The organism is Micromonospora sp. MP36 (assembly GCF_008119785.1).
GTDB lineage: Bacteria > Actinomycetota > Actinomycetes > Mycobacteriales > Micromonosporaceae > Micromonospora.
The window spans coordinates 1-57671 of record NZ_VSFA01000028.1 but is presented as its reverse complement, the minus strand read 5'-3'; the positions used below and the strand labels follow the sequence as shown (position 1 = coordinate 57671).

Below are 57671 nucleotides of genomic sequence, written 5' to 3'. Positions count from 1 at the left end.
AGAAGAAGGCCAGCGAGATCCTCTGCCTCCAGTCCGGCCAGAACGGCGACGCCTACCACATCTACCCGCTGTACACCTCTGGCGGCGGCTACCTGTTCGGCACGGCGGCCAACGGCGACTACGATCCCAAGGACCTGGGCGTGGGCAAGCCGGAGTCGATCGCGGCCTTCCAGAAGATCGCGAAGCTCGGCGAGAAGGGTGAGGGCGCGCTCAAGCGCTCGATCACCGGCGAGAACTCCATCGCCACCTTCACCGGCAAGAAGTGCGCCTTCCTGGTCTCCGGCCCGTGGGCCATCGCCGACGCCAAGAAGGCCAACATCAAGTACGACATCTCCCCGGTCCCCGGCTTCGCCGGTGGCAAGGAGGCCCAGCCGTTCGTGGGCGTCCAGGCGTTCTACGTCGCCGCCAAGGGCAAGAACAAGGCGCTGGCCCAGGAGTTCGTCACCAACTACGTGACCAAGCCCGAGCTGGCCGTTGCGCTGTACAAGGCCGAGCCGCGCCCGCCGGCGCTCACCGCCGCCTTCGACCAGGTCAAGGGTGAGGACCCGGACCTGGCCAAGTTCCAGGAGGCCGGCAAGAACGGTCAGGTGCTCCCGGCGATCCCGGCCATGGCCGCGATCTGGGACCCGTTCGGCAAGGCGGAGGCCGCCGTCATCGGCGGCGCCGACCCAGCGCAGACGATCACCGCGGCCGGCAAGACCATCGCGGGTCAGATCAAGTAATGAGCACGTCGCTGTCCGGCCCGGAGCCTGCCACGCAGGCTCCGGGCTGGGAGCCCGTTCGCCGCGGGCTCCCGCGCACGCCCCGTACCGCGCGGAACCACGCGCCGATCACCGCGACCGGCCTCCTCGTCAAGGTGATCCTGCTCGGCCTGGTGGCCGGGATCGCGGTCTGGGCGGCGTTCCCGCTGATCGAGGCCGAGCACTGGATCGGGCTGGCGATCCTGGCGGTCACCACCGCCGGTCTGTTCTACCTCTACCTCGGCCGCCGGCACGTCCCGGCGAAGTACCTGGTCCCCGGCACGCTCTTCCTGATCGCCTTCCAGGTCTTTCCGGTGCTCTACACCGCGAGCACCGCGTTCACCAACTTCGGCGACGGTCACCGCGGCAGCAAGGACGACGCGATCGTCGCCATCCAGAGCTCCTCGGTGAAGCAGGTCCAGGGCTCCACCGAGTACGCCCTCTCCATCGCCACCAAGGGCGACCCCGAGACCGGCGCGCTGGTCTTCCTGCTCAGCGACCCGAAGACCAGGGAGGTCTTCGCCGGCGACGCGAACGGACTGCGCAAGCTCGACGCCGGGCAGGTGACCGTCAGCAGCCTCACCGGCAAGGTCACCGCCGCCGACGGCTACACCGTGCTGAACATCGGTCAGGCCAGTGGCCGCAGCGACGCCATCACGGCCCTGGTGGTGCCCACCTCCGGCGGTGCCATCCGCTCCAACGGCCTCACCCGCGCCTACGAGGGCAAGGCCGTCCGGGCGTACGACCCGGGCTGTGACTGCATCAAGGACAACGAGACCGGCAAGACCTGGCGCGCCGACGCGGCGAGCGGCTCCTTCGTGGCCGCCGACGGCGAGCGGCTGGCTCAGGGCTGGAAGGTCAACGTGGGGTTGCAGAACTTCAGCCGGGTGCTGACCGACCCCAACATCTCCGGCCCGTTCTTCGGCACGCTGCTCTGGAACTTCGCCTTCGCGATCGGCTCCACCGGGCTCACCTTCCTGCTCGGCATGGCCATCGCGCTCGCCCTGCACTCGCCCCGGATGCGCGGCACCAACCTCTACCGGGTGGTGCTGATCCTGCCGTACGCCATGCCGTCGTTCGCCATGCTGCTGGTCTGGCGGGACATGTTCAACACCGACTTCGGCCTGGTCAACAACCTCTTCGGCCTCGGGGTCGACTGGTTCGGCCAGACTTGGACCGCGCGGGCCGCGGTGCTGCTGGTGCAGCTCTGGCTGGGCTACCCGTACATGTTCCTGGTGACCACCGGCGCGCTCCAGGCCATCCCCCGGGAGCTGACCGAGGCCACCTCGGTCGACGGCGCGTCGCCGTGGCAGTCGTTCCGGTCGGTCACCCTGCCGCTGCTGCTGGTCGCGCTCTCGCCGCTGCTGATCGCGTCGTTCGCGTACAACTTCAACAACATCAACGCGATCTGGATGACCACCGAGGGTGGGCCGTTCGCGCCGGACAACCCGACCAACGGCGCGACCGACCTGCTCATCACCTACACCTACCGGTTGGCCTTCGGTGCCCAGGGCGCCGAGTTCGGCATGGCCGCGGCGGTCTCGATCTTCATCTTCGCGATCGTGGCGACCGTGTCGGCGATCAGCTTCCGGCGTACCCGCAAGCAGGAGGAGGTGTACTCGTGACGACCGTCGCGGACGCCCCGGTGGCCGACCGCGCCGCCACCGGCCGGCGGCGCAACCGCTGGTTCGCCCAGGTGGGATGGCGGCACCTGGTCGGAGTGCTGGCGGTGGCGTTCAGCCTCTTCCCGATCCTGTTCGTGCTCTCGGCGGCGCTCAACCCGCTCGGCACGCTCTCCTCGACCGAGCTGGTGCCCACCGGCGCGTCGTTCGAGAACTTCAGCAACCTGTTCCAGAAGACGGCGTTCGGCCACTGGTTCCTCAACTCGCTGCTGATCGCCGGCACGGCCAGCTTCGTGTCGATCTTCCTGTCCGCGCTGGCGGCGTACGCGTTCTCCCGGATGCGCTTCGCCGGCCGGCGGGTCGGACTGCTCACGCTGCTGCTGATCCAGATGTTCCCGCAGTTCCTGGCCATCGTGGCGATCTTCCTGATCTTCACCACGGTCACCGACCTGTGGCCGGCGCTCGGCTTCAACACCCCGTGGGGACTGTTCCTGCTCTACATGGGTGGCGCGCTGGGCGTGAACACCTGGCTGATGAAGGGCTTCTTCGACACCCTGCCGCTGGAGCTGGACGAGTCGGCCACCATGGACGGCGCCACGCACGCCCAGGTCTTCTTCCGGATCATGCTACCGCTGGTGGCGCCGATCCTGGCGGTGACCGCGTTGCTGTCGTTCATCGGCACGATCAACGAGTTCATGATCGCGAACGTGTTCCTCACCAACACCGAGTCGAAGACCCTCGCGGTCGGCATGTTCGGCCTGGTCGCCGGCGAGCGCAACAACAACTTCGGGATGTTCGCGGCGGGCACCCTGCTCACCGCCGTCCCGACGGTGCTGGTGTTCCAACTGCTCCAGCGCTACATCGTCTCCGGCCTCACCGCCGGAGCCGTCAAAGGCTGAGCCTCCTCGGCTCACGCTGCGGCAAGGGCGTCGTGTCGACGTACACCGGAGCGGTTCTCGGGCGGACCGCCGCGGTCGGGTGACCGGCCGCGGCGGGTGCCCGCCCCTCTCCCCGTCGGTACGACGCGAAAGGCAGCAGCATGTCCCTCCAGCCGCACCACGACGGCTCCGCCACCTACGTGCCCGAGCAGGACCCCGCGCTCGGGCAGACCGTCCCGGTCTTCGTCCGGGTGCCGGCCGGCGCCGACGTCCGCCAGGTGCACGTCCGGACCACCGGCGACGGCGAGCCCCGGTTCGCCGAGGCGGTGGTCGACCGCACCGAGGGCGGTGACGTGTGGTGGCGCGCCGACGTCGAGGTCCGCAACCCGGTCAGCAACTACCGCTTCCTGCTCGATGGCCGCCAGGGCTACCGCTGGCTCAACGCCGCCGGTCTGGTCGACCACGACGTGCCCGACCACGGCGACTTCAAGCTGGTCAGCTACGCCCCGCCGCCGGCCTGGGCCCGGGACGCGGTGATCTACCAGATCTTCCCGGACCGGTTCGCCCGCTCCGCCGCGGCCGCCGGCCGGACCCCGCCGGACTGGGCGATCCCCTGCGACTGGGACACCCCCGTCATCGGGCGCGGGCCGGAGACGCCGCGCCAGTTCTACGGCGGTGACCTGGACGGCGTCACCGAGCACCTGGACCACCTGGACCGGCTCGGCGTCAACACCGTCTACCTCACCCCGATCTTCCCGGCCCGCTCCAACCACCGGTACGACGCGTCCAGCTTCGACACGGTCGACCCGCTGCTCGGCGGGGACGCCGCCCTCGCCCGGCTGGCCGAGGCGGTGCACGCCCGGGGCTGGCGGCTGCTCGGCGACATCACCAGCAACCACACCGGCGACGCTCACCAGTGGTTCACCGCCGCCGCGTCCGACGTCAGCGCCCCGGAGCGGGAGCTGTACTACTTCGACGCGGTGACCGGGGACTATGAGTCCTGGAACGGGGTCAAGTCGCTGCCGAAGCTCGACTGGGGCAGCGCTGAGCTGCGCCGCCGCTTCGCCACCGCCGGGGACTCGCTGCTGCGCCGCTGGCTGCGCCCGCCGTACGGGCTGGACGGCTGGCGGGTGGACGTGGCGAACATGACCGGGCGGCGGGGGGCCGACGCGTACACCCACGAGGTGGCGCGCCTGCTGCGCCGGGTGGTGACCGAGACCCGGGCCGACGGGCTGCTGCTGGCCGAGCACGGCCACGACCACACCGGCGACCTGGACCGGGACGGCTGGCACGGCACCATGAACTACGTCGGCTTCACCGACCCGGTCTGGTCCTGGCTGCGCCACGGCGACGAGCCGCTGCCGAACTTCCTCGGCACCCCGGGCGGGGTGCGGCGGCGGGACGCGGGCGCGGTGCTGGCCACCATGAACGCCTACCGGTCGCTGGTCTCCTGGCGGTCGTACGTGCACTCGTGGCAGCTGCTCGGCTCGCACGACTCGGCCCGGATCCGGACCGTGGTCGGCGACACGGCCCGGCAGGAGGTGGCCGCCGGGCTGCTCGCCACCATGCCGGGCACCCCGGTGGTCTTCGCCGGGGACGAGCTGGGGCTGACCGGCACGAACGGAGAGGGGTCGCGTACCCCGATGCCGTGGCACCGGCCGGAGAGCTGGGACCGGCGCACGTTCGAGACGTACCGGTCGCTGCTGGCGCTGCGCCGCGCCGAGCCGGCGCTGCGGCACGGTGGCCTGCGCTGGGCGTACGCGGACGGCGACACGCTGGTCTTCCTCCGCGAGGCGCCCACCGGCACGGTGCTGGTGCTGGCCCGTCGCGCGGCCGGCGCTCCGGTCCGGCTGGCTGGCCTGCGGGCGGGGGAGAACGTGTACGGCGGCGCGCCCGCCCTACGCCCCGCCGCCGACGGCACGGTGACGCTGCCAGCCGACGGCCCCACCTTCCAGGTCTGGCGTCTCGCCTGACCGGGCCATCGCAAGATCACGCTCGACGCGGGAAGTAGTGGCCTCGCCGTGCTCCGGAGGCCACTACTTTCCTCGATCGAGCACGTTCAAGCCGAGGGCGACCGGTTAGCCGGTCGGGCCGGCGAGCAGGGCGCGGACGCCGGCCAGGAAGGTCGCCCGGTCCGGTGAGCCGGTCAGCATGCGCTGCATGAAGTAGCCGGGGACCAGGCCGAACAGGGCCGCCCCGACCGCCTCCGGATCGGCCTCCGCGGGCAGCTCGCCGGCCTCGCCCGCCCGTCGGGCGATCGCCACGAAGTGGTTCCGGAAACCGCCGTACGTGGCCCGGACGAACTCGGCGAGCGCCGGGTCCCGCTGTGCCTCGCTCCACACCTGGATGGCCAGCCGCAGCACGCCGTCCTCGCCGGTCTGGGAGTCGACGTAGGTCAGGGCCCGGTCCAGCACCTCGGTGACCGGCAGCGGCGGCTCGTGGCGGGCCAGTTCGGCGAAGACCTGGTCCGCGCCGCCGATCACCGCCTGGGCGATCGCGGTGACCAGGTCGTACTTGCTGGGGAAGTAGCGGTAGACCGCCCCGACCGAGAGGCCGGCCTCGCGGATCACGTCCTGCATCGAGGTGTTGTGGAAGCCGTCGCGCAGGAAGCACCGCCGGGCCGCGTCGAGGATCTGCCGGCGGCGGGCGGCGAGGTGTTCGTCCGATACGCGTGGCACGTCGCACATTGTAAAGCGAACGTTCGTTCTTGACTGACGGCCGACCGCGGCGCACTCTCATTCCAAGAGAACGAACGTTCGTTTTAGGAGGCGGAGATGTCCGCTCAACCGTCCCGGGTCCGCTCACCGTGGCTGTTCGCCGTCCTGCTGGCCGCCCTCGTGGTGGCGGTGCAGGCGTTGCTCGTCCCGCTCTTCGCCGCGCCTGCGGCGAACCTCGCCCCCCGTGACCTGCCGATCGTCGTGGCCGGCCCGGCGCCCGCCACGACCGAACTCACCGCCCGGCTGGCCGCCGCCCGGCCCGGCGCGTTCGAGGTGACCACGCTGCCGGACGCGGCGGCGGCCGACCGGGCGTTGCGCGACCGCGAGGCGTACGCGGCCTTCGTCGCCGGTCCGGACGGGATCGCCCTGCACACCGCCCCGGCGGCGAGCCCGACCGTGGCCGCGCTGCTCACGGAGGCCTCCGCCCAGCTCTCCGGCGGCCGGCCGGTGCCGGTGGTGCAGGTCGTCCCGGCCGATCCGGACGATCCGCGCGGCGCCGGCTTCGCCGCCGGGTTCCTGCCGTTCGCGCTCACCAGCATGCTGGCCGGCGCACTGCTGATCTTCCTGGTGGCCCGGCGGGGCGCCCGCCTGCTAGGGCTGGTGGCCTACGCCGTCCTCGCCGGCCTGGCCGGCGAGGCGGTGCTGCACGGCTGGCTCGGCGTCCTCGACGGCGACCGGTGGCTCGAGGCGGGTGCGATCGGCCTCTTCGCGCTGGCCGCGGCCGGCACCGTGGCCGGCCTCGGGGCGGTGCTGGGCAGGCTGGGCATCGGGCTCGGTGCGGTGCTGGTCTTCCTGGTCGGCAACCCGCTCTCCGCGGTCAGCGCCGCGCCGGAGCTGCTGCCCCAGCCGTGGGGCGCCGTCGGGCAGTTCCTGCCGGTCGGAGCCGGGGGCACGCTGCTACGCGCGGCGGCGTTCTTCGACGGCGCGGGCGCCGGCCGGTCCCTCGCCGTGCTGGCCGGCTACGCGGTGGTCGGTCTCGGTCTGGTCCTGCTCGGCCGGCGGAGTGGCGGGGGCGACGGGCGCAGCGCGGCCCGGGAAGCGCGGGCGGCCAAGGTCACGGTATGACGGCAGCTGGCCGGGCCGACTACTACAGTCCGTCGTTGGTGGGGCAGGATGGGCGGCGTGGAAGCTCTTCGGCTGGTACTCCTCTACGTCCATCTGATCGGGTTCGCGATGCTGCTCGGCGGCTCGATCGCCCAGTACGCCAGCGGCCGGCTGCGGATCAACGCGGCCATGCTCTGGGGCTCGGTGATCCAGGTGCTGACCGGAATCGGTCTGTCCGCCCCGCTGCGCGACGGGCACGAGCCGGCACCCGCCAAACTTGTTACCAAGTTGGTGCTCGCGCTGCTGATCTTTGTCATGGTCTTCTTCTCCCGGAAGCGGGAGTCGGTCAACCGTGGTCACTTCCTTGCCATCATCGGGTTGACGCTGGCCAACGCGGCGGTGGCGGTCTTCTGGCGGTAGCCCGTCAGCAGCGCGAACGCCACGGGAAAACGGACGTTCGTGACACCTCTCCGGAGGCCCGTCGGCACGGGAAGTGATCTGCCCCACCCAACGGTTACACGGGGGTAACGGACGCCCAACAGTCGTGCACGATTGTCGGCCGGTGGGTGGGCGCGGGCGTACGCTCCCGTCCGTAACGTGGGACGCCGGCGGGCACACCGCAGGCCGGCGAAAGGGCTGCCACCGCGCACAACGCGGTGTGCAATGGGAAGGAGTCGTCTTGCGCTCTGTGCGTGGGATGCGGATCGTCGCCTCCGCCTTCGTGGCGGGTGGCCTCGTGCTGGGCGCCGCCGCGTGTGGTGAGGCCCCCAAGGACAACAACGGCGCTGGCAGCGGTGCCAAGAAGTACAGCGCCTGCATGGTGACGGACGTCGGCGGCATCGACGACAAGTCCTTCAACACCTCCGCCTGGGCCGGTCTCCAGGAGGCCAAGAAGGCCAACGACAACATCGACATCAAGTACGTCGCGTCGAAGGCCGAGGCGGACTACGAGGTCAACCTGACCGGGTTCGTCAACCAGAAGTGCGACTTCATCCTGGCCGTCGGCGGCCTGATGGCCGACGCCACCAAGAAGGCCGCGACCGCGAACCCGAACCAGCAGTTCGGCATCGTCGACTCGAACCCGGGCGTGGACAACATCTACCCGATGCAGTTCGACACCACGCAGGCCGCCTTCCAGGCCGGCTACCTGGCCGCCGGGATGAGCAAGACCGGCAAGGTCGGCACCTACGGCGGTCTGCCGATCCCGCCGGTGACGATCTTCATGGACGGCTTCGCCGACGGCGTCGCGTACTACAACAAGACCAAGAGCAAGAACGTCCAGGTCCTCGGTTGGGACAAGGCGACCCAGAAGGGCTCCTTCACCAACGACTTCACCAAGCAGGACGAGGGCAAGAAGGTCTCCGACGCGCTGGTCGCCCAGGGCGCGGACATCATCATGCCGGTCGCCGGCGGCGCCGGCCTCGGCACCACCGCCGCAGCCCAGGCTTCCGGTGGCAAGTACTCGGCCATCTGGGTCGACACCGACGGTTGCAAGAGCACCCCGAACTGCCCGGCGCTGGTGACCACGGTCGTCAAGAACATCCAGGACGCCGTCAAGGACGCCGTGCTCAAGGCCGCCGGTGGCGAGAAGCTCCAGGCCAAGCCGGGCTTCGTCGGCACCCTGGCCAACAACGGCGTGTCGCTCGCCCCGTACCACGACTTCGACAGCAAGGTCCCGGCGGACCTGAAGGCCGAGGTCGACAAGATCAAGGCGGACATCGCCGCCGGCACCATCACGGTCACCTCGAAGGCCCAGCCGACCAAGTGACCCGTCCGCCGGGCCGCCGCGGATGAGATCATCGGCAGCGGAGGCCGGCGGGCACCACGCATGACGATCCGGCCGCCTCGGCGTACGTGGGGATTCCTCCCGCGCCCGCCGGGGCGGCCGGTCCGCACCACCCCCGGCCCGGTCAGGTGACCGGCGCGGCAGCGGCTACGCTGCACCATCGCTCGCACTCCAGGAGGTTGCGCTGAGACTCGAACTGCGCGGCATCACCAAGCGGTTCGGTGATCTGGTCGCGAACGACCACATCGACCTGACGGTGGAGCCTGGAGAGATCCACGCCCTGCTCGGCGAGAACGGCGCCGGCAAGTCGACCCTGATGAACGTGCTCTACGGGCTCTACCAGCCCGACGAGGGCGAGATCCTGGTCGACGGCCGGCCGCTGAAGCTGAAGGGCCCGTCGGACGCCATCGCCGCCGGGATCGGCATGGTGCACCAGCACTTCATGCTGGTGCCGGTCTTCACCGTGGCGGAGAACGTCATGCTCGGCGCCGAGCAGGTCAAGGGCGGCTTCACCGGATTCCTGGACCGGCGGCGCGCCCGTCGTGAGGTGGCCGAGGTCTCCGAGCGGTACAACCTGCGGGTCGACCCGGACGCCGTGATCGAGGACCTGCCGGTCGGCATCCAGCAGCGGGTGGAGATCGTCAAGGCCCTCACCCGCGAGGTGGACCTGCTGATCCTCGACGAGCCGACCGCGGTGCTCACCCCGCAGGAGACCGAGGAACTGCTCGCGGTGATGCGGTCGCTGAAGGCCGCCGGCAAGTCGATCGTCTTCATCACCCACAAGCTGGGCGAGGTCAAGGCGATCGCGGACCGGATCACCGTGATCCGGCGCGGGAAGACCGTGGGTACGGCCTCGCCGAGCGCCAGCCGCGACGAGCTGGCCGCGCTGATGGTGGGCCGCAGCGTCCGGCTGACCGTGGACAAGAAGCCGGCCACCCCGGGCAAGCCGGTCCTCGAGGTCTCCGGCTTGGTGGTGGACGACGACCGGCAGGTACGCGCGGTCGACGGCATCGACCTGACCGTGCGCGCCGGTGAGGTGCTCGGCATCGCGGGCGTGCAGGGCAACGGCCAGACCGAGCTGATCGAGGCCATCATGGGCCTGCGGCCGGTGCTCGCCGGCACGGTGACCCTGGACGGCGAGGCCGTGCACGGCTGGTCGACCAAGAAGGTGCTTCGCGCCGGCGTCGGCTACGTGCCGGAGGACCGCAGCGTCGACGGCCTGGTCAAGGAGTTCTCCGTCGCGGAGAACCTGGTGCTGGACATCTACGACCAGCCGCCCTTCGGCAAGGGCCTGTCGCTCAAGCCGGACGCCATCGCGAAGTCGGCCAAGGAACGGATCGAGCAGTTCGACGTCCGTACCTCCTCGGCGGACGCGCCGGTGGGCACGCTCTCCGGCGGCAACCAGCAGAAGGTGATCGTGGCCCGGGAGCTGTCCCGGCCGCTGAAGCTCTTCATCGCCGCGCAGCCGACCCGGGGCGTGGACGTCGGCTCGATCGAGTTCATCCACAGCCGGGTGATCCGCGAGCGGGACATCGGCACCGCCGTCATGGTGGTCTCCAGCGAGTTGGACGAGGTGATCGGGTTGGCCGACCGGATCGCGGTGATGTACCGCGGCCGGATCATCGGCGTCGTCGGCCCGGACACCCCACGCGAGGAGATCGGCCTGCTGATGGCGGGCATCACCCCGGACACCGCCCCGGCGAACCCGACCGACGGCACCCCCGGTGCGGCCGTCCCCGAGGTCCCTGTCGAAGAGGACGAGGCATGAGCAACCCGAACCCGGTGTCGGGCTCCCCGGACAAGGAGCCGGCGACCGAGGCGCAGGAGGCGCAGAGCGAAGCGCGGGCGAACCCGACCGCGCCCGCCGGCGACTCCGAGCGCGCGGTGACCGCCACCGCCACCAAGGAGCCCGCAGCCGAGCCCCGCCCCTCCCTGGGCCGGCTGTTCCTGGACAACCTCTGGGCGGCGAACACGGTCACCGTGACGGTGCTCGCGGTGCTGCTGGCGATGCTGGTCGGCGCGGTGCTGATCATCGTCTCCGACCCCGCGGTGCTGGCCACCTATGGCTACATCACCGCCCGGCCGTCGGACGCGATCAACTCCAGCTGGACTGTGGTCAGCGAGGCGTACGCGAACCTGTTCAAGGGTGCGATCTTCGACCCGGAGGCGTCCGGCTTCAGCGCCGCGCTGAGCCCGATCTCGGAGACGCTCACCTACACCGCGCCCCTGGTCTTCACCGGCCTGTCGGTGGCGCTCGCCTTCCGGGGCGGCCTGTTCAACATCGGCGCCCAGGGCCAGGCGACCATCGGCGTGGTCCTGGCCGCCGTGGCCGGCTTCGCGCTGCCGTTGCCACCGGGGGTGCACCTGATCGTCGCGCTGATCGCCGGCGCGGCCGGCGGCGCCCTCTGGGGCTTCATCCCGGGCATCCTCAAGGCGCGGACCGGCGCCCACGAGGTGATCAACACGATCATGCTCAACTACGTCGCGGTCTACTTCCTGTCCTGGATCATCATCCAGAACGGGGTGCAGAACCCGAGACGCGCCGACGCCATCAGCAAGCCGGTCGAGGCCTCCGCCCAGCTGCCCCGGCTGCTCGGCGACAACCTGCGGGTGCACGCCGGCATCCTGCTCGCGGTGCTGGCCACCTGGTTCGTGGCCTGGCTGCTGAACCGCTCGACGCTCGGCTTCGAGCTGCGCGCCGTCGGCGAGAACCCGGACGCCGCCCGCACCGCCGGCATCAGCGTCACCAAGACGTTCGTGCTGGTGATGGTGATCGCCGGCGTACTGGCCGGGCTCGGCGGCTCGAACATGGTGCTCGGCTCGACCGCGGACGCGCTCACCCCGCAGGTGATCGCGCAGATCGGCTTCGACGGCATCCTGGTCGCCCTGCTAGGCCGGGTGAAGCCGTGGGGCGTGCTGATGGCCGCGCTGCTCTTCGGCGCGCTCCAGGCCGGCGGCAACCGGATGCAGTCGTACTCCGGGATCTCGCTGGAGCTGGTCACCGTGCTCCAGGCGCTCATCGTCATCTTCATCGCCGCGCCGGCCCTGGTGAAGGCGATTTTCCAGCTCCGGGCGGCCCGCGCGGCCCGGTTGCAGACGAGCCTTGCGAAGGGCTGGTAAGCATGTCCACCATGGCTGTCCCCGAGGTCGCCGTCACCGCGGTCGACGAGGGTTTCTGGACGCGCGCCCGCAAGACCGGAGCCGTCCTGCTGGCGCTGGGCGTGCTCGCGGTGGCGCTCTTCGGGGCGCTCGCCACCGGCCAGCAGGCCCGGTTCACGCTCAGCGAGACCGAGGGCGGCGCCGCCCTGGCGATCAACGGCACGGTCGGCGCGATCCTGTTCGGGCTCATCACGGCGGCGGCCGGCGCCGCCCTGCTCGCCGGCGTGCCCAAGCGCTGGTCCACCGTGCTGCTCGGCGTCGGCCTGGTCGGCTTCGTGCTCAGCTTCCTCTGCTGGCAGGTCTCCGCCGCCCCTGCGGGGAACAACTTCATGCCGCTGGTCAACGTCGTCCGCAACACCTTCTACCTGGCGCTGCCGCTGATCTTCGGCGCGCTGGCCGGGGTGCTGTGCGAGCGGTCCGGCGTGGTGAACGTGGCGATCGAGGGCCAACTGCTGATGGGCGCCTTCTCCGGTGCGCTGTTCGGCAGCCTCTCCGGCAGCGTCTGGGTGGGGCTGGTCGCCGCCGCGCTCGGCGGCGCGTTCATCTCCCTGCTGCTCGCCGTCTTCGCCATCCGCTACCTGGTCGACCAGGTCGTCATGGGCATCGTGCTCAACCTGCTGGCGGTCGGTGTCACCGGCTTCCTCTACGAGCGGCTGATGCAGACGGACGCGACCAAGTACAACAGCGCCCCCCGGTTCGGCAACTGGGAGATCCCGCTGCTCAAGGACATCCCGCTGATCGGTCCGGCGCTGTTCCGCAGCAACCTCTTCCTCTACCTCGGCCTGCTGCTGGTGCTGGTCATCCACATCGCGCTGTTCCGTACCCGGTGGGGGCTGCGGACCCGGTCGGTGGGTGAGCACCCCACCGCGGCCGACACCCTCGGCGTGAAGGTGCTGCGGCTGCGCTACCGCAACGTGCTCATGGCCGGACTGGTGGCCGGCGTGGGTGGTGCCTCGTACACCCTGGCGCTCTACTCGTTCACCAAGAACATGATCGGTGGTAAGGGCTTCATCGCCCTGGCCGCGCTGATCTTCGGCCGGTGGAGCCCGACCGGCGCGCTGCTCGCGGCGCTCTTCTTCGGCTTCGCCGACCAGCTCGCCACCTACCTCGGCGCGATCGGCAGCAGCATCCCCAGCCAGTTCCTGGCGATGCTGCCCTACCTGGCGACGATCCTGGCCGTGGCCGGCCTGGTCGGCAAGGTCCGGGCGCCGGCGGCGGACGGCAAGCCGTACATCAAGGGCTGACGGAGGCACGACGTGGAGATCGACTGGGAGCGGCTGCGCGCCGCCGCCACCGAGGTGATGCGGCACGCGTACGTGCCGTACTCGAAGTTCCCGGTCGGGGCGGCCGCCCTGGTCGACGACGGCCGGGTGGTGGTCGGCTGCAACGTGGAGAACGCCGCGTACGGCGTGGTCCTCTGCGCCGAGTGCGGGGTGGTCTCCTCGCTGCACGCCACCGGTGGCGGCCGGATCGTCGCCCTCTCCTGCGTCGACGCCACCGGCGAGCCGCTGATGCCGTGCGGCCGGTGCCGGCAGCTGCTCTGGGAGAACGGCGGCCCGGAGTGCCTGGTCGAGACGAAGGGCCGCCCGCTGCGCATGACCGAGCTGCTCCCGCATGCGTTCAGCGTCGAGGACCTGGAGGCGGTGACCGGCGAGACGCCGGTGCCGGTGGTGCCGGAGCGGCTGGCCGCCTGGCGGGGGCGGGGCACCGTCTTCGTGCACCCGGATCTCTCCGCCGGGCAGCAGGTCTGGACGGCCTACTGGGAGCGGTCGGCCGGGGACACCGAAGGCGCCGAGACCGGCGTGCTGGAGGAGGGCCCGACCTGGGACGACCCGGCGGAGGCGATCACCTGGGGGCTGGCGCGTACGCCCCGCGTGGTGGTGGTGGACGCTAACGGCACCATTTTCTGGGCCGGTGAGGGTGAGCCGCCCATGGAGATCCCGGCTCGCTGGTCGGGTGCATGAGTTTGCCGGCTCGGGTGGCTGAGCTTGGGGGCCGGGGCCGACCGTGACCGGCTCCGGGCGGTCAGGCTTGATCCCTCCGCCGGTCACGGTCGGCCCCGGCCCGTCGTGCGCGCGCCCGCGGGTCGGTCACGGCGGGATTCCCGTCTTGGCAATGGTCGCGGCCTGCTGGCCGGTGCCGGAACGACTGATAGGAACTTTAAGGTGAGTGCTTTTACGGCGGTTGATGTCATTCGGGTCAAGCGGGACGGGGGTGTGCTGAGCGACGGGCAGATCGACTGGGTCGTCGACGCGTACACCAAGGGGCTGGTCGCCGACGAGCAGATGTCCGCGCTGGCCATGGCGATCCTGCTGCGCGGCATGACCGGGCCGGAGATCGCCCGGTGGACCGCCGCGATGATCGCCAGCGGCGAGCGGCTCGACCTCTCCACGGTGGCCCGGCCGACCGTGGACAAGCACTCCACCGGCGGTGTCGGCGACAAGATCACCCTGCCGCTGACCCCGCTCGTCGCCGCCTGCGGCGCGGCGGTGCCGCAGCTGAGCGGCCGGGGCCTCGGCCACACCGGCGGCACGCTCGACAAGCTGGAGTCGATCCCCGGCTGGCGGGCCGCGCTGAGCAACGACGAGTTCATCGCCCAGCTCCGCGACGTCGGCGCGGTCATCTGCGCGGCCGGCGACGGCCTGGCCCCGGCCGACCGCAAGCTCTACGCGCTGCGCGACGTCACCGGGACCGTGGAGGCGATCCCGCTGATCGCCAGCTCGATCATGAGCAAGAAGATCGCCGAGGGGACCGGCGCCCTGGTGCTCGACGTGAAGGTCGGCTCGGGCGCGTTCATGAAGCACGTCGACGACGCCCGCGAGCTGGCCCGGACCATGGTGGAGCTGGGCCGGGCGCACGGCGTACGGACGGTCGCCCTGCTCACCGACATGTCCACCCCGCTCGGCCTGACCGTCGGCAACGCGGTCGAGGTGACCGAGTCGGTCGAGGTGCTCGCCGGCGGCGGCCCGGCCGACGTGGTGGAGCTGACCCTGGCGCTGGCCCGGGAGATGCTCGACGCGGCCGGCCTGCCGGACGCCGACCCGGCGGCGGCGTTGCGCGACGGCCGGGCGATGGACGCCTGGCGGACGATGATCCGGGCGCAGGGCGGCGACCCGGACGCCCCGATGCCGACGGCCAACGAGGTCGAGGTGGTCCGCGCCACCGAGGACGGCTACGTCGCCGAGGTCGACGCGTACGCGATCGGGGTGGCCGCCTGGCGGCTCGGCGCCGGCCGGGCCCGCAAGGAGGACCCGGTGAGCATCCCGGCCGGGGTGGTGCTGCACAAGCGCCCGGGCGACCCGGTACGCGCCGGCGACCCCCTGTACGAGCTGCGCGCCGAGCACGCGGAGCGGATCCCGGCCGCGCTCGCCGAGGCACAGCGGGCGGTCCGCATCGCGCCGGAGGCCCCCGCCGTGGCGCCGCTGGTCATCGACCGGATCGGCTGATCGTCCGGGCCGGCTCCGGCCATGGTGCTGACCTCGCCGAGCCGCTATCCTCCCTGGCCAGGGGGGACCGACCGGCGATGAGCCGATGCGAGCAGACAGGGACCTGAGCCGTGCGCGTACCCGCCCCCGACCCGCGGGCCGTCCGTGAGGCGAGCCTCGACGAGCTGTCCCGGCTGGGCCTGCCGCTGCCGCCGCCGCAGTTCCCGTTGGTGTGGGAACCGGGCGACGAGATCGAGCTGCGGACGACTGCGGAGATCGAGGCCCGGATCGCGGTGCTGCACGTGATCCTGGCCCGGTGCTTCGGGATGCCCGCGCAGGCCGCGGCGAGCTGGCTGCTGGACTCGCACCTGGTCGACGTGGTGACCCCGCCCGAGTGGCAGTTCGTGATGGGCGGCAAGGGCGACCACCGGTCGTTCGTGCTGCACCACGACGCGCTCTTCTCGCTGGCCTGGGTGCTCGGGTTGGCCAAGGAACTGGACCCGACGGTGCCGGTGGACGAGCGGCTGGTCGAGCGGATGCCCAACCTCGTCGCGGGGGAGACCTTCCCGCAGTGGCGGGCCCGGATCCTGGCCGCCCCGCAACACCCGGCCGACGCCGCCGCCCTGCTCGACCTGCACTACTGCCTGGACTGGGCGTACCTGGAGACGGAGCAGTCCGGGCGGGCGCTGCCCGGGCTGGTCGACTCACACGCCATCGGGCAGCGCCGGTGGGCGCTGGAGTGGGCGGTGGTGCTGCGCGGGCCGTACCACGACGAGCCGCCGGGCTGGGAAGAGGTCGATCTCTCCACCTAGGAGTGCGGCCGGTGCACGCCGAGCCGGACCGCGAGGGTCACCGGCGCCGGCTCGGGCAGCGCGGCGATCCGCTCGGCGAGCCGGGCCGGGTCGGTGTGCCAGGCGCTGGGGCCCATCCCGACCAGGGTGGCCACCTCGGTCCGAGTGAGCGTGAGCCGGGCCCGGTGCACGCTCGCCGACTCCTCGGTGAAGTGGCCGCCGAGGCTGCCCGCCACCCGGTCCGCCTTGGCCGGGTCGACCCGGAGCAGGTCCAGCGCGGCCACCAGTTCGGCCAGGTGGTCGTCGGCGGGGGTGACCACCAGCAGGGCACCCGCCGGGTCGAGCACCCGGTGGAACTCCGGGCCGTTGCGCGGCGCGAAGACGTTGAGCAGCACGGCGGCCGAGGCGTCGGCCAGCGGGAGCCGCTGCCAGGTGTCGGCGAGTGCCGCCGCGGCGCGCGGGTGGGCGCGGGCGGCCCGGCGCAGCGCCGGCTTGGCGACGTCCAGGGCCAGGCCGACGGCGTCGGGCAGCGCCGCCAGCACCGCGGCGAGGTACCAGCCGGTCCCCGCGCCGGCGTCCACCACCAGGGGGTACGACGCGCCGGGGTCACCCTGCGTCGCGTCTGTGGCTGCCCGGCGGGCGGGGGGCGTGGTGCTGCGTACCCGGTCGACCACGTCGGCGGCCGTGGCGGCGAGCGCGGTGGCGACGGTGTCGTAGTGGCCGGCGGCGAGGAAGTCGGCCCGGGCGGCGACCATCTCGGCGCTGTCCCCGGCGTGCGGAGTGCGGCCGGCGAGCAGGTTCACGTATCCCTGGCGGGCGAAGTCGAAGCTGTGCCGGCGCGGGCAGCGCAGCGCCCGGGTGGTGCCGGCGGTGGTCTCGGTGAGCGGCTCGGCGCAGACCGGGCAGCGCAGCCGGTCGAGGACGCGGGGGTCCATGTCAGGCCGCCGGGGCGGCCGGACGCCCGGCGAGGCGGTCGACCACCCGCTGGGTCAGCGCGCCCAGGGCGGCGATCTCCTCCGGGGTGAGCAGGTCGATCAGGTGCCGGCGGACGGCGGCGACGTGGCCCGGCGCGGCGGCCTCGATGGCGGCCCGGCCGGCCGGGGTCAGCACGACCACGGAGCCGCGCCCGTCCGAGGGGCACTCCTCGCGGCGGACCAGGCCGCGCTGCTGCATGCGGGACAGGTGGTGGGAGAGCCGGCTGCGGGACCAGAGCATCCGGTCGGCCAGTTCGCTGAGCCGTAGCCGCTGCTCGGGCGCCTCGGAGAGGTCGGAGAGGACGTCGTAGTCCGGCTCGGAGAGGCCCGCGTCCTGCATCAGCTCGCGGGCGAGCGTCAGGTCGAGCAGCCGGCGCATCCGGCGGTAGCCGCGCCAGGCCCGGTCCTCCCGCTCGTCCAGCCAGCGTGGTTCGTCCATGCGGCGAGCCTAGCCGAGTGGTTGACACGTCATCAAAGCCACCCTACGGTCGGTGACATGTCAACCAAGCTGTGGGAGCTGTTCGGGGAACGGGGGCGCGGGGTGCTGGTGACGCTGCGCCGGGACGGCCGCCCCCAACTGTCGAACCTCGACTACCTGGCCGAGCCGGGGCTGATCCGCTGCTCCACCACTGCTGACCGGGCGAAGGTGCGCAACCTGCGGCGCGACCCCCGGGCCAGCTTCCACGTCACCACCGCCGACGGCGGGGCGTACGCGGTGGCCGAAGGGACGGTGACCCTCACCCCGCCGGCCGCGGCGACCGAGGACGCCACCGTCGACGAGCTGGTGGAGGTCTACCGGCGGATCCGGGGCGAGCACCCGGACTGGGCGGACTACCGGGCCGCGATGGTCGCGGACGGCCGCCTGGTGCTCCGCCTCGCCGTCGAGCGGGTGTACGGCTGGCGGCCCTGAGCCGGCCCGGTCCCGCGCCGAGGTCGAGCGGCCGGTGACTAGGGTCTGTGCATGGTCGCAATCCGGTACGAGGACATCGTCAAGGTCCCGAAGGCGCTGCTGCACGATCACCTGGACGGCGGTCTGCGGCCCGCGACAATCGTCGAGCTGGCCGCCGAGGTCGGCCACGAGCTGCCCACCACCGACCCGGAGGCGCTGGGCCGGTGGTTCGTCGAGGCGGCCAACTCGGGTTCGCTGGAGCGCTACCTGGAGACCTTCGCGCACACCGTGGCGGTCATGCAGACCGCGCCCGCGCTGCGCCGGGTGGCCCGCGAGTGCGCGCTGGACCTGGCCGCCGACGGGGTGGTCTACGCGGAGGTCCGGTTCGCCCCCGAGCAGCACCTGGAGCGGAACCTGACCCTGGACGAGGTGGTCGAGGCCGTGGTGGCCGGCTTCGTCGAGGGGAGCGCGCAGGCCGCCGAGGCGGGCCACCCGATCCGGATCGGCACGCTGCTGACCGCGATGCGGCACGCCGCCCGCTCGCAGGAGATCGCCGAGCTGGCGGTCCGGCACCGGGACGCCGGGGTGGTCGGCTTCGACATCGCCGGCGCGGAGGCGGGCTTCCCGCCCACCCGGCACCTGGACGCCTTCGAATACCTCCAGCGGGAGAACTTCCACTTCACCATCCACGCCGGGGAGGCGTTCGGGCTGCCGTCGATCTGGCAGGCGATCCAGTGGTGCGGCGCCGACCGGCTCGGGCACGGCGTCCGGATCGTCGACGACATCACCCCCGGCTCGCCGCCGGTGCTGGGCCGGCTGGCCGCATACGTCCGGGACAAGCGGATCCCGCTGGAGCTCTGCCCGTCGTCGAACGTGCAGACCGGGGCGGCGCCGTCGATCGCCGAGCATCCGATCGGGCTGCTGCGCGACCTGCGCTTCCGGGTGACCGTCAACACCGACAACCGGCTGATGAGCGGTACCTCGATGTCCCGGGAGATGGCGCTGCTGGTGGAGGCCTTCGGCTACGGCTGGAAGGAACTCCAGTGGTTCACCATCAACGCGATGAAGAGCGCGTTCATCCCGTTCGACGAGCGGCTGACGATCATCGACGAGGTGATCAAGCCGGCGTACGCCAAGCTGATCGGCTGATCAGGGGTGCTGGTGCGGGTGGCCGGCGAGCAGCGCGGCCACCCGGCGCAGCACCTGGCGGGCCCGGGCCGCCTCGGCGCCCAGGCCGGTCTGCCGGCGCAGCACCGCCGGCTCCGCGCGCAGCAGTGCCACCCCGCGCTGGATCAGCACCCGGGGTGCCTTGCGCTGCTCGGCGAGGTCGCGGGTGAGCCGGCGGACGAAGGTCGCCCCCCGCGGCCGGCGCAGCGCGTACGCCCCGGCGAGCAGGCCCCGTCGCCGGCACTCGGCGACGATCTCGGCGGCGAAGATCCCTTCGGCCACGAAAAGTGGCGCTCCGGCGAGATCGAATGGCCGGGTGGCCACCTTGCGGTCCGCGCCGATCGCATAAACCGGCACTTCGGCCTTGCCGTCCCGGGCCAGTCGGGCAATTGTTTCCACCGCCGTGTCCGCGTCCCAGGACAGGGGTGACTCCCAGTCCACCTGTCCGCTCCGGCGCGGCAACGTAGGGTCATCGCCGTCCTTGTAGAAGTCGTCCAAACAGAGCACAGGAAGTCCGGTCCGTTGGGCAATGTACGACTTTCCGGAGCCGGAGGGTCCAGCGAGCAGGACAACGCGGTGAGGGTGTTCCATTACCTTGAGTGACTCCGGCCAGACAGATTGCTGCCAAATTGCATCAACATCTCATCACACCAGCGGCGACGGACAACCTGGGCTTTCCGTTTGCCGGGCGGCGTGATGGAATCTCGGGGGTCCGACCCGCCGGGTCGGTCGCTCGGCGTTGCCCACGGGCGACGTCCGGACGCGGTAATGCGAGGGCGGTGACGTGAGCAAACGGCCAACGACGGGCTCCTTCCTGTCACGGCTGCGCCGGCCGGCCAGCCGGCTCCGCGACATGCCGATCTGGTCCAAGCTCGGTCTGATCATGATCGTGCCGACCATCGCCACGGTCGTGGTCGGCACCAGCGGTCTGGTCGACCACGTGCAGACGCTCAACAATGCCAACCGGGCGGGCGACCTGGCCAATCTGATCGGGCGCTCGGGTGATCTGGTCGACACCCTGCAGGACGAGCGGGTCAACGCCATTCTGTGGCTGGGTGCCAAGGGCCAGACCAAGGCTGAGCAGACGCAGAGCAACGCCCAGTACCAGGAGGCCTACAACCGGGCCAACCAGCGGGTCGACCAGGCGAGGACGCCCTACCTGCAGGAGCGGAACGGGATCAGCGACCTGCCGAGAAACTTCGAGGGCCTGCTCGACCAGATCGACCAGAGCCTCACCGACCTGCCGGGCACCCGGAGCCAGGTCCTCAACGGCAAGCTGACCATCAGCGACGCGGAGAAGACGTACGGCGAGCTGATCAGCAACCTGCTCGCGATCCGGGACTCGGCCACCCCGCTCGCCGGCGACAACGACCTGAGCGACCGGATGCGCGCCGCCGCGGCGATCGCCCGGCAGAAGGAGTTCCTGGCTCAGCGCCGCGTGGTCGTCCACCAGGCGCTGAAGCGGGGCTACCCTCCGCCGCTGCGCGAGCAGTTCATCGCCAGCGAGACCGGTGACGCCCAGGCGTACGAGAACTTCAAGGCGGTCGCCAACGAGGCCGACTCGGAGTTCTACGACCAGGCCGTCTCCGGACCGGACCGGCGCGAGGCGGACAAATACACCAACTGGGTCCGCGCCAACACCACCGACAGCATGGCGGACGCGCCATTCAAGACGGACCAGTGGGACGCGGCCATGGTCGCCACCGCGAAGCAGCTCCGTACGGTGGAGAAGCGGCTCGACGGCAACGTGGTCGGGCAGGCCGAGAGCCTCCGCTCCGCCACCCAGACCCAGGTGTTCCTGGAGACCGGCCTGCTGTTCAGCATGCTGCTGCTGGCCATCATCTTCGCGTACCTGGTCGCCCGCTCGATGGCCCGCTCGCTGCGCGACCTGCGGCAGGGCGCCCTCTCGGTGGCCCAGTACGGCCTGCCGCAGGCGGTGGCCCGGCTGCGGGACCCGCAGGTCACCGGGCAGCTCTCCCCGGTGCAACTGGCCAACCAGATCGCCGAGCCGCTGCCGGTCCGCAGCAAGGACGAGTTCGGCCAGGTGACCGAGGCGTTCAACGCGGTCCACCTGGAGGCCGTCCGCACCGCCGCCGAGCAGGCCGCCCTCCGGGCGTCCGTCGCGACGATGTTCGTCAACCTGGCCCGCCGGTCGCAGATCCTGGTCGACCGGCTGATCGGCCACCTCGACCGGCTGGAGCGCGGCGAGGAGGACCCGGACCGGCTGGCCGAGCTGTTCCAGCTCGACCACCTCGCCACCCGGATGCGGCGCAACGACGAGAACCTGCTGGTCCTCGCTGGTGCAGACTCCACCCGCGTGCAGCGGGAGCCGGCCGCCCTCATCGACGTGCTGCGCGCCGCCCAGTCCGAGGTCGAGCACTACACCCGGATCGAGTTCGGCGTGATCGACCGGGACATCGAGGTCGCCGCGCACGCGGTCAACGACCTGGTGCACCTGGTCGCCGAGCTCTTCGACAACGCCACCGCTTTCTCCCCGCCGGACTCCCACGTCATGGTGGAGGCCCGCCGCGTCGGCGACCGCGCCTCGCTCTACGTCGAGGACCGGGGCATCGGCATCAGCGCCGATCAGTTGCACGAGCTGAACGAGCGGCTCGCCACTCCGCCGCAGGTGGACGTGGCGGTCTCCCGGATGATGGGTCTGGTCGTGGTCGCGCGGCTCGCCGCCCGGCACGGCGTCAAGGTCGAGCTGCGGCCCGGCGGCGACCGGGGCACGGTCGCCGACGTCACGCTGCCCACCTCGGTCCTGGTGCCGCGCGCCCTCTCCGGCCGGGGTCAGCCGGCGCCCGCCCTGCCGGCCGCCACGGCCGGCCCGCAGGGCGGCGGCCTGGCCGCCGCGTTCGGCGCCGTGGCCGCGCTCAACAACGGCCCGCAGACCCCGCCGGCCCCGCGCCCCGGCGCCTCCGGCAACCAGGTGACGCTCGGCGGCCGGGCCTTCGATCCGGCCCCGCGCAACGGCGCCGGCACCCCGGCCACCCCGGGTGGCATGCGCTCGATGCCGGCCTGGTCCGACCTGACCGGGGCCAGCGGGCTCGCGGGCGGTGACGGCTTCACCCCGCGGACGTCGAACGGCCGGCCGACCGACCCGCTGCCGCAGCGGCGCAGCCCAGCCGAGGGCGACCCGGCCAGCACCGGCCAGCAGCCGCCCATCCCGCGGCAGCTGCCGAGCAGCCCGGAGGTGCGGCCGTACAACCCGCCGCCGGTCTCCGGCCCGCCGTTCCCGCCGGTCTCCGCGCCGCCGTTCCCGCCGGTCTCCGGCGTACCCGTGTCGGCCTCGCCGGTCTCGGGCCACCCCGTGTCGGCCGCGCCGGTCTCGGCGCAGCCGGTGTCGGCCTCGCCCGCCCCGGGCCAGCCGGTCTCCGTGCCGCCGGCCGGCCAGCTGCCGCCGCGTCCGGCCCCGCCGACCCCCGCGCCCAGCGTCGGCGCCCCGCCGGCCTGGCCGCCGGTTCCCGCGCCGGACCCGGCCGCCGCCCCGCCGGTGCCGGAGCGCCTGGCCGCCGGCCTGGACATGACCACCGAGCTGCCCCGGGTCACCCGGTCGGAGGCGCCGCCGCCGTTCAGCCAGCCCGCGCCGGCGCCCGCGCCGCGGCCGACCACACCGCAGCCGGCGGCCAACCGCCAGCGGTACGCGGACGAGACGATGGAACTGCCGATCTTCCGGGAGCTGGAGTCGGCCTGGTTCCGTACCCGCAAGCCGGGGCCGGAGGAGACCGCCGCAGCGCCTGCCGCGGGGGCGAACGGCGCGGCCACCCAGCAGTTCGCGAAGGTCGACACCGCCGGGCAGGCCGTCCAGCAGACCACCCCAGGGACGACAGGTAACACGCCGATGGCACCAACCCCGATGGCTGGCGGAACACCGCACGACAACGGAGCGGCGAACGGAGGCCTCCGTCCCGGTTACGCCGAGGCGCTGCCGAACCGGCGAGCGTCCCAGCAGACCGGCGGCTGGCAGACCGCGGCCGACGACGGCTGGCGGGCCGCCTCGGCGGCCACCGAGGTCCCGGTCGCCGAGACCACGCAGAAGGGCCTGCCCAAGCGGGTGCCGATGGCGCAGCTCGTCCCGGGCGGCATCGAGAAGCCAAGCGCGTCGGTGCAGCGCCGGACGCCGGAAGGCGTACGGGGTCTGCTCTCGGCCTACCATCGGGGCGTGCAGCGGGGGCGTAACCACCCGACCGACAGCAACTCGGCCGGCTCGGAGGCCACTCCGGGCGGTCAGCAGTCCTCGCAGTCTGGCTCTGGCCCAGTGGCCGGGAGCGGGCAGAAGGAGCAACAAGGATGACTAGTACGCAGGATCTCGGATGGCTGCTCGCCAACTTCGCCGACCGGGTGCCCGGCGTGGCGCACGCGGTCGCGGTCTCCGCCGACGGCCTGCTCCTCGCTGCGTCCCGTGACCTTCCGCGGGACCGCGCCGACCAGCTCGCGGCGATCGCGTCCGGCCTGGTCAGCCTGACCCAGGGCGCGGCGCGCTGCTTCGAGGGCGGGGCGGTGCTGCAGACAGTCGTCGAGATGGACAACGGCTTCCTGTTCCTGATGTCCATCTCGGATGGTTCGTCGTTCGCGGTGCTCGCCGCGCGCAGCTGTGATGTGGGCCAGGTCGGCTACGAGATGGCCCTGCTCGTCGACCGGGTAGGTGACGCCCTGACCCCGCAGCCGCGTACGGCTGTAGGGATGATGGGCTGATCGACGCGCTGACCGGTGGGTCAGGAGCGGCAACAACTACGACAACGACGGGTTCCACCGGGGCGAGCCGGTGCCGGGTACGAAGGAGGTGAGCGGCGACATGGTCGATCGTGACGAGCCGACCGGCGCGTTGGTCCGTCCATACGCCGTGACCCGTGGTCGTACCCGTCCCCGGCTCGAGATCGCCCTGGAGGCGCTCGTCGAGACGACGGTGCGCGGCCGGGCCGTTGCCAGTGGCAATGGCGGCCAGGGTCGTGAGCACCAGTACATCGCCGCGCTGTGTGACGGACGCGTGCAGTCGCTCGCCGAGATCGCGGCGCGGATGCAGCTTCCGCTCGGCGTGGCCCGGGTGCTCATCGCCGACATGGCGACGGACGGCCTGGTCGCGGTCCATGAGCCGACCATCCTGGACGACTCGGACGACGCGGTGGGCACTGAACTGCTGGAGAGGGTGCTGAGTGGACTTCGCAGGCTCTGACATGTCGCACCGGCCGCCGGCCCCGAGCGGGCGCGTGACGTCGGCGAAGATCGTTATTGCCGGTGGGTTCGGCGTCGGCAAGACGACGCTGGTCGGTTCGGTCTCGGAGATCACGCCGCTGACCACCGAGGCGATCATGACCTCCGCCGGCGTAGGCGTCGACGACACCCGGCAAGTGCCGGGCAAGACGACGACCACGGTGGCAATGGACTTCGGTCGTATCTCGATCGATCGCGACCTGATCCTGTACCTGTTCGGTACGCCGGGTCAGACGCGGTTCTGGTTCATGTGGGACGAGCTGGTCCGGGGCGCCATCGGTGCCGTGGTCCTGGTCGACACCCGCCGGCTGGCCGACTGCTTCGCCGCGATCGACTTCTTTGAGCACCGGCGGCTGCCGTACCTGGTCGCCATCAACTGCTTCGACGGCATGCAGTACCACGACCCGCAGGACGTCCGGGACGCGCTGGCGATCTCCCGCGACGTGCCGGTGGTGGCCTGCGACGCCCGCAACCGGGAGTCGACCAAGCATGTGCTGATCTCGCTGGTCGAGTACGTGCTGACCATGCGGCGTTCCCGGGCGACCGCCCCCGCCTGACCGCTGTACCGAAGCGCCCGGTGACTGGTCACCGGGCGCTTCGTACTGTCCAGCATCGGCGGTCGGGCGCTGCCGGCCTCATCCCGACGTCAGGAGTACCGGGTCCAGCTGCCCTGGGTCCGGGTGTGGACGCCCAGGGAGTCGGTTCCCTGCCGCCGTGCCACGGGGGACGCGAAGGCGTACGCCCCGGCGATGCCCTCGGTCACCTGCATCTGCCTGCACGCCCGCACACGGTAGGTGCTGGTCGCCGTCCGGGCCGCCGTGGGGAGGGGCTGGACCGAGTCCGAGGCGTACGGGCCGAAGCCCCTGAACCCGCGGTGCACGCAAATGGATGCGGCGTCGGTCAGGACCGGTAACCGGCGGACCGGTACTCGTACTCCCGCTCGTCGTCGCGGTCGCCGGTGTCACGGCTGAAGTCCCAGCCGCCAGCCGCCTCCCGGCCGGGGCGGCCACCGACGGCGAAGCCGCCGATCTCCTGACCGCGCCGCCAACCCCGGAAGTAGCCCGTGGTGTTCTCGGCGAGGCTGGCCGCGTTCCGGACGATCCGCAGTGGGCGCTCGTCGCGCAGCGGCGAACCGGGCACCAGGTTGGCCTGCGGGACCCGCTTCGGCAGGCCGGCCTTGGTCTCCGTGCCCACCGACGGGCGGGCCGCCTGCTGGGCGGCCTGCCAGCCGGTGTCCGCGGTGCTCGACCAGTCCAGGTCGGCCTCGTCGCCGTGCCCGACGAACCAGGCGGACTTCGCCTGGGCGAAGATCAGCAGGTCGCCGTCGCCCTCGTCGGACACCGGCGGGGGCCGGTGCTCCTTCGGTGCGGGGCGCTGCTCCGGCGGGGTGGGCAGGTCGGCGCGGGGCGCTGGGCGGCCCGGCCGGGCGGACTCCGGCCGGTCGACGAGCCGCAGCGAGGGGGCCTCCAGGCCCGGGTCGGTCGGCGCGTCCAACTCGTCCCGCAGCGCCCGGTCGGCCAGCGGCGGCGGCTCCACCAGGCGGAGCATCGGCGGCTCCTGCGGCAGATCGTCGGCGAGCCAGGGCGGGGTGACCCGGCTGGTGCCCGGATCGCTCGGCGCGTCCACGCCCCGGCCGTACGGGTAGCCGGCCGGCGCCTCCGCGGCGCGGTCGTCCTGGTCTTCGCCCGGGTTGACCAGGGGCCAGTTGGCCCGCGAGCCCGGGGGAGCGGACTCCTGGTTCGGGCGCGGGGTCGGCACCGGGACGCTCAGGTCGGTGGCGCTGAACCCCCCGGTCGGCGGCTCCTGGTTGGTCTTCGGCCGGGGTGGGATGACGGTCCGCTGCCGCTCGGCCCGGGCGCTGTTGATCGCCGCCGTGGTCAGCGTCGGGCGGAACGGCTCGCCGGCCTCGGCCGGCGGCACCTTGCCCCGCTGGGCCGGGGGGATCGGGGTGATCCCGGGCGGCGGCGGGGGCGGTGCGGAGATCGGCCGGTTGGTCGGGGCGTCCGCCCGTTGCGGCAGCGGCGCCCCGGCCGGCTCGGTGTGCGACGGTGGCGCGGACGTCGGCCGCCCGCTGGCGGCGGCGGCCGGGGTGACCGGGGCGGGGGCGACGGGCGGCGGCGCGACCGGTGCCGGGGCGACCGGCGGCGGGCCGAGCGGCCGGGGCGTCGCAGGCGCGGCCGGGCCGGAGACCGGCTCGGGGCGGCCACGCCGGCCCACCGGCTCGGGCTCGGCGGGTCGGACCGGCCGCAGGCCGGTGCTGCCGAGGGCGGGTCGTTCGTCGACCGGCTCGCCGCGTCGGGTGGCCCGGCGGCCCGGTGCCGGGGCGGGCGTGGTGACCCGGGCGCTGAGCGCGCCGACCAGGGCCGCGCAGCCGGCGTCGCACGCCCGGACGGCGGAGACCGCCTGCCGGACCGTCTCCGCGACGGCGGCGGTGAGCGCTCGGTTGACGGCGGCCCGGCGGGGCGTCTCGGCGATGGCGACCCGCAGCGCGGTGACCGCGTCGTTGATGGTGTCGGCGTCCGCGACGCCCTCGTTGGCAAGGTGCGCGGCGACCGCGTCCGCGGCGACCCCCACCTCGCGGCCCCGGGCCACCGTGCCGCTCAGCATGCCGGGCTCCGGCAGGGCGTCGAGCACGGCCAGGGACACCGGCTCGGCCGGGTCCGGGTAGGCGCGGAGGGCGGCCGGGTAGAGCTCACGGAGCACCTCGCGCAGCGCCACGGCGGCGGAGTGCCGCCCGCTGGCCAGCGCGGCGTGCGCGGCGAGGACCTGCTTGTAGCCTGCGAGATCGCGGGGGGCCGGCAGGGTGACCGCGGAGAGGGCGCCGGCCTGCAGCGCCCGGGCCAGTCCGACCGCCCGGCGCTCGGCCGGGGGCGACTGCATCTCGTCCAGCGAGTCGTCGTCGGCGAAGCGCTCGGCGAAGTCGTCGACCGAGTCGTCGTCGGCGATCGCCAGCGGTCGACCGGCCGCGCTGAGCAGCGAGGTGACCGTGTGATCGTCACTGTCGGCGGCGATGGCCGCACCGCTCGGCCCGCCCGACCGCTCCACGAGCAGCGCGACCAGCTGGGCGTAGCCAGCGGGGTCGTCGCCGATCTCGCAGACATGCAGCAGACGGCCTGCGTCGTCGACCACAGCGGACGTCAGCGTCGATCCGGCCGAAGCCGGCCGGTCGGCCGGATCCGCCGAGGCCAGACCGCAGTACACGCGCACGAGCGCCACGGCGTCGTCCTCCTCCCGGGACACAGGTCTTGCTCTGCCAGAGACTGATGCTCCCCGGTCCGGGTCAGTCGCGCCAGTCCACAACGGCAGAGATCTTGCCGACAATGGTGCGCCAACCCAAACTTGCGGTTTGTGCCCCGATTTTCTTCAGCCGGCGCCGACCCAGGAAACCACCGATTCCACCGTTGACGCTCGACCGCAGCGCCTCGTCCAAGTCGTCCAGACTCGAGCCTGCGGAGAGCATGTCCAGCACGGCGGGTAGCCGCAGCGCGTACGCCAGGTCACGGGCGATCTCGCCGGCCTCGATCAGGAGCGTGGGATCCCATGCGTCGTGGCCGCCGCGGAGGTTCTCCACCACGAGGTCGAGCTCGTAGGTGTCCTCGTCCAGCGGGGCGATGTCGGCCGGTTCCAGCCGTTCGGACAGTTCATCCCAGCTGTCCAGTTGAGACAGGTCGTTGGGCGCACCGGAACGGATGAAACTGACCAGCGACTCCGGGGACTTGAACAGCAGCAGCTTGCCGCGGTGGCTGAGGAAGATGGGCACCTCCTCGTCGCCGGTGTCCTCGTCCGCCTCGTCCTCGTCGTCGGCGTCCTCGTCGTCGGCGCCCTCGTCCTCCTCGGCGGCCTCGGCGTCCTCGTCCGTGCCGCGCCGGCGACCCTTGGCGCGCTTCTCGTCCTCGTCCTCCTCGGCGGCGAGGGCGGCGAACTCCTCGTCGAGGATCACCACCTCCTCGTCGTCCTCGGTCTCGACGACCTGGCGCCGGGCCAGGAACGGATCGTCCTGGTCGCGCTCGGCGACGTCGGTCGGGGTCAGCTCCCGCGCCGGTCGGTACGCCCGCAGGGTGAAGCCGGTGCCGGCGGGCAGGGCGATCTCCACCGGGTCGATCCGCAGCTCGTCCCAGAGCGCGCGGTCCGCCGCCGGACGGTCGACCTCGACCTCGTCTTCGGCGGCCGACGGGGTGGTGTCGTCGAGCTCGGGCTCGTCGGCGTCGGGCCGGTGGGGCGACTGGCGGGCCACGCTGACCTCCGTGTGCTGTCGGGTTGCCCACCCGGCGACGCCTCCGGCCGCCGAGTGACTCTGCGCACATACCCTAGTGGGCGACCCGGCGCGACCGGGAGCCGCACCCCGGTGGCATCTCGACCGGCGGACAAGTAGTCTTGCTACACATGAAGGCCCAGGCGCTGCACGGACACCTGGACGCGCTGCTGCTGGCGGTGCTGGAGCAGGGCGCCCTGCACGGCTACGCGATCATCGAGGCGCTCCGGGCCCGCAGCGGCGGCACCCTGGACCTGCCCACCGGCACCATCTACCCGGCCCTGCGCCGCCTGGAGCGGGCCGGCTACGTGGCCAGCTCGTGGAGCACCGTCAACGGGCGGGAGCGGCGCACCTACCAGCTCACCGAGGCCGGCGGCCGGGCGCTTGCCGGCGAACGGGCCGGCTGGCGCGAGTTCAGCGCCACGGTCGGTCGGTTCCTCGGCCCGGCCGAGCCGCCGGGCGCCCCGGCCTGACCGCCCCGCCGGACGAGCTGCCGGCTCGGCCTCAGCGGGTGGTCAGCAGCCAGCAGCGCGCCGCCCGGGCCAGCGCGAACCAGCCGACGCTCACCAGCACCGCGCCGATGATCATCGGCGGCCAGGTGAGGGCCGCGTCCCAGAGGCCGACCGACCAGCCGAACACCGCGCTGCCGGCGACCGCGCCGAGCGCCAGCCCGCCGGTCAGCCCGAAGCCCACCGCCCGCGCCAGCCGGGGGAGGCGGGCCGACCCGTACCGGGCGGCGAGGACCCCGAGCAGCAGGCCGGCCAGCGCCAGGCCGGCGATCAGCGCCCAGATCCCGTTGAGCGCGGCGGACAGCAGCAGATAGCCCGCCGGCGGCCGGGGTCCGTCGCTCCAACTCGCCCCCCGCCAGGTCAGGTCGCCCCCGGCCATCAGCAGCACCGCCACCGCCAGTGCCCGCAGCGCCAGCCGGCGCAGCGCCCCGGCCGCCAGCTCGGCCTGGTAGCCGGGCACGAGCTGGGCGGAGCTGCCGAACTCGGCCACCGCCCGCCGCCCGGCCTCCGCCGGGGGCAGACCGTCCTCCTGGTACGCCTCGACGGCGTCCAGCAATGCGTGCCGCGCCTCGGTCAGCAGGTCGGCCTTGAGGCTGGCCGGCCCGTGCAACTGGCCGGCCAGCTCACGCAGCCGCTCCTCCACGAGCCCGTCCGCGTACCCCCGCATGGGTCCCACCCTGCCACCCTGCGGCCCGGTCCGCGTCCGGGGTTTTCCCGGAGGGGACGGTCAGGGTGCCAGCGCCAGGTAGCCCCGCTCCGCCGCCTCCTGGCGCAGCCACTGGTCGCGGTACCAGCCCGGCTGCGCCACCAGTTCGTCGTGCCGGCCGCGCTGCACCACCCGGCCGGCGTCGAGCACCACGATCTCGTCCAGCTCGGCGAGGCCGCTGAGCCGGTGGCTGATCAGCAGCACCGAGTGGTGGGCCGGCGTGGCGGCCAGGGCCGAGGCCAGCACGGCGTCTGCGGCGGCCGGGTCGAGACCCTCGGTCGGCTCGTCCAGCACCAGCACCGCCGGGGCGGCCAGCAGGGCCCGGGCCAGCGCCAGCCGCTGCCGCTGGCCGCCGGAGAGCTGTCCGCCCTGCTCGCCGACCACGGTGTCCCAGCCGTCGGGCTGGTCGCGTACCCAGTCCAGCAGGCCGGCCGCCCGGGTGGCGGCGGCCAGTTCCTCCTCGCTCGCCCGCGGCCGGCCCAGCAGCAGGTTCTCCCGGACCGAGGCGTGGAAGACGTACGCCTCGGCGAGCAGGCCGCCGATCGCCCGGGGCAACTCCTCGGCCGGGTACGCGGACACCTCCGCCCCGTCCAGGCTGACCCGGCCGGCGGCGGGGCGTACCGCGCCGGTGAGCACGGCCGCCAGGGTGCTCTTGCCGGCGCCGCTCGGCCCGACCACGGCCACCCGGCGGCCGGCCGGCAGGTCCAGCTCAACCCCGTCCAGCGCGGGCGCCGCCCCCTCGCGGTACCGCACGGTCACCCCGGCGAACCGGACGTCGTGCCGGTCGCCGATGACGGTCGCCGGACCGGCGGCGCGGGCCGCTGCGGGGGCGGTGAGCAGGGCGGCCACCCGGGCCAGGCCGGTGCGGAGCTGGGTCCACTGCCGGGCGGCGCCGACCAGGGCGAGGGCGATCTCGACCGCGGCGAGGGTGCCGACGGCGAGGACCCCGACCAGCACCCCGCCGACGCCGGCGCGCAACGCCACGACGACCACCGCGGCGGCGGTGAGCCCACTGACCAGGACCCCGGTCGCGTCGACCGCGAAGCCGGTCGCGGCCAGCCGGCGCTCCAGCCGGGCGAGGCGTCGGGCCCGGCCCTCGGCGGCGGCCAGCGCCCGGTCGGTCGCGCCGAACGCGGCCAGGTCGGCAGCCCCGTGGGTCAGGTCGACGGCGTCCGCGGCGAGCGCCCCGCGTAGCGGGGCCACCTCCTCGGCGGCCCGGCGGGTCAGCGTGGTGGCCAGCGCGGGCAGCGCCACCCCGGCGACCAGCAGCCCGAGGGCGAGCACGCCGGCCGCCGGGAGCGAGATCAGCGCGGCGCTGCCGACTGCGAGCAGGCTCACCAGCGCGGCGGCGGATCCCGGTACGAGCACCCGCAGCAGCAGGTCCTGCACCGCCTCCACGTCGGAGACGAGCCGGCTCAACGCGTCCCCGGTCCGCTGCGCGGCGGCGTCGCGGCGGGCGGCGAGGGTGGCGAACACCCGGGCCCGGACGTCGGTGATCATGCGGAGCACCGCGTCGTGCCCGGCGAGCCGTTCGGTGTAGCGGAACACGCCCCGGCCGACGGCGAGGGCGCGGACCGCGACGATGGCCACGGTCAACCGGTCCAGCGGCGGCCGGCCGGCGGCGCTCATCAGCAGCCAGGTGGCGGTGGCCATCAGGGCCAGCCCGGCGAACTCGGTGGCCGCGGCGAGCAGCCCGGCGCCGACCAGCCGGCCCAGGTACGGCCGGGCCAGCCGCAGCACGGTCCACTCGGCGCGCGCCCCGCCCCTGCTTGCCGCGGCCGGCGTGCCGGCGGCCGTCGGGGCGGGTCCGTCCGGCAACAGCTCTGGCGCGCTCGCCTCGGCGGCGATCGGCGCGCCGACGTCGCGTGCGGCCGGGGTCACGCCGTCCCGCGAGACGCCGCCCGGCACGGCCCGCACCGGCTGGTCGGGCCGCCCGGGCACCACGTCGCCGCCGGAGACGACCCCCGGCTGCTCGGGGCTGCCCGCCACCATGCCGTCGTGTGGCTCGGGCCGCCGGGGAGCCGGGTCGTCCGGCCGCCCGGGTCCGGGCCCGGCGCCGGGCTGGTCGGGGCCGCTCATCAGGTCACCTTCCCGGCCGGCACCCGGCTCAGCTCGGTGACCCGGCCGTCCTCGACGCGCAGGATGCGGTCGGCGTCGGTCAGCAGCGCGGGCCGGTGCGCCACCAGCAGCGCGGTACGCCCGGCGACCAGCCGCCGGGTGGCGGCCAGCACCACCGCCTCGCTGGCCGTGTCCAGCCGGGCGGTCGGCTCGTCGAGGAGCACCAGCGGGGCGTCCCGCAGGAACGCCCGGGCCAGCGCCACCCGCTGCCGCTGCCCGCTGGACAGGCCGTGGCCGCGTTCCCCGAGCGGGGTGGCCAGGCCCTCGGGCAGCCCGGCGACCACCTCGTCCAGCGCCGCGTCGGTGACCGCCCCGGCCAGGGCGGCGTCGGCGGCGTTCGGGGCGCCGAGGCGGATGTTGTCGGCCAGCGACCCGGCGAACAGGTGGGCCCGCTGCGGCACCCAGGCGACCTGGCGCCGCCAGGCGTCGAGGTCGACGTCGGCCAGGTCCACCCCGGCCACGGTGACCCGGCCGGCGGTCGGGGTGACGAAGCCGAGGAGCAGGCCGAGCAGGGTGGTCTTGCCGGCCCCGCTGGGCCCGATGATCGCGACCCGCTCGCCGGGCCGGATGGTCAGCGTGACGTCGCGCAGCGCGGTGGTCCGCTCGTACGCGACGGTGACGCCCTCGAAGCGGATCTCGCCGTCGCCGCCGGGCGGCGGCACCGGCTCGCGGGCGGGCGCGGCGGCGGCCGGCGGGGCGGAGAGGGTGAGCGCCTCGTCCAGCGCGGTCAGCCCCTCCATGCTGGCGTGGAACCGGCTGCCCGCGGCCCGCAGCGGCAGGTACGCCTCGGGGGTGAGCAGCAGCACCAGCAGCGCGGTGGAGAGGGTGATCCCGCCGCCGAGCAGCCGGATGCCCACCGGCACCGCGACCAGCGCCACCGACAGGGTGGCGACGAGTTCGAGGACCAGCGCGGAGAGGAACGCGATGCGCAGCGTCTTCATGGTGGCCTGCCGGTGCCCGTCGGCCATCCGGCGGACCACGTCGACCTGGGCCCGGGCCCGGCCGAACGCGCGCAGCGTGGGCAGCCCGGCCACCATGTCCAGGAAGTGCCCGCCGAGCAGTGACAGCCGTCGCCACTGCCGTTCGGTGGCGGCCTGCGCCTGCCAGCCGAGCAGCGCGCCGAAGACCGGGATGAGCGGGATGGTCAGCGCGATGATCAGCGCCGAGCTCCAGTCGGCGAGGACGATCCGGCCCAGCACGGCCAGCGGCACGGTCACGCTCAGCACGAGCTGCGGCAGGTAACCGGTGAAGTAGGGGTCGAGCGCGTCCAGGCCACGCCCGGCGAGGGTGGCGAGCTGCCCGGCCCGCTGCCCGGCGACCCAGGTGGGGCCGTGCCGTCCGACCGCGCGGAGCAGGTCGGCGCGGAGGGCGGCCTTCACGGTCGCCGCCACCCGGGCGGCCACCGTGCCCTGCGCCCAGCTCACCAGCGCGCGGGCGGCGACCGCGGCACCGAAGCCGGCCAGCGCCGCTTGGTGCAGTCGCCCGTCGATCGCCGTCGCCAGCAGCGTGGCCAGCGCGGTGGCCTGCGCGACCACCAGCAGCGCGGTCAGCCCGCCCAGCACCGCGAGCACGGCGAGGTCGCGCCGGGCCGCGGGGACCCGGCGCAGCAGCTGCGGGTCGAACGGGCGGCGATTCACCAGTACACCGGTGCCCTGCCGTCGGTCCGTCCCCGGAACACCCACCAGCACATCGCCTGAAAGCCTAGTAGGGCCGGCAGCAGCGGCAGCGCGAGCCAGCCCAGCAGGGACAGGGTCGGACCGCTGGCCGCGGCGTCCGCGACGGTCAGCGAGGCGGCCGGGTCGACCGTGGAGACCAGGATCCGGGGCCAGAGGGCGGCTCCGATCAGCGCCACCGGCAGCGCCAGCGCCGCGCTGGTCGCCGCGAAGGCCACCCCGGCTCGGCCCCGGCCGAGCGCCGCGCGGGCCACCAGCAGCGCCGCGACCAGGGCCGACAGCAGCAGTACGGCGACCGTCGGGCGCGCCACGGCGGCGCGTACCCGGTCGGAGAGCAGGCCGAGCACGGTGGCCGCGGCGAGCGCGATGAGCGCCGCCGGCACCAGCCCCCGGGCCAGCCGGGCGACCGCCGGGGCGTGGGTGGCGGGCAGCCGGAGGGTGAGGAACGTCGCACCCTGCACGGCGATGAGCGCCAGCGTCGCCAGCGCGACGGCGGCCACGAACGGGGTGAAGAGGTGGCCTGCGCCGGCGACGTGCCCGTCCGCCGTCGGCGGTACGCCCTGCAGCAGCCCGCCGAGCACGGCGCCCCAGCCCAGGGCGGCGAGCACGCTGCCGGACACGATCACCCGGTCCCAGCCGGCCCGGGCCGACCCGGCGCGCGGCCGGCTGCGCAGTTGCACCCCGGCGGTCACCAGCACCACCCCGGCGAGCGCGCCGAGCACGGCCGGGTAGAGGCCGGAGAGCAGTTCGCCCTCCAGGGTGGGGAAGGCGCCGAACAGGATGCCGACGGCGGCGACCAGCCACACCTCGTTGCCGAGGAAGAACGGCCCGACGGCGTTGAGCGCGGCCCGCCGGGCCTCGGGGGTGGCACCCCGGGCGAGCAGCAGGCCGACGCCGTAGTCGTAGCCGCCGAGGACGAGGTAGGTGGCGAAGAAGAGGCCGAGCAGGGCGTACCAGGCGAGTTCCACGGCGGGCTCCCTCAGGCGAACACGGGGTGGGGGTGGGTGTCGGTGTCGGGCGCGGGCGGGCGGCCGAGGGCGGGGTCGTGTGCGCCCCGGGCGGCGTGCCGGGCCAGCAGGACCCAGTTGGTGACGGCGAGGGTGCCGAGCAGCAGGGTGAAGCCGATCAGCGAGGTGAGCATCAGCCCGGGGCTGACCGGCGAGACCGCCTGCCCGGTGGGCAGCAGCCCGTACGCCACCCAGGGCTGGCGCCCCACCTCGCGGGCGATCCAGCCGAGGATCACCGCGACGAAGGGCAGCGGCACGGCGAGCAGGATCAGCCAGAGCGGGAACTTCAGCCGGATGATCCAGTCCCGCCAGAGCAGCGGCACCACCAGGATGCCGAAGAACAGCGCCATCCCGATGAGGATCATGAAGCCGAGGCCGACGTTGGACAGGGTCGGTGGGGTGTAGTCGCCCGGCCCGAACTTCGCCGTCCACTCGGCGATCAGGGCGTCCCGGTCGGCGCCGCCGCCGAACTTGGTGGGCTGGAGTTCCCCGACCGGGCCGAACTGCGCGAAGCCGAACCCGATCAGGAAGACCACCGCGACCGCGAAGGTGAGCAGACCGAGCCGCAGGGACTTCCGGAAGAGCGCGAAGTCCGGGGTGCGCCGGATCAGGTGCCAGGCGCTCACCGCGGCCATCAGCATCCCGCCGGTGACCAGGCTCGCCGACACCACGTGCCCGAAGGCGAAGGTGAGGGTCGGGTTGGTGAGCAGCGCGCCGAAGTCGGTGAGGTGGGCGACGCCGTCGCGGACCTCGTACCCGACGGGGTGCTGGAGCCAGGCGTTCGCCACCATGATCCAGAACGCGGAGGCGTACGCGGTGAGCGCGACCCCCCAGAGCAGCGCGAGGTGGACGCCGCGGCGCAGCCGGTGCCAACCGAAGATCCACATGCCGAGGAACGTGGACTCGAGGAAGAACGCGACCAGCGTCTCGATGGCCAGCGGTGCGCCGAAGACGTTGCCGACGTAGCGCGACAGGCCGCTCCAGTTCAGCCCGAACTGGAACTCCATCACGATGCCGGTGGCGATGCCGAGCACGTAGTTGATCACGTAGAGCTGGCCCCAGAAGCGGGTCAGCCGTTCGTACACCGGTTTGCCGGTGATGAAGCCGGCGGTCTGCAGCGCGACCAGCAGGGTGACCAGGCCGAGGGTGACCACCACGAAGAGGAAGTGGATCGAGGTGGTGGTGGCGAACTGCAGGCGCGCGAGGAGCAGGGGATCCATGGCCGTTCTCCCACGGGTTGACTCGCTTGTCATAGCGAGCCTACACGTAGCTTGCCTACCTATTAGACCGGCCCGGATCGAAGGAGGAATCGGGTATCGGTCAGTTCAGGAAGAGGGCGATCGGCAGCGCGGCCAGGGTGGTCGTGACGGCCAGCGCGGTGGCGCCGAGCAGCCGCGGCGTCCGGTCCGGGACCAGCAGCCGCTGCACCCGTACGTCGAGGTCACGGTCGCCGAGGCCGAGCGCGCCGGCCGGCGTGATCCGGTGCCCGGCGGCGGCGAACCGCCGCAACGCCCCGGCCAGGGGTGCCTCGGCGTGCAGCTCGCGGGCCTTGTCGTCGGCGCGCATCTCGACCAGCAGGGCCACCCGCTCGTGGGCGTGGCGCACCCACCGGAACCAGGGCAGCGCCCGGCAGAGCGCGGTGAACGGCAGCAGCACGAGATCGTGCCGCTCCTGGGCGTGCGCCCGCTCGTGCGTCAGCACCGCCGCCAGTTCGGCCCGGTCCAGCAGGCTGAGCGTGCCGGCGCTGACCACCACCCGGGGCTTCACCCCCGGCAGGCAGTACGCGGCCGCGCTCGGGTGGTCGAGCACCAGCGCGCCCGGCACGGTGGGGTCCCGGCGGGCGACCAGGCTGAGCAGGTCCCGGTGCCGGCGCTGCGCCCGGACCGTGCCGTAAACGCTGCGCACGGTCGTGGTGAGCAGCACCGCGCCGATGCCGAAGCCCACCCCGACCAGGCCGAGGTGGACCGCCCCGACCCCGGCCGGCAGCGTGCCGTGCGCCAGGTCGGTGCCGAGGGCGACCAGGGCACTGCCGGTCGGCTGGTCGTACGCGGCCAGGCCGAGCGCCATCGGCAGGCCCATCGCGGAGAGGCCGAGCGCCAGCCCGACCGCCTGCCAGCAGACGATCGCCACCCGTGGCGCGCGCCAGGTCCACGTCGAGGCGGCGAGCACCTCCGCGGTCAGCCAGCAGGCCAGGATGCTCGCGGCGAAGTGCAGGGCGTACGCCACGGCCGCCGCCCTACCGGTCCGTCGCCTCGTCGGCGAGCGGCGGCTGCCCGGCCTGCGGGTCCTCGACCCGGTCCGTCAGCCCGGCCTCGGCGCTCAGCGCCGCGCGCAGCACCTCCGCCTCGGTGCCGGTCACCGAGCGGGCGAAGCGCACCAGCGCGGCGTCCCGGCTGCCGCCGAGGTCGAGGGCGTCGAGCATGAGCTGGGCGATGTGCGCCTCCCGGCTGCCCGCGGCGCGGTACCGCCAGGCCCGGCCCTCCCGCTGGCGCTGCACCATGCCCTTGCCGGCGAGCCGGTCGAGCACGGTCATCACCGTCGTGTACGCCAGCTCGCGCCCGTCCAGAGCGTCGGCGACCTCGCGGACGGTCACCCCGTCCGACGTGCCCGGGACCATGTCCCACAGGACGTCCATCACCGCACGTTCGAGATCACCCAGCCGAGTCACGCCCCAATCCTACCCCCCGTAGTAGACCCCCTCCGCCCCGCCTGGACGGAGTGGCCTCATACATGGAAAGAGTGGCCATCCGCCACGCGGAGACCACTCTTTCCGTGAACTAGTGCGATCTTGAGGAGGAAAACCCCGCTGACCGAGGACCCAACGCTGGGCACCAGCCACCGAGCCGGAACCCCCCAAGCTCAGACACCCTTCGGATGCCACACAGTCTTCGTCTCCAGCAGCACAGTCATCCGCCCCACGCCCGGATCCGCGAACCAGTCGTGATCGGCCGCCGCCGGCCGGAGCACCCGCTTCAGGTTCTCCGCCGCCTTGACCTCCAGCTCGGCGGCCAGTTCGGCGTCACTCACCCCGGTCAGGTCGATCGCGTTGACGTCCATGTGCGCGGCCAGCGTGGGCACCGTCTCGGTGATCCGGCCGGTGAGGAGGTTGACCACCCCGCCCGGCAGGTCGGAGGTGGCCAGCACCTCGGCCAGGGCCACCGCCGGCAGCGGCTGCGCCGGGGAGGCCGCCACCACCACGGTGTTGCCGGTGACGATCGCCGGGGCGATCACACTGACCAGGCCGAGCAGCGCCGGCGCCTCGGGGGCCACCACCGCCACCACGCCGGTCGGCTCGGGCGCCGACAGGTTGAAGTACGGCCCGGCCACCGGGTTCGCGCCGCCGTACACCTGGGGGAGCTTGTCGGACCAGCCGGCGTACCAGACCCAGCGGTCGATCGCCGCGTCCACCTCGGCGGCCGGCACGCCGAGCGCGATGAACTGCTCCCGGCGGCCCTCCAGCATCTCGGCGACCCGGTAGAGGATCTGCCCGCGGTTGTACGCGGTCGCCCCGGCCCAGCCCTTCACGGCGGCCCGGGCGGCGACGACCGCGTCACGCGCGTCCTTGCGGGAGGCCAGTACGACATTGGAGTCCTGCACGATGTACGACCGTCCCGACTCGCTGCGCGGGAACTTCCCGCCGATGAAGAGCTTGTACGTCTTGCGTACCGCGACCCGCTCAGACATTGAGGTACGCCTCCAGCCCGTGCCGGCCGCCCTCGCGGCCGTAGCCCGACTCCTTGTAGCCGCCGAACGGCGAGGTGGGGTCGAACTTGTTGAACGTGTTGGCCCAGACCACGCCGGCGCGGAGCCGGTCGGCCAGCCACAGGATGCGGGAGCCCTTGTCGGTCCAGATCCCGGCCGACAGCCCGTACGGGGTGTTGTTCGCCTTCTCCACCGCCTCGGCCGGGGTGCGGAAGGTGAGCACGGACAGCACCGGCCCGAAGATCTCCTCCCGGGCGATCCGGTGCGCCTGGGTGACCCCAGTGAAGATGGTCGGCGCGAACCAGAAGCCCCGCTCGGGCAGCTCGCAGGCGGGCGACCAGCGCTCGGCGCCCTCGGCGGCGCCGGCCTCGGAGAGTTCGCGGATCCGCTCCAGCTGGGCGGCCGAGTTGATCGCCCCGATGTCGGTGTTCTTGTCCAGCGGGTCACCGACCCGCAGCTGGGCCATCCGGCGCTTCAGCGACTCCAGCACCCGGTCGGCGACCGACTCCTGGACCAGGAGGCGGGAGCCGGCGCAGCAGACGTGCCCCTGGTTGAAGAAGATGCCGTTGACGATCCCCTCGACGGCCTGGTCGACCGGCGCGTCGTCGAAGACGATGTTGGCGGCCTTGCCGCCCAGTTCGAGGGTGAGCTTCTTGCGGGTGCCGGCGACCGCGCGGGCGATGGCCTTGCCGACCTCGGTCGAGCCGGTGAACGCGACCTTGTCCACGCCCGGGTGCTCGACCAGCGTCCGGCCGGTGCCGCCGGCGCCGGTGACGATGTTGACCACGCCGGCCGGCAGGTCGGCCTGCTGGCAGATCTCGGCGAAGAGCAGCGCGGTCAGCGGGGTGGTCTCGGCCGGCTTCAGCACCACCGTGTTGCCGGCGGCGAGCGCGGGGGCGATCTTCCAGGCCAGCATGAGCAGCGGGAAGTTCCACGGGATGACCTGGGCGGCCACCCCGAGCGGCTGCGGGGCCGGCCCGAAGCCCGCGTGGTTGAGCTTGTCGGCCCAGCCCGCGTAGTAGAAGAAGTGCGCGGCGACCAGCGGGACGTCGACGTCCCGGGACTCCTTGATCGGCTTGCCGTTGTCCAGCGACTCGAGCACCGCCAGCTCGCGGGAGCGCTCCTGGATCAGCCGGGCGATCCGGAACAGATACTTCGCCCGGTCGCGGCCCGGCATCGGACCCCAGACCTTCTCGTACGCCTTGCGCGCGGCGCGGACCGCGCGGTCCACGTCCTCGCTGCCGGCCTCGGCGACCTCGGCGAGGACCTCCTCGGAGGCCGGGTTGATCGACTTGAAGCTGCCGCCGTCGACCGGGTCGACGAACCTGCCGTCGACGAACAGGCCGTACGAGGGCTTGATGTCCACCACCGAGCGCGACTCGGGGGCGGGTGCGTATTCGAACATCGCGCTCAGTCCAGGGTGAAGTAGTCGGGACCGGAGTAGACGCCGGTCGTCAGCTTGGTCCGCTGCATCAGCAGGTCGTTCAGCAGGCTGGACGCGCCGAACCGGAACCAGTCCGGGTCCAGCCAGTCCGGGCCGACGGTCTCGTTGACCATGACCAGGTACTTGATCGCGTCCTTGCTGGTCTTGATGCCGCCGGCCGGCTTCACGCCGACCTGCCGCCCGGTGGCGGCGCGGAAGTCGCGGACCGCCTCCAGCATCACCAGGGTCACCGGCGGGGTGGCCGCGACCGGGACCTTGCCGGTGGAGGTCTTGATGAAGTCGCCGCCGGCCAGCATGGCCAGCCAGGAGGCCCGCCGCACGTTGTCGTACGTGGCCAGCTCGCCGGTCTCCAGGATCACCTTGAGGTGGGCGTCCCCGCAGGCCTCCTTGGTGGCCACGATCTCGTCGTAGACCTCCTGGTAGCGGCCGGCCAGGAACGCGCCCCGGTTGATCACCATGTCGATCTCGTCGGCGCCGGCCGCGACGGCGGCCCGGGTGTCGGCGAGCTTCACCTCCAGCGGGGCCTGGCCGGACGGGAACGCGGTCGCCACGCTGGCCAGGTGCACGCCGGATCCGCGCAGCACCTCCGCCACGTACGGGACCATCGACGGATAGACGCAGACGGCGCCGACGTGCGGGCAGGACGGGTCGGCCGGATCGGGGCGCAGCGCCTTGGTGGCGAGCGCCCGCACCTTGCCGGGGGTGTCGGCCCCTTCCAGGGTGGTCAGGTCGACCATCCGGATCGCCAGGTCGATCGCCTGGGCCTTGGCCGTGGTCTTGATGGAGCGGGTGCCGAGTTGTGCCGCCCGCTGCTCCGCGCCGACCTGATCCACGCCTGGCAGGCCGTGCAGGAAGGTCCGCAGAGCGGTCTCGGATCGTCCCAGCTCGGAGAGGTCCGACCGGGCCGACGTCGCTGTCGCCGTCATGCCGTGAATAGTACGCATCACCGCCGGGTGCGATCTTGATCACGATGGCGCGATCGTGAGTGCCACACGTGAGCGGGGTCGCTGGTCACCCGGCACCTGCGGTGCGCGGCCGGCCCGACCGGTAGGTTGAGCGTTCGTGGACGTACACGTCATTGACCACCCGCTCGCCCAGGCGCGGCTGACCGCGATGCGGGACGCCCGGACCGACTCGGCGTCGTTCCGGGCCGCGCTGCACGAACTCACCACGATGCTGGTGTACGAGGCAGCGCGCTCCTTCCCCGTCGAGAAGTACCCGATCCAGACCCCGGTCACCGCGACCGAGGGCACCCGGCTGGCGAACCCCCCGCTGCTCGTGCCGGTGCTGCGGGCCGGTCTCGGCATGGCCGACGCCGCCCTCGGTCTGCTGCCCGAGTCGTCCATGGGCTTCGTCGGCCTGGCCCGCGACGAGCAGACGTTCGAGCCGCGTGCCTACATGGAGTCGCTGCCCCGCGACCTGAGCGGCCTGCCGGTGCTGGTGCTCGACCCGATGCTGGCCACCGGCGGCTCGCTGGAGCACTGCTGCCGGCTGCTCGCCGACCGCGGTTGCACCGACATCACCGTGCTCTGCGTGCTCGCCGCGCCGGTCGGAATCGAGCGGCTGGAGCGGTCCGGCCTGCCGCTGCGTCTGGTCACCGCCTCGATCGACGAGGGCCTCAACGACCGGATGTTCATCGTCCCCGGCCTGGGCGACGCCGGCGACCGCCAGTTCGGCGGCATGCCCCGCTTCTGACCAACCCTCGGCCGGCTCCGTCGACCGAGGCGCAGATTCCCGGAAAGAGGGCCCATCCGGTGAGGAATGCGCCCTCTTTCCGTGAATCAGTCGACCGCGCGAGCCGCGTGGGGCGAGTCCGTGCACGAGGTGCGGGAAGCCGCTACCGTTCCGGGCCATGACTGGTGTTGCGCTCGCCGAAGAGTTGCTGCTCCTCGCCTACGACGACGAAACCGGCAAGGCGACCATGCCCCGGATCAGCCTGGACCTCGGGATGGCCGCCGCGGTGCTGGTCGAGCTGGCCCTGGCCGGCCGGATCGCGTACGCGGACGGGTCCCTGGCGGTGACCGACCCGGCCCCGACCGGCGAGCCGATCGCCGACGAGGTTCTCGCCCGGATCGCCGCCGACACGCCGCACACTCCGTCGTCCTGGGTGCAGCGGCTGCGGCACGGCCTGCGTGACCGGATCCTCGGCGACCTCTGCGGGCGGGGCGTGGTCCAAGACATCGACGAGACCGAGCTGGGCTTCATCCACGTGCACCGGTACCCGGTGGCGGACGCCTCGGTGGAGGCGGACATCCGCCGCCGGCTGGCCGAGGCGCTGACCGAAGGCCAGGTGCCCGACGAGCGGACCGCGGCGCTCGCCACTCTGGTGGCGGTGCTGCGGATGGAACCGGCGCTCGGCCTGACCGGCGAGGACGCCCGGGACGCCCGCCGCCGGCTGGAGGAGATCGCCGGCGGCGCCGGCTTCTCCGGCAACGTCAGCCTGGACGACTCTGTGGTCCGCCCCTCCATCGGCCTGGTCGTCGCCGCCCTGGCCCAGGCCGTAGACGCCGCCCTCGGCAAGCGCCCCTAACCCACTTGCCCTGCCCCCTGCCCCAGCCCGTCGATCATGAGTTAGCGGCGCCGGAAAAGCTTTCCGCGCCGCTAACTTCATGATCACGTTGGGTGGGCGGGTGGGTCAGAGGCCGAGGGCGGTGGCGATCTCGGTGCGGAGGGCGGTGACGGCGGCCTGGGCGCGGGTGCGGGCCGTGGGGACGTCGCCGTTCGCGACCGGCTCCACCACCTCCAGGTACGCCTTGAGCTTCGGCTCGGTGCCGGAGGGACGGATCACCACCCGGGCCGCGTCGGTCCGCAGGATCACCACGTCCGCGCCGGGGAGCAGGTCCTGCGCCTCGGTGACCCGGTGCCCGAGCAGCGTCTCCGGGGTGGCCGCCCGGATCCGGGCCATCATCCCGGCGATCTCCCGCAGGTCGTCCACCCGGACCGACAGTTGGTCGGTGTGGTGCACGCCGAACTCGGCGGCCAGCTCGTCGAGCCGGTCGGTGAGCGTACGGTCCTGGGCCTTGAGACCGGCGGCCAGTTCGGCGACGGTCAGCGCGGCGGTGATGCCGTCCTTGTCGCGGACGTGCTCCGGCGCGACGCAGTAGCCGAGCGCCTCCTCGTACCCGAAGACGAGCGGCTCGCTTCCGCCCCCGGCCCGGACGATCCACTTGAACCCGGTCAGCGTCTCGTCGTACGGCAGGCTCCGGGCGGCGCACATGGCCCGGAGCAGGGACGAGGACACGATGGTGGTGGCGTACAGGCCGGTCACCCCGCGGCGCATCAGGTGGTCGGCGAGCAGCGCGCCCACCTCGTCGCCGCGCAGCATCCGCCAGTTGCCCGCACCGTCCGGGACGGCGACGGCGCAGCGGTCCGCGTCCGGGTCGTTGGCGATGGCGAGGTCCGCGCCCGTGTCGCGGGCCAGCGCGACCAGCCGGTCCACCGCGCCCGGCTCCTCCGGGTTGGGGAAGTTCACCGTCGGGAAGTCGGGGTCCGGCTCGGCCTGGTCGGGCACCACGCCCGGCACCGCGAACCCGGCCCGCGTGAAGGCGGCGGTCAGCACCGCGGCGCCCACCCCGTGCAGCGGGGTGTACGCCACCTTCAGGTCGCGCCAACCAGCCGGGTCGATCACCGCGGTGGCCCCCTCCACGTACGCGGCGACCAGGTCGTCGCCGAGCACCTGGCCAGCCGGGCCGAGCGGCACCTTCGCCAGCGGGCCGACCGCCCGGATGGCCGCCTCGATGCCGGCGTCGGCCGGTGGCACGATCTGTGCGCCCGCACCCAGTTCGCCGCCGAGCTGTGTGCCGAGGTAGACCTTGTAGCCGTTGTCCTGCGGCGGGTTGTGACTGGCGGTGACCATGACGCCGGCCACCGCGCCGAGGTGCCGCACCGCGAACGCCAGCACCGGGGTGGGCAGCGGGCGGGGCAGCAGCAGGGCCCGGCGACCCGCGCCGGTGGCGACCTGGGCGGTGCGCTCGGCGAACGCCCGCGAGCCGTAGCGGGCGTCGTACCCGATGACCAGCGGACCTTCACCGCCCTGGTCGGCGAGCCAGGTGACCAGCCCGGCGGCGGCCTGGGTGACGACCGCGAGGTTCATCCCGTTCGGGCCGGCGCGCAGCGGACCACGCAGCCCGGCGGTGCCGAATGTCAGGTGCCCGGCGAACCGGTCGGCCAGCTCGGGGCCGCTGCCCGGCAGTCCGTCCAGGACCGCCCGCAGCTCGTCCCGGCTGGCCGGGTCGGGGTCGTCGTCGAGCCAGCGCTGGGCCCGGTCGCGAAGCTCGTCAAGATCAGTGGTTTCCGCCGCCATTGCCTCTTGATAGCACGGCGGCGGAGCACCACTGCCCGTCGGCCTCGACTCAGTTGGCCCCGGTGAGCTGGAACGACTGGGCCATCGCGTCGAAGATCGGCTTGCTCTCGGCGAACTTCGCGTCGTTGGCGCTCAGGTAGAACGAGTAGACCTTCCCGTCCTGGACCACGCCGCGCCACACGCCGTGCCGCATCGAGTCGCCCTCACCGCAGGTGTACTCGAACTCCGCCGCCGGCTTACCGGCCAGGGTCGTCTCCGACATCGCGAGCTCGTTGTAGGGCCTGGCACAGGACTTGCTGTTGCCGCGTAGACCCCGCGAGGCGGACTCTGCCCAGCTCTTCGACGTGCCGTTCCACTTCTCCGCCAGGATGCGGACCTTGCGCCCGCTGTTCTGCGGGTCGACGTAGTCGACGTAGACGCCGCCGGTCTTGCGCTCCCAGCCCTCGGGCACCTGGACGCTGATCCCCTTGGTGGAGACCTCCTGCATCTCGACCGGTGGGGCCGCAGCGGTGGTGGGCAGCGTGCCCACGATCGGCGGGGGCTTCTCGTCGCCGCCGCTGTTGAGGGCGATCACGCCGATCAGCAGCAGCACGGCCACGCCCCCGGCAGCGGCCAGCTGCACCTTGCGCGGCCAGCCCTTGACCGTGGCGAGGAGTTGCTTGCCGACGCCGCCGGCCTTGCCGGGGGCACCGCCGACGGCCGGCGCGGCGGGCGGGGTGGCCCACGGCTGGCCGGTGCCGGGCACCGACCACTGGGTGCCGCCGTACACCGGCTGGGTGGCGTCCACGACGCGGCCGTACACCGGCTGGGTCGCGTCCGGGTGGCCCGCGCCGACCCGTTGGGTGGCATCGGGGTGCGCGCCCCCGAACCGCTGGGTGGCCTCCGGCGAGATCCGCTGGGTGGCCTCCGGGGCGGCTCCCGGCACGGGCATCGCGCCGGTGGGGGTGTGCAGCGGTCCGGCCAGGGCGTCGGCGCTGGTCTCGTCCAGCGCCGCGCTGCTCGCGGCCGTCGTCGACTCGGGGCGCTCGCCCTTGCGCAGGGCGGCGAGCCGGTCGGTCAGCGACTCGCCGGGGGCGATCATCGCCCGGCCGCCGATCTGCCCGGTCGGCTTCGGCTCGGGCGCGGCGGGCAGCGGCATCGGTGGCCGCTGCACCGGCACCACGGAGTAGGGGTCGGTGACCGAGTTGACCGCGACGGCGTTGCTGGTCAGCGGGCCGGCGAGCAGCTCGCGCAGCATCCGCCGGGCGGTGTGCACGTCGTACCGGCGGGCCGGGTCCTTCTCCAGCAGCCCCATCAGCACGCCGGTCATCGGGCCGCTGCGCTGCGGGGTGGCCGGCGGATCCTCGACCACCGCGTGCATGGTCTCGATCGGGTCGCCCTTGTCGAACGGGGGGCGGCCCTCCACGGCGGTGTAGAGCGTGACGCCGAGCGAGAAGAGGTCGCTCGGCGGGCCGAACTCCTGGCCCATCGCGCGCTCGGGCGAGATGAAGTGCGGCGACCCGAGCACCATGCCGGGCGTGGTGAGCTGCACGTCGGTGGGCATCCGGGCGACGCCGAAGTCGGTCAGCACGCACCGGCCGTCGGTGCAGATCAGCACGTTGGCCGGCTTGACGTCGCGGTGCAGCACGCCGATCGCGTGGGCCACCTCCAGGGCGCCCAGCAGCGCAATGCCGATCTTGGCCACCACGCGGGGCGCGACCGGCCCGTCCTCGATCACCATGTCGGCCAGGCTGCGCGCGTCCAGCAGTTCCATCACGATCCACGGGCGGCCACCCTCGGTGACCACGTCGTAGACCTGGACCACGGCCGGGTGCTGGATCGCGGCGGCGGCCCGGGCCTCGCGGAGAGTCCGCTCGTACAGCGCGTCGCGGTCGCTGGGTGCCAGCCCCGGCGGGAGCACCACCTCCTTGACCGCCACATCGCGGCGGAGCAGGGTGTCGGTCGCACGCCACACCGTGCCCATGCCGCCGTTGCCCACCGGGGAGCGCAGCGAGTAACGACCACCGATGGTGGTGCCGGGTGCCGCGCGTCCTGTGGGGGGACTGACTGGTCCGCCGCTCCACGTCGGGATCTGAGTCACAGAAAAGCCACCGGGGGATATCGAGGGGGCTGGGACACAACCCCCCTATCTTGCTGGTTCCGACGCCCGATGCGAAACCCGACGCGGCGGACGTTTACCTACTCGACGGTATGTGGCCAGCTACTCACCTGTCGTCGAGCAGGCCGGCGCAGGTGTGCGGTATCCCTCACCCATCGACCGCCGGCCGCGTCCTACCATCCGGTAATGAGCGAACGGCGGTCAAGCGAGTCCGGTTTCCCGATCAAGGGCGTCTACACGGCGGACGACCTCCCGGGAGAGCTGGCCGAGCGGCTGGGCGCCCCGGGCGAGTACCCGTACACCCGCGGGGTGTACCCCACGATGTACACCTCCCGCCCGTGGACCATGCGGCAGTACGCCGGCTTCGGCACCGCCACCGAGTCCAACGCGCGCTATCACCAGCTGCTGCGCGCCGGCACCATGGGCCTCTCCGTGGCCTTCGACCTGCCCACCCAGATGGGGTACGACTCCGACGACCCGATCGCGCACGGCGAGGTGGGCAAGGTCGGCGTGGCCATCGACTCCATCGACGACATGCGGCAGCTCTTCGACGGCATCCCGCTGGACAAGGTCTCCACCTCGATGACCATCAACGCGCCCGGTTCGGTGCTGCTCCTGCTCTATCAGCTCGTCGCAGAGGAGTCCGGCGTGCCGGGCGGGGCGCTCAACGGCACCATCCAGAACGACATCCTCAAGGAGTACATCGCCCGGGGGACGTACATCTTCCCGCCGAAGCCGTCGCTGCGCCTGGTCGCCGACACGTTCGCGTACTGCCGGGCCGAGGTGCCCAAGTGGAACACCATCTCCATCTCCGGCTACCACATGGCGGAGGCCGGCGCGACGCCCGCGCAGGAGATCGCGTTCACCCTGGCCAACGGCGTCGAGTACGTCCGGGCGGCGCTGGCCGCCGGCCTGGACGTGGACGACTTCGCGCCCCGGTTGTCGTTCTTCTTCGTCGCCCGCACCACCCTGCTCGAGGAGGTCGCCAAGTTCCGGGCGGCCCGGCGGCTCTGGGCCCGGCTGATGCGCGACGAGTTCGGGGCGAAGAACCCGAAGTCGATGATGCTGCGGTTCCACACCCAGACCGCGGGCGTCCAGCTCACCGCCCAGCAGCCCGAGGTGAACCTGGTCCGGGTGGCCGTCCAGGGACTCGGGGCGGTGCTCGGCGGCACCCAGTCGCTGCACACCAACAGCTTCGACGAGGCCATCGCGCTGCCCACCGAGAAGGCGGCGCGGCTGGCCCTGCGGACCCAGCAGGTGCTGGCGTACGAGACCGACCTGACCGCCACCGTGGACCCGTTCGCCGGGTCGTACGTGGTGGAGGCGATGACCGCCGAGATCGAGGCGGCCGCCGACGAACTGATGCAGCGGGTCTTCGACCACGGCTCGGCGGTGGACGCGATCGAGGCGGGCTTCCAGAAGCGGGAGATCGAGCAGTCCGCGTACCGGATCGCCCAGGAGATCGACTCGGGCGAGCGGGTGGTGGTCGGGCTCAACCGGTTCCAGATCGACGAGGAGGAGCCGTACGAGCCGCTGCGGGTGGACCCGGCGATCGAGGTCGCCCAGGCGGAGCGGCTGGCCAAGCTGCGCGCCGAGCGGGACGCCGGGGCGGTCGAGCGTGCCCTGGCCGAGCTGCGGGCCGCCGCCGAGGGCAGCGCGAACGTGCTCTACCCGATGAAGGAGGCGCTGCGCGCCCGGGCCACCGTCGGCGAGGTCTGCGGGACGCTGCGCGAGGTGTGGGGGACGTACCGGCCGAGCGACCGGTTCTGACCCGGTTTCCGACCGGGCACCCGAGGCGGGTGCCCGGCCTGGTCCGCGTCGTCCGATCCGCGGCTTGACCTGGGCGTACGGGTATCGCCGCGAGGCCCCGTGGCGGCGTACAGTCGATGGTCTCCCCGCACGTGAGCGGAAGCGGAGACGGCTCTGCGAGGGTGCCGGCGGGCTGATGCCGGCCCGCCCGACGGCACCTTCGGAGTGGAACCGCCGGGCGGCGTCGCCCGGCCGTCCGGCGAGCCGTGGGGGCAGTGGGGCCCGGCTTGCGCACGTGTGCGGACGACTGCTGCGGGTCGTGGCGTGGCGTCAGACACGCCGAGCTGGAGTGGTCGGTCGGAATGCGGGTAACCCGGTCGGGTGAACGGGACGGACAGACTGTGCGGTCGCACAGTGGACCGGCATGTCACCGTGGGGAGTCGTCCGGCAGCCGACTGTTGTCGCGCAATTGTCCGACCGGCAGTTAATTGCCGGGACTAATGCGACAATTCGGAACGACGGCCCGGGATTTGGTGACCGTTGAATCGGTTACGCGTTGTAGGAGGTGTGGGGCAGATGACGGCGTTCGACCGCGATCTACCTGCTGTCCCGCAGATATTCGAGCCTTCCCACCAGGGCATTCGTGACGCTGCGCGGTCCGACCGCTACGCGAAAGATGTTGCGCAGCGTCACCGTCGGCGGTCTAGGCTGTCTGCTGTTCTTCCCGAAGATCCATCCATTTCTAGTGATCGAGAATTCGACGTGACGAGTGCGTTGACGCTGCCTTCCGGCAGCCCGCTGGCGGCGTCCTGGCCGGAGGCGCCGACCGGGTCCCAGCCCCTGCCCTTCGAGCTCGACCATCTGCTCGCCCTCCGGGTACCCGGGCTGATCGCCACCCGCCGTCACATCCACTCCCACCCGGAACTGTCCGGCGAGGAGTTCGAGACGGCCGCTCTGATCCACCGGGAGCTCTCCCTCGCCGGGCTGAAGCCGCGCCTGCTGCCCAAGGGCAACGGTGTCATCTGCGACATCGACGGGCGCCCGGACGGCCCAGTGATCGCCCTCCGTGCCGACATCGACGCGCTGCCGCTCACCGACCCGAAGGACGTGCCGTACCGGTCCACCGTGGACGGCGTCTGCCACGCCTGCGGGCACGACGTGCACACCACCGTGATGCTCGGCGTCGGCATGCTGCTCGCCCAACTCGCCGACCTCGGCCAGCTCGACGGCCGGGTCCGGCTCATCTTCCAGCCGGCCGAGGAGATCCTGCCCTGCGGCTCGCTCGAGGTCATCGAGGCCGGCGGTCTCGAGGACGTGGTGCAGATCTTCGCCGTCCACTGCGACCCGAACCTCCCGGTCGGCAGGGTCGGCCTCCGGGTCGGCCCGATCACCGCCGCCGCCGACAACGTCACCGTCCGGCTCACCGGCCCGGGTGGGCACACCGCCCGCCCGCACCTCACGGTCGACCTGGTCGACGCGCTGGGCCGGCTGGTCACCGAGGTGCCGGCCCTGGTCAGCCGGCGGGTGGCGGCCAACAGCGGGCTGCTGCTGGTGTTCGGCCACGCCTCGGCCGGTACCCGCTACAACGTCATCCCCTCCGAGGCCTGCGCCGCCGGCACGCTGCGGGTGATGGACCGCGACACCTGGGATCAGGCCCCGAAGATCGTGGCTCAGGTCGTCCGGGACGTCATCGCCCCCACCGGCGCCACCGTCGACCTGGAATACCTGCGCGGCCGCCCGCCGGTCACCAACGACGCCCGCGCCATCGGCGTACTCACCGCCGCCACCGCGGCCGCCCTCGGACCCGAGGGGATCGCGGAGACCCCGCAGAGCATGGGTGGCGAGGACTTCTCCTGGTATCTCGAGCACGTGCCGGGCGCGCTCGCCCGCCTCGGCGTCGGCCGGAACGGGCCCAACGTGGACCTGCACCGGGCCTCGTTCGACGTGGACGAGCGCGCCATCCCGGTCGGCGTACGCCTCATGGTCCAGACCGCGCTGCGGGCACTGGCGGCGGCGCGCTAGGCGCCGGGCCACCCACCGGACCGGCCGGTCCCGGCACCGTGGGGGCCGGGCCGGCCGGCGGTGCCCGGCGCGCCCGACGCCGGCGCGCGGCCCGGACCAGCAGCACCACCGGTACGCCGAGCACCACCGCGAACGGCAGCACCGCGCCCAGCACGGTGAGCAGTACGAACATCGTGGTGACGAAGACGTCCCAGCCGCCCCGCAGCCCGACCAGGAAGCCGAGTTCCGGCCCCTCCTCGGCGGTCGTCGCGTCGGTCCCGACGAAGGTGACCGTGATGGTGGAGAGCGCGGTCAGGTCGGCGAGCCGGCGCTTCTTCGCCTCCAACGACGCCAGGTCGGCCTCCCGCCGGCCCACCTCGTTCTCCAGGGTGACCAGTTCGTTGATCGACGTCGCCCGGGCGAGCAGCTTCCGGGCGCTGTCCACCCGGGCTCGCTGGGTGGCGATCCGGGCGTCCAGGTCGACGGTCTCCTCGGTGACGTCCTCGGTGCGTACCTGGCGCTGCTCCGGCCGGCCGAGCCGGGCCAGCGCGTCGACGACCGCGGTGAACCGGTCCGCCGGCACCCGCAGGGTCAGCTCGGCCCGGGCGTCCGCCGCCTCGCTGTGCCGTTGGTCCCCGCCGACGAACCCGCCCGCCGCGGTCGCCGCGTCGGTCGCCGCGCGGGCCGCCTTCTCCACATCCTCCACCCGGACCTGCAACGTGCCGGTGTAGATGATCGACCGCTGGTCGACCCGCAGGTCCGGCTGGGCCGCGCCGGAGCCGCCCGGGGCGGGTGCCGCCTCGTTCCGGCCCGCGCCCGCCCCCGCCTTGTCCTGGTCCGCACCGGCAGCCGGCGCCTGCGCCGCCGTACTGTCGTGCTGCCCACCGTCCGCGCCGCAGGCCGCCACGGCAAACATCACCGCCAGCCCCACCGCCGCCAGCGGTACGGCCCGGCGCAGTCCTCCTCCTCTGCTCATGCCGCCACCTCGCTGCGCTCGACGCCGGCCTGAGGCACCAAGGCACTGCACTGATGATTCGCTAGCTGACGCTCGCTCATGTCCCCGCTCCGATCTCGACGACCCCGTCACGGGGTCGATACGTCGGACGCGACGCACCATCGCGCCGGTTCCGGCAGACTGCGCTGAGGACGTCACGATTCGATAATCGAGGAGTCACGATGCAGGTCACCAAGTACGCCCACTCCTGCCTTCGCGTGGAGCACGACGGGGGTGTGCTCGTCGTCGACCCCGGTGTCTACAGCGAACCGGAGGCGCTGGACGGGGCGGACGCGGTGCTGATCACCCACCAGCACCCCGACCACGTGAACGTCGAGGTGGTGACCCGGGCGCTGGAGCGGCGCCCGTTCCCGATCCACGGCCCAGCCTCGATCGCCGAGGTCCTCGGCGACGCGGCCGAGGCGCTGACCGTGGTCGCGCCGGGCGAGTCGTTCACCGCCGCCGGTGTGGCGATCCGTGCCTACGGCGGCCAGCACGCCGTCATCCACCCCGACATCCCGGTCATCGAGAACCTCGGCTTCCTGATCAACGACGTGGTCTACCACCCCGGGGACTCGCTGGTGGTCCCCGACGACGTCCAGGTGGACACCCTCTTCGCCCCGATCCACGCGCCCTGGAACAAGTTCTCCGAGGTGGTCGACTTCATCCGGGCGGTCGCCCCGCGCCGGGCGTACGCGCTGCACGACGGCCTGCTCAACGACACCGGCTTCAACATCTACGACCGGCAGTACGCCGCGCTGTCGAACACCGACTACCGCCGTCTCGAACCGGGCACCCGGATCGACGCCTGAACGCCGTGGCCGGACCCACCCCCGAGCTGGTCCAGCGGCTCTACGCGACCCCACCCGACCGGTTCGTCGCGGCGCGGGACGCCGCGGCGGCCGAGGCACGCCAGGCGGGCGACCCGAAGGCCGCCCGGGAGATCGGCAAGCTGCGCCGGCCCACCGTGGCCGCCTGGCTGGTCAACCTGCTCGCCATCCGCCGCCCCGAGCTGGTCGCCGACCTGGCGCAGCTCGCGGAGTCCCTCCGTGCCGCCCAGCGCGACCTGCGCGGCGCCAAGCTGCGCGAGCTGTCCGCGCAGCGGCGGGCGGTGGTTGGCGCGCTCGTCGACGAGGCCCGCAAGCTGGCCGCCGGCGAGCCGGGCGCCCCGTCGGCCGGGAAACTCCCGCTGGCCGAGGTGGAGGCGACCCTCAACGCCGCGCTCTCCGACACCGAGGTGGCCGAGCAGGTCCGGACCGGCCGGCTGCTTCGGGCCACCCACTACGCCGGCTTCGGCGAGGTGCCCCGCCCGCAGCTGCGGCTGGTCACCGGGGGCGCGGAGGAGCCGGCCGTACCGGAGGAGCCGACGGCCGGGCGGGCCGCTGCCCGCCGGGAGCGCGACGAACGGGCCGCCGAACGGGCGGCCCGGGCCGAACGGGCCAGACGCCGCCGCGCGCTGGAACGCGAGCTGTCGAAGGCCCGTGGCGAACAGGACCGGGCCGAGACGGAACTGGCCGAGGCCGCCCGGTCCGAACGCGACGGCGCCGCGACCCTGGATCGGATCGAGGCCGAGCTGGCCGAGATGGAACGCCGCCGGGCCGTCGCCGAGCAGGAGCTGAGCCGGGCCAAACTGGCCCGGCGGGGTGCCGAGCGGTCGCTCACCGCGGCCCGGCGGCGTACCGGGGAGGTGGAGGCCGCGATGGAGGCGCTGGACGCCGAAGAGGGGGATGCCGACGAGGGCGACCAGCGGGCAGACTGACCGGGATGAGTGACCACGGTGGACGAACGGCGTTGGTCCGCCGATGACTCCCGAGCAGGTCGCCGCCGCCAGCAAGCCGCTGGTGCTGGAGCTCGGGGAGGCGTTCTCCCGCTGCCCGGCGACGCTGCGCCGGGCCCGGCTGCTCGGCATCTCCGGCTGGGCGTTCTACATCACCGGCCGGGCCGGTGCCCTCGGGGACGTCCGCGCCGAGACGGTCGCCGCCGCGCTCGGCTTCATCGCCCCCGACGCGGTCGCCGACGGCTGGGACGCCGCCGCCCGTACGGTCCGCCCGCTGGCGGTGGCCGAGGCGAACCTGGCCGAGTGCTGCCGGTGGGGCGTCGAACACCTGAGCGACGCGCCCGAGTCGCCCCGCCTGGCCGGTCTGCTGGAACGCGCCGTCGACGCGGCGGACGGCAGCGGGATGCCGCTGTTCGCAGCCTGGCGGGCCATGCCGGTGCCGGATCGCTCGCCCGGCGCCCGGGCGGCCGTCGCGCTGCTGCGGCTCCGCGAGCACTTCGCCGGGGCGTACCTGCTGTCGGTCCGGGCCGCCGGGATGACCCCGCTGGAGGCGGTGCTGGCCGGGCCGGAGGGGGAGGCGGGGGCCGCCGCCTGTGGCTGGTCACCCCCGTACCCGCCGGTCGGGCCGCTGGTGCGGCGGCGGCTCTGGGCCGAGGTCGTGACCGACCGGCTGGTCGCCACCGCGTTCCGGGCGCTCGCCCCCGGCGAGGGAGCGGAGCTGCTCAACCTGCTCACCGCCGCCCGGCTGCACCTCCGCGGCGGATAAATGAGAGGCGCGCGGGGCGGGTGGCTGCCAGGATCGGCGGCGTGACCCTCCCCGCCGGTTGGACCGCCCGCCGCCCCACCCTCGACGACGTGCCCGCGATCCTGAAGGTGGTGCACGCCGCCGACACCTTCGCCATCGGTCACCCGGACTTCGACGCCGAGGACGTCGAGTCCGCGCTGACCGCCCCCTTCGTCGACCCGGCCCGGGACTCCTGGCTGGTCACCGACCCGGACGGCACCGCGGTCGCCTGGGCGATCCTGGACAACCCGACCGGGGTCGGCCGGGAGTTCGTCGAAGTTCTCGTCGACCCCGACCGTGGCGCGGACCTGCGGGCCCCGCTGCTGGCCCGGCAGCTCGACCGGGTCGCCGAGCGGGCGGCCGAGCGCGGGCTGTCCGCGTTGACCGTCCGCTGCGCGGTCTTCGCCCCGGAGACCCGGTGGGCGGCCGAGCTGGTCGAGGCCGGCTTCACCCGGGTCAAGCGGTACATCCGGATGACCCGCTCGCTCGCCGATCTGCCCGCCGAGCCGACCCCGCCGGCGGGGGTGACCGTCCGCCCGCTGCGCGCCGGCGACGAGGCCGACCTGCGGCTGTTCCACCGGATCTTCGACACCGCGTTCCGGGACACCCCGGACTACGAACCGCTCGGCTTCGAGACGTGGCGGGAGCAGCTGCCGTCGTACGGCAAGGTCTGGGACGAGTGGTTCGTCGCCGAGGTCGACGGGACGCCGGCCGGTGCCCTCCAGTCCTCCGACCAGGCGCTGGAGCACGACATGGGCTGGGTACGCACGCTGTCGGTGCTGCCGGCGTACCGGCGGCGCGGGGTGGGCGCGGCGCTGCTGCGCCGGGCCTTCGCCACCTACGCCGCGAAGGGTCGGGCGTCCGCCGGGCTCGGTGTCGACCTGGCCAACCCGACCACCCCGGTGACCCTCTACCGCTCAGTGGGGCTGGGCGAGGTGCGCTGGACCGACATGTACGAGCGGACGGTCCCCGCCCCGGGTGTGTGACACGCGACCCGCGCTCCGGGGTCGCCGGCTGGGCGGGGGACCGGCCGGGGGAGACTGGGCGCGTGGGAGAGCCTCTAGGCCGACGCGGTGCCGGTGGGGCGGGACCGCAGCTCGGTGACGTAGTCGTCCGGCGCGCCCGCCTTCTCCGCCGCGTTGGCGATCTCCGACAGGTACCACGACGTCGGCAGGCCGCCCTCGTAGCCGTCGAACACGTAGACCCACGCGGTCACGTCCCCGTCGAGCGTGGAGACGCGGACGGTGAGCTTCCGGTACGTCTCGGCGGTCACGCCCTCGATCTCGTCGAGCTGCGCGGCGTCGTACGGGTGGATGTCGTAGAGCGCCACGAAGACCCGGTCACCCGGGGACTCGACCACGGTGCTGACCGAGCCCTCCCAGCCGATGACGCCCTCGCCCGCGAAGGTGAGCCGCCACCCCTCCAGCCAGCCGGTGCCCACCATCGGCGAATGCGGGCAGTAGGCGCGCATGCGGGCGGGGTCCAGGTTTGAGCCATAAGCGGCGTACAGACGCACGGCGATGACGATAGCCCGGTCGGCGGGTGGGGGAGAATACGACGGTGCGTGTCGAGCGCGATGGGGAGAAGAAAGTCACTGTGAGCACGGACGAGGGGCGAGCGCTGTGAGCCAGATCGTGATCATCGGCGGGGGACCGGCCGGGTACGAGGCGGCGCTGGTCGCCGCCCAGCTGGACGCTGATGTCACCGTGGTCGAGGCGGAGGGGGCCGGCGGCGCCTGCGTGCTCTCCGACTGCGTCCCGTCGAAGACCTTCATCGCCAGCTCTGAGGTGGTCACCGGCTACCGGGACACCGAGGAGTTCGGGGTGCACTCGGACGGCCTGGAGGCGGTCACCGTCGACGCCCGGGCGGTGCACGACCGGGTGAAGCGGCTCGCCCTGGCCCAGTCCGCCGACATCCACACCAAGCTGGTCAAGGCCGGGGTGGAGTTCGTCGCCGGCACCGCCCGGCTGGGCGAGGACACGCTCGGTCACACCCACCGGGTGATCGTCACCCCGGCCGGCGGTGCGGAGGAATACTCGATCGCCGCGTCCACCGTCCTGATCGCCACCGGCGCCACGCCGCGCCAGCTCCCCACCGCCGTTCCCGACGGCGAGCGCATCCTGACCTGGCGCCAGGTCTACGACCTGCCGGAGCTGCCCGAGCATCTGATCGTGGTCGGCTCCGGCGTGACCGGCGCCGAGTTCGCCAGCGCGTACCTGGCGATGGGCGTCGAGGTCACGCTGGTCTCCAGCCGGGACCGGGTCATGCCGCACGAGGACGCCGACGCGGCGCTGGCGATCGAGCGGGTGTTCCGCAACCGGGGCATGAGCATCCTCAACAAGTCGCGCGCGGAGGCGGTCCGCCGGACCGCCGACGGCGTGGAGGTCGAGCTCAGCGACGGCCGTAAGGTGTCCGGCAGCCACGCGTTGATCGCGGTCGGCTCGGTCCCCAACACCGCAAACCTGGGCCTCGCCGAGTACGGCGTCGAGCTGGCCCGGGGCGGCTACGTGACCGTCGACCGGGTCTCCCGGACCAACGTCCCCGGCATCTACGCCGCCGGCGACTGCACCGGGGTGCTGCCGCTGGCCAGCGTCGCCGCCATGCAGGGCCGGATCGCCATGTGGCACGCGCTCGGCGAGGCGGTCCGCCCGCTGCGGCTGCGTACCGTCGCCGCGAACGTCTTCACCGATCCGGAGCTGGCCACCGTCGGCGTCTCGCAGAACGAGGTGGACGCCGGCAAGGTCCCGGCGCGCCAGGTCATGCTGCCGCTCTCCGGCAACGCCCGGGCGAAGATGGACGACCTCGCCGACGGTTTCGTCAAGCTCTTCTGCCGCCCGGCCAGCGGCCAGGTGATCGGCGGCGTGGTGGTGGCGCCGAAGGCCAGCGAGCTGATCCTGCCGATCACCATGGCGGTGGAGAACAACCTCACCGTCAACGAGCTGGCCCAGACCATCACCATCTACCCCTCGCTGTCAGGCTCGATCACCGAGGCGGCCCGCCAGCTCATGTTGCACGAACTGGAGTGACCCCGCCGCGCCGACCGGCCGCCGTCGCCCCGTCACTCGGACGCCAGGAGCTGAAGCTCCCTGGCGGCCGGGGGCGCCGTTGCCGCCGCCGTCGCCGGGACGGTTTCGGCGACGCGGCCGGCCGGTCGGCGGGTCAGTGCCACCGCGAGCACGCTGAGCAGGGCGACCTCGGTGACGATGAGCAGGCGTTCGGCGAGCCCGATCAGCATCCGGTCGCCCGGGTAGGCGGACCAGATCATCGCCCCGGCCAGCAGCAGGCTGGCCAGGGTGAGCGCGCGCAGCCAGCCGGCGGCCCGGCTGCCCAGGTGCCCGGCGAGCAGCCAGCCGGCGACCGGCAGGGCGAGGAAGGCGACCACCGAGGCGTACCGGTGCAGGTAGGCCGCCGTGCCCATGGGCAGGCCGGGCTCGTTGGTGGGTACCACAGCCGAGGTGACCAGGCCGGCGGTCCAGGCGGCCAGCAACACCCCGGCCACCCGCGGCCGCCGCCCGATCCGGCCCGGCGCCTCGCCGCCGGTCGGTGCCCGCCGCTTCCCGCCGGGCCGCGACCCGGAGGGATCCGAGCCCGCTCCGGTACGCCAGACGACCGGGATCAGCACCGCCGTCGCGGCGGCGAGTACCGCCATGGCCACGTCGATGACGCCGCCCCGGTCGGAGACGGCGAAGTCGCTGACGGTCAGCGACCAGGGGCTCAGGTCGTCGTTCACCTGAAGATGGCCGAGTACGGCGAGCACCGCCGCCAGGGCGATCCCGCCGAGGGCCAACAGGGCACTTCTCCGGTTTCCGGGCATGCCTCAGCCTGTCGCCGGACCGGTCCCAAATGGATCCGGGACGGCCACCCACTTCCGTCCCCGGGTCGTCCCCTAGAGGCCCGCACATCGGCGACTTTGCGCTATCCCGTGTCCAGGACACCGCCAGATCGCCGATATGCCGATCAGTCGGCCGAAACCTCGGCCCCGACCCGAACTTTGGCCTCGACCTCGGTGCGGGTGTGGCGGGCGCTGATCGCGCTCATCCCCCAACCGGCCGCCCCGAAACCCCCCGCCGCCCCCCCCCCCCTCCCCCGCAGCCGCCCCGCCCGCCCCGGCGGGGGCCCCCGGGGGCGGGGGCCGGCCGAGAGAGCGG

At 73.2% G+C, this 57671-nt stretch carries 50 protein-coding genes (1 of these 50 running past the window's edge); 29 read left to right on the top strand and 21 right to left on the bottom strand.

Annotation, left to right across the window (positions count from 1 at the left end):
- From FXF52_RS19865 to FXF52_RS19850, 4 genes are all read left to right on the top strand, one after another.
- A protein-coding gene (locus FXF52_RS19865; RefSeq protein ID WP_148798719.1) for a maltose ABC transporter substrate-binding protein crosses the window boundary here: on the top strand, positions 1–722 show its 3' portion. Its footprint begins 529 nt before the window's first position; 722 of the gene's 1251 nt are visible here — the last part of the coding sequence; its start codon lies off the left edge, out of view; it ends in the stop codon at positions 720–722.
- Positions 722–2365 (top strand): ABC transporter permease subunit, encoded by a 1644-nt coding sequence (locus FXF52_RS19860; protein ID WP_148798717.1) that lies wholly within the window; start codon positions 722–724, stop codon positions 2363–2365. Before FXF52_RS19865 ends, FXF52_RS19860 begins: the two co-directional genes overlap by 1 nt.
- Positions 2362–3261, top strand: coding sequence for a sugar ABC transporter permease (locus tag FXF52_RS19855; protein WP_222870581.1), 900 nt, complete (start codon positions 2362–2364; stop codon positions 3259–3261). Before FXF52_RS19860 ends, FXF52_RS19855 begins: the two co-directional genes overlap by 4 nt.
- Positions 3262–3401: 140 nt before the next feature.
- Positions 3402–5213 (top strand): glycoside hydrolase family 13 protein, encoded by a 1812-nt coding sequence (locus tag FXF52_RS19850; RefSeq protein ID WP_148798716.1) that lies wholly within the window; start codon positions 3402–3404, stop codon positions 5211–5213.
- A 105-nt stretch (positions 5214–5318) separates the two neighbouring features.
- Here the strand turns inward: FXF52_RS19850 and FXF52_RS19845 are convergent, their stop codons facing one another.
- Positions 5319–5918 carry a TetR/AcrR family transcriptional regulator gene (locus tag FXF52_RS19845; protein ID WP_187413598.1) on the bottom strand — a complete coding sequence of 200 codons (600 nt, stop codon included), beginning with the start codon at positions 5916–5918 and terminating at the stop codon, positions 5319–5321.
- 96 nt (positions 5919–6014) lie between these two features.
- Here FXF52_RS19845 and FXF52_RS19840 point away from each other — a divergent pair, with 96 nt between their 5' ends.
- The 9 genes from FXF52_RS19840 (at position 6015) to FXF52_RS19800 (ending at position 16183) form a co-directional block, all read left to right on the top strand.
- Positions 6015–7022: a hypothetical protein gene (locus tag FXF52_RS19840; protein ID WP_222870580.1), complete on the top strand. Its 1008-nt coding sequence runs from the start codon at positions 6015–6017 to the stop codon at positions 7020–7022.
- Positions 7023–7079: 57 nt separating this feature from the next.
- The gene (locus tag FXF52_RS19835; RefSeq protein WP_148798712.1) at positions 7080–7421 is read left to right on the top strand and encodes a hypothetical protein; all 342 of its coding nucleotides are present in this window, start codon (positions 7080–7082) and stop codon (positions 7419–7421) included.
- A 277-nt stretch (positions 7422–7698) separates the two neighbouring features.
- The gene (locus FXF52_RS19830) at positions 7699–8769 is read left to right on the top strand and encodes a BMP family protein (RefSeq protein ID WP_148798760.1); all 1071 of its coding nucleotides are present in this window, start codon (positions 7699–7701) and stop codon (positions 8767–8769) included.
- Positions 8770–8971: 202 nt separating this feature from the next.
- Positions 8972–10555 carry an ABC transporter ATP-binding protein gene (locus FXF52_RS19825; RefSeq protein ID WP_148798710.1) on the top strand — a complete coding sequence of 528 codons (1584 nt, stop codon included), beginning with the start codon at positions 8972–8974 and terminating at the stop codon, positions 10553–10555.
- Complete coding sequence (locus tag FXF52_RS19820) at positions 10552–11907, top strand: ABC transporter permease (RefSeq protein ID WP_148798708.1); 1356 nt, start codon at positions 10552–10554, stop codon at positions 11905–11907. The genes FXF52_RS19825 and FXF52_RS19820 overlap by 4 nt, the downstream gene beginning before the upstream one ends.
- A 2-nt stretch (positions 11908–11909) precedes the next feature.
- Positions 11910–13190: an ABC transporter permease gene (locus FXF52_RS19815; protein ID WP_148798706.1), complete on the top strand. Its 1281-nt coding sequence runs from the start codon at positions 11910–11912 to the stop codon at positions 13188–13190.
- 12 nt (positions 13191–13202) lie between these two features.
- Positions 13203–13910, top strand: a complete 708-nt coding sequence (locus FXF52_RS19810) for a cytidine deaminase (RefSeq protein WP_148798704.1) — start codon at positions 13203–13205, stop codon at positions 13908–13910.
- A gap of 201 nt (positions 13911–14111) precedes the next feature.
- Positions 14112–15392 (top strand): thymidine phosphorylase, encoded by a 1281-nt coding sequence (locus tag FXF52_RS19805; RefSeq protein WP_148798703.1) that lies wholly within the window; start codon positions 14112–14114, stop codon positions 15390–15392.
- A gap of 110 nt (positions 15393–15502) precedes the next feature.
- Positions 15503–16183 (top strand): DUF4272 domain-containing protein, encoded by a 681-nt coding sequence (locus tag FXF52_RS19800; protein ID WP_148798701.1) that lies wholly within the window; start codon positions 15503–15505, stop codon positions 16181–16183.
- Here the strand turns inward: FXF52_RS19800 and FXF52_RS19795 are convergent.
- A complete protein-coding gene (locus FXF52_RS19795; protein WP_148798698.1) occupies positions 16180–17097 on the bottom strand; it encodes a putative RNA methyltransferase in 918 nt (305 codons plus the stop codon). The genes FXF52_RS19800 and FXF52_RS19795 overlap by 4 nt on opposite strands.
- Position 17098: 1 nt before the next feature.
- Positions 17099–17575: a MarR family winged helix-turn-helix transcriptional regulator gene (locus FXF52_RS19790; RefSeq protein ID WP_148798696.1), complete on the bottom strand. Its 477-nt coding sequence runs from the start codon at positions 17573–17575 to the stop codon at positions 17099–17101.
- Between the two features lie 57 nt (positions 17576–17632).
- Between FXF52_RS19790 and FXF52_RS19785 the strand changes: the two genes are divergently transcribed.
- Both FXF52_RS19785 and FXF52_RS19780 read left to right on the top strand, forming a co-directional pair.
- Positions 17633–18046 (top strand): PPOX class F420-dependent oxidoreductase, encoded by a 414-nt coding sequence (locus FXF52_RS19785; protein ID WP_148798694.1) that lies wholly within the window; start codon positions 17633–17635, stop codon positions 18044–18046.
- Positions 18047–18097: 51 nt separating this feature from the next.
- The gene (locus FXF52_RS19780; protein WP_148798692.1) at positions 18098–19174 is read left to right on the top strand and encodes an adenosine deaminase; all 1077 of its coding nucleotides are present in this window, start codon (positions 18098–18100) and stop codon (positions 19172–19174) included.
- Here FXF52_RS19780 and FXF52_RS19775 read toward each other — a convergent pair whose 3' ends face one another.
- Positions 19175–19633 (bottom strand): ATP-binding protein, encoded by a 459-nt coding sequence (locus FXF52_RS19775; protein WP_255472132.1) that lies wholly within the window; start codon positions 19631–19633, stop codon positions 19175–19177. It lies immediately after the preceding gene.
- A gap of 343 nt (positions 19634–19976) precedes the next feature.
- Here FXF52_RS19775 and FXF52_RS19770 point away from each other — a divergent pair, with 343 nt between their 5' ends.
- From FXF52_RS19770 to FXF52_RS19755, 4 genes are all read left to right on the top strand, one after another.
- Positions 19977–23489 (top strand): sensor histidine kinase, encoded by a 3513-nt coding sequence (locus FXF52_RS19770; RefSeq protein WP_148798688.1) that lies wholly within the window; start codon positions 19977–19979, stop codon positions 23487–23489.
- Positions 23486–23890, top strand: coding sequence for a roadblock/LC7 domain-containing protein (locus FXF52_RS19765; protein ID WP_148798686.1), 405 nt, complete (start codon positions 23486–23488; stop codon positions 23888–23890). Before FXF52_RS19770 ends, FXF52_RS19765 begins: the two co-directional genes overlap by 4 nt.
- Before the next feature lie 100 nt (positions 23891–23990).
- Complete coding sequence (locus FXF52_RS19760; protein WP_089010347.1) at positions 23991–24368, top strand: DUF742 domain-containing protein; 378 nt, start codon at positions 23991–23993, stop codon at positions 24366–24368.
- Position 24369: 1 nt separating this feature from the next.
- A complete protein-coding gene (locus FXF52_RS19755) occupies positions 24370–24963 on the top strand; it encodes an ATP/GTP-binding protein (protein WP_148798684.1) in 594 nt (197 codons plus the stop codon).
- Positions 24964–25306: 343 nt separating this feature from the next.
- Here FXF52_RS19755 and FXF52_RS19750 read toward each other — a convergent pair whose 3' ends face one another.
- Both FXF52_RS19750 and FXF52_RS19745 read right to left on the bottom strand, forming a co-directional pair.
- Positions 25307–27646 carry a transposase gene (locus tag FXF52_RS19750; protein WP_148798682.1) on the bottom strand — a complete coding sequence of 780 codons (2340 nt, stop codon included), beginning with the start codon at positions 27644–27646 and terminating at the stop codon, positions 25307–25309.
- 40 nt (positions 27647–27686) lie between these two features.
- Complete coding sequence (locus FXF52_RS19745; RefSeq protein WP_148798680.1) at positions 27687–28640, bottom strand: DNA primase; 954 nt, start codon at positions 28638–28640, stop codon at positions 27687–27689.
- A 149-nt stretch (positions 28641–28789) separates the two neighbouring features.
- Between FXF52_RS19745 and FXF52_RS19740 the strand changes: the two genes are divergently transcribed.
- Positions 28790–29131: a PadR family transcriptional regulator gene (locus FXF52_RS19740; RefSeq protein ID WP_148798677.1), complete on the top strand. Its 342-nt coding sequence runs from the start codon at positions 28790–28792 to the stop codon at positions 29129–29131.
- 31 nt (positions 29132–29162) lie between these two features.
- Here FXF52_RS19740 and FXF52_RS19735 read toward each other — a convergent pair whose 3' ends face one another.
- The 10 genes from FXF52_RS19735 to deoC all read right to left on the bottom strand — a co-directional run bounded on the left by FXF52_RS19735 (position 29163) and on the right by deoC (position 40743).
- The gene (locus FXF52_RS19735; RefSeq protein ID WP_148798675.1) at positions 29163–29834 is read right to left on the bottom strand and encodes a permease prefix domain 1-containing protein; all 672 of its coding nucleotides are present in this window, start codon (positions 29832–29834) and stop codon (positions 29163–29165) included.
- Positions 29835–29894: 60 nt separating this feature from the next.
- Positions 29895–31952, bottom strand: coding sequence for a thiol reductant ABC exporter subunit CydC (gene cydC, locus FXF52_RS19730; protein ID WP_255472131.1), 2058 nt, complete (start codon positions 31950–31952; stop codon positions 29895–29897).
- Positions 31952–33628: a thiol reductant ABC exporter subunit CydD gene (gene cydD / locus FXF52_RS19725; protein WP_148798673.1), complete on the bottom strand. Its 1677-nt coding sequence runs from the start codon at positions 33626–33628 to the stop codon at positions 31952–31954. Before cydD ends, cydC begins: the two co-directional genes overlap by 1 nt.
- A complete protein-coding gene (locus tag FXF52_RS19720; RefSeq protein WP_148798671.1) occupies positions 33625–34632 on the bottom strand; it encodes a cytochrome d ubiquinol oxidase subunit II in 1008 nt (335 codons plus the stop codon). The genes cydD and FXF52_RS19720 overlap by 4 nt, the downstream gene beginning before the upstream one ends.
- 11 nt (positions 34633–34643) lie before the next feature.
- Positions 34644–35891 carry a cytochrome ubiquinol oxidase subunit I gene (locus tag FXF52_RS19715; protein ID WP_148798669.1) on the bottom strand — a complete coding sequence of 416 codons (1248 nt, stop codon included), beginning with the start codon at positions 35889–35891 and terminating at the stop codon, positions 34644–34646.
- Positions 35892–35991: 100 nt separating this feature from the next.
- The gene (locus FXF52_RS19710) at positions 35992–36897 is read right to left on the bottom strand and encodes a M56 family metallopeptidase (RefSeq protein ID WP_148798667.1); all 906 of its coding nucleotides are present in this window, start codon (positions 36895–36897) and stop codon (positions 35992–35994) included.
- 10 nt (positions 36898–36907) lie between these two features.
- The gene (locus FXF52_RS19705) at positions 36908–37339 is read right to left on the bottom strand and encodes a BlaI/MecI/CopY family transcriptional regulator (RefSeq protein ID WP_148798665.1); all 432 of its coding nucleotides are present in this window, start codon (positions 37337–37339) and stop codon (positions 36908–36910) included.
- A gap of 191 nt (positions 37340–37530) precedes the next feature.
- Complete coding sequence (locus tag FXF52_RS19700) at positions 37531–38355, bottom strand: aldehyde dehydrogenase family protein (protein WP_148798663.1); 825 nt, start codon at positions 38353–38355, stop codon at positions 37531–37533.
- The gene (locus tag FXF52_RS19695) at positions 38348–39778 is read right to left on the bottom strand and encodes an aldehyde dehydrogenase family protein (RefSeq protein WP_148798661.1); all 1431 of its coding nucleotides are present in this window, start codon (positions 39776–39778) and stop codon (positions 38348–38350) included. Before FXF52_RS19695 ends, FXF52_RS19700 begins: the two co-directional genes overlap by 8 nt.
- A gap of 5 nt (positions 39779–39783) precedes the next feature.
- Entirely contained in the window at positions 39784–40743 is a 960-nt protein-coding gene (gene deoC, locus FXF52_RS19690) for a deoxyribose-phosphate aldolase (RefSeq protein ID WP_148798660.1), read from the bottom strand.
- Between the two features lie 136 nt (positions 40744–40879).
- Between deoC and upp the strand changes: the two genes are divergently transcribed.
- Both upp and FXF52_RS19680 read left to right on the top strand, forming a co-directional pair.
- Entirely contained in the window at positions 40880–41512 is a 633-nt protein-coding gene (gene upp, locus FXF52_RS19685; RefSeq protein ID WP_148798658.1) for a uracil phosphoribosyltransferase, read from the top strand.
- 157 nt (positions 41513–41669) lie between these two features.
- Positions 41670–42347 carry a GPP34 family phosphoprotein gene (locus FXF52_RS19680; RefSeq protein ID WP_148798656.1) on the top strand — a complete coding sequence of 226 codons (678 nt, stop codon included), beginning with the start codon at positions 41670–41672 and terminating at the stop codon, positions 42345–42347.
- Positions 42348–42452: 105 nt separating this feature from the next.
- On the opposite strand, the gene FXF52_RS19675 is transcribed toward FXF52_RS19680, so the two are convergent.
- On the bottom strand, positions 42453–44120 hold the full coding sequence (locus FXF52_RS19675) for a phospho-sugar mutase (protein ID WP_148798654.1): 1668 nt from the start codon (positions 44118–44120) through the stop codon (positions 42453–42455).
- A 49-nt stretch (positions 44121–44169) separates the two neighbouring features.
- Positions 44170–46200, bottom strand: coding sequence for a serine/threonine-protein kinase (locus FXF52_RS19670; protein ID WP_148798652.1), 2031 nt, complete (start codon positions 46198–46200; stop codon positions 44170–44172).
- A gap of 204 nt (positions 46201–46404) precedes the next feature.
- Here FXF52_RS19670 and FXF52_RS19665 point away from each other — a divergent pair, with 204 nt between their 5' ends.
- Both FXF52_RS19665 and FXF52_RS19660 read left to right on the top strand, forming a co-directional pair.
- Positions 46405–47988, top strand: coding sequence for a methylmalonyl-CoA mutase (locus FXF52_RS19665; protein WP_148798650.1), 1584 nt, complete (start codon positions 46405–46407; stop codon positions 47986–47988).
- A gap of 741 nt (positions 47989–48729) precedes the next feature.
- Positions 48730–49989: an amidohydrolase gene (locus tag FXF52_RS19660; protein WP_148798649.1), complete on the top strand. Its 1260-nt coding sequence runs from the start codon at positions 48730–48732 to the stop codon at positions 49987–49989.
- On the opposite strand, the gene FXF52_RS19655 is transcribed toward FXF52_RS19660, so the two are convergent.
- Positions 49946–50944 (bottom strand): DUF4349 domain-containing protein, encoded by a 999-nt coding sequence (locus FXF52_RS19655; RefSeq protein ID WP_187413597.1) that lies wholly within the window; start codon positions 50942–50944, stop codon positions 49946–49948. The two genes, FXF52_RS19660 and FXF52_RS19655, sit on opposite strands and share 44 nt — an antisense overlap.
- 200 nt (positions 50945–51144) lie before the next feature.
- Here FXF52_RS19655 and FXF52_RS19650 point away from each other — a divergent pair, with 200 nt between their 5' ends.
- Genes FXF52_RS19650 through FXF52_RS19635 form a run of 4 tightly spaced genes read left to right on the top strand, consistent with a single transcriptional unit; the run spans position 51145 to position 54509 of the window.
- Positions 51145–51774 carry an MBL fold metallo-hydrolase gene (locus tag FXF52_RS19650; RefSeq protein WP_148798647.1) on the top strand — a complete coding sequence of 210 codons (630 nt, stop codon included), beginning with the start codon at positions 51145–51147 and terminating at the stop codon, positions 51772–51774.
- 5 nt (positions 51775–51779) lie between these two features.
- The gene (locus tag FXF52_RS19645; protein WP_148798645.1) at positions 51780–52721 is read left to right on the top strand and encodes a hypothetical protein; all 942 of its coding nucleotides are present in this window, start codon (positions 51780–51782) and stop codon (positions 52719–52721) included.
- Positions 52722–52764: 43 nt separating this feature from the next.
- Entirely contained in the window at positions 52765–53505 is a 741-nt protein-coding gene (locus FXF52_RS19640; RefSeq protein WP_148798643.1) for a hypothetical protein, read from the top strand.
- A 41-nt stretch (positions 53506–53546) separates the two neighbouring features.
- A complete protein-coding gene (locus tag FXF52_RS19635; RefSeq protein WP_148798641.1) occupies positions 53547–54509 on the top strand; it encodes a GNAT family N-acetyltransferase in 963 nt (320 codons plus the stop codon).
- 74 nt (positions 54510–54583) lie between these two features.
- Here the strand turns inward: FXF52_RS19635 and FXF52_RS19630 are convergent, their stop codons facing one another.
- Positions 54584–55039: a gamma-glutamylcyclotransferase gene (locus FXF52_RS19630; RefSeq protein WP_148798639.1), complete on the bottom strand. Its 456-nt coding sequence runs from the start codon at positions 55037–55039 to the stop codon at positions 54584–54586.
- Between the two features lie 106 nt (positions 55040–55145).
- On the opposite strand from FXF52_RS19630, the gene FXF52_RS19625 reads away from it, so the two are divergent.
- On the top strand, positions 55146–56549 hold the full coding sequence (locus FXF52_RS19625; protein WP_148798637.1) for an NAD(P)H-quinone dehydrogenase: 1404 nt from the start codon (positions 55146–55148) through the stop codon (positions 56547–56549).
- Between the two features lie 32 nt (positions 56550–56581).
- Here FXF52_RS19625 and FXF52_RS19620 read toward each other — a convergent pair whose 3' ends face one another.
- Entirely contained in the window at positions 56582–57337 is a 756-nt protein-coding gene (locus FXF52_RS19620) for a DUF998 domain-containing protein (protein ID WP_148798635.1), read from the bottom strand.
- Between the last annotated feature and the right edge of the window lie 334 nt (positions 57338–57671).

Bases quoted from the DNA above. Each gene is read 5' to 3' on its own strand.
- FXF52_RS19735 (WP_148798675.1), bottom strand. From the start codon at position 29,834: ATGCGGGGGTACGCGGACGGGCTCGTGGAGGAGCGGCTGCGTGAGCTG.
- FXF52_RS19640 (WP_148798643.1), top strand. From the start codon at position 52,765: ATGACTCCCGAGCAGGTCGCCGCCGCCAGCAAGCCGCTGGTGCTGGAG.
- FXF52_RS19860 (WP_148798717.1), top strand. From the start codon at position 722: ATGAGCACGTCGCTGTCCGGCCCGGAGCCTGCCACGCAGGCTCCGGGC.
- FXF52_RS19840 (WP_222870580.1), top strand. From the start codon at position 6,015: ATGTCCGCTCAACCGTCCCGGGTCCGCTCACCGTGGCTGTTCGCCGTC.
- FXF52_RS19765 (WP_148798686.1), top strand. From the start codon at position 23,486: ATGACTAGTACGCAGGATCTCGGATGGCTGCTCGCCAACTTCGCCGAC.
- FXF52_RS19740 (WP_148798677.1), top strand. From the start codon at position 28,790: ATGAAGGCCCAGGCGCTGCACGGACACCTGGACGCGCTGCTGCTGGCG.
- deoC (WP_148798660.1), bottom strand. From the start codon at position 40,743: ATGACGGCGACAGCGACGTCGGCCCGGTCGGACCTCTCCGAGCTGGGA.
- FXF52_RS19620 (WP_148798635.1), bottom strand. From the start codon at position 57,337: ATGCCCGGAAACCGGAGAAGTGCCCTGTTGGCCCTCGGCGGGATCGCC.
- FXF52_RS19760 (WP_089010347.1), top strand. From the start codon at position 23,991: ATGGTCGATCGTGACGAGCCGACCGGCGCGTTGGTCCGTCCATACGCC.
- FXF52_RS19850 (WP_148798716.1), top strand. From the start codon at position 3,402: ATGTCCCTCCAGCCGCACCACGACGGCTCCGCCACCTACGTGCCCGAG.
- FXF52_RS19665 (WP_148798650.1), top strand. From the start codon at position 46,405: ATGAGCGAACGGCGGTCAAGCGAGTCCGGTTTCCCGATCAAGGGCGTC.
- FXF52_RS19655 (WP_187413597.1), bottom strand. From the start codon at position 50,944: ATGAGCAGAGGAGGAGGACTGCGCCGGGCCGTACCGCTGGCGGCGGTG.
- FXF52_RS19650 (WP_148798647.1), top strand. From the start codon at position 51,145: ATGCAGGTCACCAAGTACGCCCACTCCTGCCTTCGCGTGGAGCACGAC.
- FXF52_RS19780 (WP_148798692.1), top strand. From the start codon at position 18,098: ATGGTCGCAATCCGGTACGAGGACATCGTCAAGGTCCCGAAGGCGCTG.
- FXF52_RS19820 (WP_148798708.1), top strand. From the start codon at position 10,552: ATGAGCAACCCGAACCCGGTGTCGGGCTCCCCGGACAAGGAGCCGGCG.
- FXF52_RS19830 (WP_148798760.1), top strand. From the start codon at position 7,699: ATGCGGATCGTCGCCTCCGCCTTCGTGGCGGGTGGCCTCGTGCTGGGC.
- FXF52_RS19795 (WP_148798698.1), bottom strand. From the start codon at position 17,097: ATGGACCCCCGCGTCCTCGACCGGCTGCGCTGCCCGGTCTGCGCCGAG.
- FXF52_RS19755 (WP_148798684.1), top strand. From the start codon at position 24,370: ATGTCGCACCGGCCGCCGGCCCCGAGCGGGCGCGTGACGTCGGCGAAG.
- FXF52_RS19695 (WP_148798661.1), bottom strand. From the start codon at position 39,778: ATGTTCGAATACGCACCCGCCCCCGAGTCGCGCTCGGTGGTGGACATC.
- FXF52_RS19700 (WP_148798663.1), bottom strand. From the start codon at position 38,355: ATGTCTGAGCGGGTCGCGGTACGCAAGACGTACAAGCTCTTCATCGGC.
- FXF52_RS19785 (WP_148798694.1), top strand. From the start codon at position 17,633: ATGTCAACCAAGCTGTGGGAGCTGTTCGGGGAACGGGGGCGCGGGGTG.
- FXF52_RS19675 (WP_148798654.1), bottom strand. From the start codon at position 44,120: ATGGCGGCGGAAACCACTGATCTTGACGAGCTTCGCGACCGGGCCCAG.
- FXF52_RS19680 (WP_148798656.1), top strand. From the start codon at position 41,670: ATGACTGGTGTTGCGCTCGCCGAAGAGTTGCTGCTCCTCGCCTACGAC.
- cydC (WP_255472131.1), bottom strand. From the start codon at position 31,952: ATGAGCGGCCCCGACCAGCCCGGCGCCGGGCCCGGACCCGGGCGGCCG.
- FXF52_RS19715 (WP_148798669.1), bottom strand. From the start codon at position 35,891: ATGGATCCCCTGCTCCTCGCGCGCCTGCAGTTCGCCACCACCACCTCG.
- FXF52_RS19790 (WP_148798696.1), bottom strand. From the start codon at position 17,575: ATGGACGAACCACGCTGGCTGGACGAGCGGGAGGACCGGGCCTGGCGC.
- FXF52_RS19815 (WP_148798706.1), top strand. From the start codon at position 11,910: ATGTCCACCATGGCTGTCCCCGAGGTCGCCGTCACCGCGGTCGACGAG.